Origin of the sequence: Streptomyces venezuelae (genome assembly GCF_008642375.1) — a bacterium.
GTDB classification, from domain to species: Bacteria; Actinomycetota; Actinomycetes; order Streptomycetales; family Streptomycetaceae; genus Streptomyces; species Streptomyces venezuelae_G.
The window spans coordinates 4,414,959-4,471,613 of record NZ_CP029194.1 but is presented as its reverse complement, the minus strand read 5'-3'; the positions used below and the strand labels follow the sequence as shown (position 1 = coordinate 4,471,613).

General features: G+C 71.5%; 51 protein-coding genes and 1 pseudogene (2 of these 52 running past the window's edge). 30 read left to right on the top strand and 22 right to left on the bottom strand.

The genetic code is table 11. The features are described from left to right. Window positions 1-330, top strand: the end of a protein-coding gene (locus tag DEJ46_RS20430) for a hypothetical protein (RefSeq protein WP_150268439.1). It extends 672 nt beyond the left edge of the window; 330 of the gene's 1,002 nt are visible here — the last part of the coding sequence; its start codon lies off the left edge, out of view; it ends in the stop codon at window positions 328-330. A gap of 71 nt (window positions 331-401) precedes the next feature. On the opposite strand, the gene DEJ46_RS20425 is transcribed toward DEJ46_RS20430, so the two are convergent. Continuing rightward, on the bottom strand, window positions 402-2,462 hold the full coding sequence (locus tag DEJ46_RS20425; protein WP_150268437.1) for a PhoX family protein: 2,061 nt from the start codon (window positions 2,460-2,462) through the stop codon (window positions 402-404). Window positions 2,463-2,733: 271 nt separating this feature from the next. Between DEJ46_RS20425 and DEJ46_RS39995 the strand changes: the two genes are divergently transcribed. Beyond that, window positions 2,734-4,533, top strand: a complete 1,800-nt coding sequence (locus DEJ46_RS39995; protein WP_223834839.1) for a VWA domain-containing protein — start codon at window positions 2,734-2,736, stop codon at window positions 4,531-4,533. On the opposite strand, the gene DEJ46_RS20415 is transcribed toward DEJ46_RS39995, so the two are convergent. Together DEJ46_RS20415 and DEJ46_RS20410 are read right to left on the bottom strand one after the other, a co-directional pair. Continuing rightward, entirely contained in the window at window positions 4,530-5,633 is a 1,104-nt protein-coding gene (locus tag DEJ46_RS20415; protein ID WP_150268435.1) for a sensor histidine kinase, read from the bottom strand. The genes DEJ46_RS39995 and DEJ46_RS20415 overlap by 4 nt on opposite strands. After that, window positions 5,630-6,286, bottom strand: a complete 657-nt coding sequence (locus tag DEJ46_RS20410; protein WP_150268433.1) for a response regulator transcription factor — start codon at window positions 6,284-6,286, stop codon at window positions 5,630-5,632. Before DEJ46_RS20410 ends, DEJ46_RS20415 begins: the two co-directional genes overlap by 4 nt. A gap of 88 nt (window positions 6,287-6,374) precedes the next feature. Here DEJ46_RS20410 and metG point away from each other — a divergent pair, with 88 nt between their 5' ends. Continuing rightward, window positions 6,375-7,982, top strand: a complete 1,608-nt coding sequence (metG, locus tag DEJ46_RS20405) for a methionine--tRNA ligase (protein ID WP_150268431.1) — start codon at window positions 6,375-6,377, stop codon at window positions 7,980-7,982. A gap of 72 nt (window positions 7,983-8,054) precedes the next feature. On the opposite strand, the gene DEJ46_RS20400 is transcribed toward metG, so the two are convergent. Both DEJ46_RS20400 and DEJ46_RS20395 read right to left on the bottom strand, forming a co-directional pair. Then, on the bottom strand, window positions 8,055-8,408 hold the full coding sequence (locus tag DEJ46_RS20400; RefSeq protein WP_223834837.1) for a DoxX family protein: 354 nt from the start codon (window positions 8,406-8,408) through the stop codon (window positions 8,055-8,057). Between the two features lie 135 nt (window positions 8,409-8,543). Next, window positions 8,544-9,215, bottom strand: a complete 672-nt coding sequence (locus DEJ46_RS20395) for a DUF4097 family beta strand repeat-containing protein (protein WP_150268429.1) — start codon at window positions 9,213-9,215, stop codon at window positions 8,544-8,546. 247 nt (window positions 9,216-9,462) lie between these two features. Here DEJ46_RS20395 and DEJ46_RS20390 point away from each other — a divergent pair, with 247 nt between their 5' ends. Continuing rightward, entirely contained in the window at window positions 9,463-10,344 is an 882-nt protein-coding gene (locus tag DEJ46_RS20390) for an alpha/beta fold hydrolase (protein ID WP_150268427.1), read from the top strand. 20 nt (window positions 10,345-10,364) lie between these two features. On the opposite strand, the gene DEJ46_RS20385 is transcribed toward DEJ46_RS20390, so the two are convergent. Both DEJ46_RS20385 and DEJ46_RS20380 read right to left on the bottom strand, forming a co-directional pair. Continuing rightward, complete coding sequence (locus DEJ46_RS20385) at window positions 10,365-10,574, bottom strand: DUF397 domain-containing protein (RefSeq protein WP_150268425.1); 210 nt, start codon at window positions 10,572-10,574, stop codon at window positions 10,365-10,367. Then, a pseudogene (locus DEJ46_RS20380) lies at window positions 10,571-11,444 on the bottom strand (helix-turn-helix domain-containing protein). Before DEJ46_RS20380 ends, DEJ46_RS20385 begins: the two are co-directional and overlap by 4 nt. A 152-nt stretch (window positions 11,445-11,596) precedes the next feature. Between DEJ46_RS20380 and DEJ46_RS20375 the strand changes: the two are divergent. From DEJ46_RS20375 to DEJ46_RS20355, 5 genes are all read left to right on the top strand, one after another. Continuing rightward, complete coding sequence (locus tag DEJ46_RS20375; protein ID WP_150268423.1) at window positions 11,597-11,932, top strand: ATP-binding protein; 336 nt, start codon at window positions 11,597-11,599, stop codon at window positions 11,930-11,932. 289 nt (window positions 11,933-12,221) lie between these two features. Then, entirely contained in the window at window positions 12,222-13,091 is an 870-nt protein-coding gene (locus tag DEJ46_RS20370) for a helix-turn-helix domain-containing protein (RefSeq protein WP_190622775.1), read from the top strand. Window positions 13,092-13,143: 52 nt separating this feature from the next. Next, on the top strand, window positions 13,144-13,749 hold the full coding sequence (locus DEJ46_RS20365) for a Uma2 family endonuclease (protein ID WP_150268419.1): 606 nt from the start codon (window positions 13,144-13,146) through the stop codon (window positions 13,747-13,749). Between the two features lie 210 nt (window positions 13,750-13,959). Next, window positions 13,960-14,436 carry a hypothetical protein gene (locus tag DEJ46_RS20360; RefSeq protein ID WP_150268417.1) on the top strand — a complete coding sequence of 159 codons (477 nt, stop codon included), beginning with the start codon at window positions 13,960-13,962 and terminating at the stop codon, window positions 14,434-14,436. Between the two features lie 284 nt (window positions 14,437-14,720). Beyond that, window positions 14,721-15,584, top strand: coding sequence for a hypothetical protein (locus DEJ46_RS20355; protein WP_150268415.1), 864 nt, complete (start codon window positions 14,721-14,723; stop codon window positions 15,582-15,584). Window positions 15,585-15,668: 84 nt separating this feature from the next. Here DEJ46_RS20355 and aspS read toward each other — a convergent pair whose 3' ends face one another. Then, a complete protein-coding gene (aspS, locus tag DEJ46_RS20350) occupies window positions 15,669-17,495 on the bottom strand; it encodes an aspartate--tRNA ligase (RefSeq protein ID WP_150268413.1) in 1,827 nt (608 codons plus the stop codon). Between the two features lie 172 nt (window positions 17,496-17,667). On the opposite strand from aspS, the gene DEJ46_RS20345 reads away from it, so the two are divergent. Both DEJ46_RS20345 and DEJ46_RS20340 read left to right on the top strand, forming a co-directional pair. Then, window positions 17,668-19,779 carry a SpoIIE family protein phosphatase gene (locus DEJ46_RS20345; protein WP_150268411.1) on the top strand — a complete coding sequence of 704 codons (2,112 nt, stop codon included), beginning with the start codon at window positions 17,668-17,670 and terminating at the stop codon, window positions 19,777-19,779. 165 nt (window positions 19,780-19,944) lie between these two features. Further along, window positions 19,945-20,760 (top strand): MBL fold metallo-hydrolase, encoded by an 816-nt coding sequence (locus tag DEJ46_RS20340; RefSeq protein WP_150268409.1) that lies wholly within the window; start codon window positions 19,945-19,947, stop codon window positions 20,758-20,760. Between the two features lie 13 nt (window positions 20,761-20,773). Here the strand turns inward: DEJ46_RS20340 and DEJ46_RS20335 are convergent, their stop codons facing one another. From DEJ46_RS20335 to DEJ46_RS20325, 3 genes are all read right to left on the bottom strand, one after another. Further along, entirely contained in the window at window positions 20,774-21,835 is a 1,062-nt protein-coding gene (locus DEJ46_RS20335) for an AI-2E family transporter (protein ID WP_150268407.1), read from the bottom strand. Between the two features lie 188 nt (window positions 21,836-22,023). Continuing rightward, on the bottom strand, window positions 22,024-22,986 hold the full coding sequence (locus DEJ46_RS20330; RefSeq protein ID WP_150268405.1) for a pirin family protein: 963 nt from the start codon (window positions 22,984-22,986) through the stop codon (window positions 22,024-22,026). A gap of 125 nt (window positions 22,987-23,111) precedes the next feature. Further along, window positions 23,112-23,606 carry an SseB family protein gene (locus tag DEJ46_RS20325; RefSeq protein ID WP_150268404.1) on the bottom strand — a complete coding sequence of 165 codons (495 nt, stop codon included), beginning with the start codon at window positions 23,604-23,606 and terminating at the stop codon, window positions 23,112-23,114. Window positions 23,607-23,762: 156 nt separating this feature from the next. Here DEJ46_RS20325 and DEJ46_RS20320 point away from each other — a divergent pair, with 156 nt between their 5' ends. From DEJ46_RS20320 to DEJ46_RS20295, 6 genes are all read left to right on the top strand, one after another. Beyond that, on the top strand, window positions 23,763-24,251 hold the full coding sequence (locus DEJ46_RS20320; RefSeq protein ID WP_150268402.1) for a hypothetical protein: 489 nt from the start codon (window positions 23,763-23,765) through the stop codon (window positions 24,249-24,251). Between the two features lie 4 nt (window positions 24,252-24,255). Beyond that, the gene (locus DEJ46_RS20315; RefSeq protein WP_150268400.1) at window positions 24,256-26,040 is read left to right on the top strand and encodes an alpha/beta hydrolase; all 1,785 of its coding nucleotides are present in this window, start codon (window positions 24,256-24,258) and stop codon (window positions 26,038-26,040) included. Further along, window positions 26,040-26,612, top strand: a complete 573-nt coding sequence (locus tag DEJ46_RS20310; protein WP_150268399.1) for a hypothetical protein — start codon at window positions 26,040-26,042, stop codon at window positions 26,610-26,612. The genes DEJ46_RS20315 and DEJ46_RS20310 overlap by 1 nt, the downstream gene beginning before the upstream one ends. Window positions 26,613-26,829: 217 nt before the next feature. Then, on the top strand, window positions 26,830-28,659 hold the full coding sequence (locus DEJ46_RS20305; RefSeq protein ID WP_150268397.1) for an acyl-CoA dehydrogenase: 1,830 nt from the start codon (window positions 26,830-26,832) through the stop codon (window positions 28,657-28,659). 144 nt (window positions 28,660-28,803) lie between these two features. Next, a complete protein-coding gene (locus DEJ46_RS20300; RefSeq protein ID WP_150268395.1) occupies window positions 28,804-30,111 on the top strand; it encodes a M18 family aminopeptidase in 1,308 nt (435 codons plus the stop codon). A gap of 58 nt (window positions 30,112-30,169) precedes the next feature. After that, window positions 30,170-30,514 (top strand): hypothetical protein, encoded by a 345-nt coding sequence (locus DEJ46_RS20295; protein WP_150268393.1) that lies wholly within the window; start codon window positions 30,170-30,172, stop codon window positions 30,512-30,514. Here the strand turns inward: DEJ46_RS20295 and DEJ46_RS20290 are convergent, their stop codons facing one another. Next, entirely contained in the window at window positions 30,515-32,308 is a 1,794-nt protein-coding gene (locus DEJ46_RS20290; protein WP_150268391.1) for an NHL domain-containing thioredoxin family protein, read from the bottom strand. It lies immediately after the preceding gene. Between the two features lie 145 nt (window positions 32,309-32,453). On the opposite strand from DEJ46_RS20290, the gene DEJ46_RS20285 reads away from it, so the two are divergent. From DEJ46_RS20285 to DEJ46_RS20275, 3 genes are all read left to right on the top strand, one after another. Then, complete coding sequence (locus DEJ46_RS20285) at window positions 32,454-33,842, top strand: hypothetical protein (RefSeq protein WP_150268390.1); 1,389 nt, start codon at window positions 32,454-32,456, stop codon at window positions 33,840-33,842. A gap of 2 nt (window positions 33,843-33,844) precedes the next feature. Next, on the top strand, window positions 33,845-34,597 hold the full coding sequence (locus tag DEJ46_RS20280) for a DUF4239 domain-containing protein (protein ID WP_150268388.1): 753 nt from the start codon (window positions 33,845-33,847) through the stop codon (window positions 34,595-34,597). A gap of 83 nt (window positions 34,598-34,680) precedes the next feature. Beyond that, entirely contained in the window at window positions 34,681-35,166 is a 486-nt protein-coding gene (locus DEJ46_RS20275; RefSeq protein ID WP_150268386.1) for an LURP-one-related/scramblase family protein, read from the top strand. A 16-nt stretch (window positions 35,167-35,182) separates the two neighbouring features. Here the strand turns inward: DEJ46_RS20275 and DEJ46_RS20270 are convergent, their stop codons facing one another. Next, entirely contained in the window at window positions 35,183-36,442 is a 1,260-nt protein-coding gene (locus DEJ46_RS20270; protein WP_223834835.1) for a trans-sulfuration enzyme family protein, read from the bottom strand. A gap of 63 nt (window positions 36,443-36,505) precedes the next feature. Between DEJ46_RS20270 and DEJ46_RS20265 the strand changes: the two genes are divergently transcribed. Both DEJ46_RS20265 and DEJ46_RS20260 read left to right on the top strand, forming a co-directional pair. Then, on the top strand, window positions 36,506-37,969 hold the full coding sequence (locus DEJ46_RS20265; RefSeq protein ID WP_150268384.1) for a PLP-dependent aminotransferase family protein: 1,464 nt from the start codon (window positions 36,506-36,508) through the stop codon (window positions 37,967-37,969). Window positions 37,970-37,995: 26 nt separating this feature from the next. Further along, complete coding sequence (locus tag DEJ46_RS20260; RefSeq protein WP_150268382.1) at window positions 37,996-38,592, top strand: hypothetical protein; 597 nt, start codon at window positions 37,996-37,998, stop codon at window positions 38,590-38,592. Window positions 38,593-38,595: 3 nt separating this feature from the next. Here DEJ46_RS20260 and DEJ46_RS20255 read toward each other — a convergent pair whose 3' ends face one another. Then, window positions 38,596-39,732 (bottom strand): SMI1/KNR4 family protein, encoded by a 1,137-nt coding sequence (locus DEJ46_RS20255; protein ID WP_190622773.1) that lies wholly within the window; start codon window positions 39,730-39,732, stop codon window positions 38,596-38,598. 25 nt (window positions 39,733-39,757) lie between these two features. Next, on the bottom strand, window positions 39,758-40,561 hold the full coding sequence (locus tag DEJ46_RS20250) for a carbon-nitrogen family hydrolase (RefSeq protein WP_150268380.1): 804 nt from the start codon (window positions 40,559-40,561) through the stop codon (window positions 39,758-39,760). A gap of 155 nt (window positions 40,562-40,716) precedes the next feature. On the opposite strand from DEJ46_RS20250, the gene DEJ46_RS20245 reads away from it, so the two are divergent. Further along, window positions 40,717-41,544 (top strand): maleylpyruvate isomerase family mycothiol-dependent enzyme, encoded by an 828-nt coding sequence (locus DEJ46_RS20245; protein ID WP_150268378.1) that lies wholly within the window; start codon window positions 40,717-40,719, stop codon window positions 41,542-41,544. Window positions 41,545-41,548: 4 nt separating this feature from the next. Here DEJ46_RS20245 and DEJ46_RS20240 read toward each other — a convergent pair whose 3' ends face one another. The 6 genes from DEJ46_RS20240 to pdhA form a co-directional block, all read right to left on the bottom strand. Then, window positions 41,549-42,859 carry an MFS transporter gene (locus DEJ46_RS20240; RefSeq protein ID WP_150268376.1) on the bottom strand — a complete coding sequence of 437 codons (1,311 nt, stop codon included), beginning with the start codon at window positions 42,857-42,859 and terminating at the stop codon, window positions 41,549-41,551. Further along, window positions 42,856-43,530 carry a GntR family transcriptional regulator gene (locus DEJ46_RS20235; protein ID WP_150268374.1) on the bottom strand — a complete coding sequence of 225 codons (675 nt, stop codon included), beginning with the start codon at window positions 43,528-43,530 and terminating at the stop codon, window positions 42,856-42,858. Before DEJ46_RS20235 ends, DEJ46_RS20240 begins: the two co-directional genes overlap by 4 nt. A gap of 71 nt (window positions 43,531-43,601) precedes the next feature. Next, the gene (locus tag DEJ46_RS20230) at window positions 43,602-43,913 is read right to left on the bottom strand and encodes a hypothetical protein (RefSeq protein WP_223834833.1); all 312 of its coding nucleotides are present in this window, start codon (window positions 43,911-43,913) and stop codon (window positions 43,602-43,604) included. 229 nt (window positions 43,914-44,142) lie between these two features. Beyond that, the gene (locus DEJ46_RS20225; protein ID WP_150274590.1) at window positions 44,143-45,558 is read right to left on the bottom strand and encodes a dihydrolipoamide acetyltransferase family protein; all 1,416 of its coding nucleotides are present in this window, start codon (window positions 45,556-45,558) and stop codon (window positions 44,143-44,145) included. 31 nt (window positions 45,559-45,589) lie between these two features. Continuing rightward, window positions 45,590-46,570 carry an alpha-ketoacid dehydrogenase subunit beta gene (locus tag DEJ46_RS20220; protein ID WP_055642509.1) on the bottom strand — a complete coding sequence of 327 codons (981 nt, stop codon included), beginning with the start codon at window positions 46,568-46,570 and terminating at the stop codon, window positions 45,590-45,592. A 2-nt stretch (window positions 46,571-46,572) separates the two neighbouring features. Next, window positions 46,573-47,766, bottom strand: a complete 1,194-nt coding sequence (gene pdhA, locus DEJ46_RS20215; RefSeq protein ID WP_150268372.1) for a pyruvate dehydrogenase (acetyl-transferring) E1 component subunit alpha — start codon at window positions 47,764-47,766, stop codon at window positions 46,573-46,575. 342 nt (window positions 47,767-48,108) lie between these two features. Here pdhA and DEJ46_RS20210 point away from each other — a divergent pair, with 342 nt between their 5' ends. From DEJ46_RS20210 to DEJ46_RS20200, 3 genes are all read left to right on the top strand, one after another. Then, the gene (locus DEJ46_RS20210; protein ID WP_141298849.1) at window positions 48,109-48,768 is read left to right on the top strand and encodes a response regulator; all 660 of its coding nucleotides are present in this window, start codon (window positions 48,109-48,111) and stop codon (window positions 48,766-48,768) included. A gap of 192 nt (window positions 48,769-48,960) precedes the next feature. Then, window positions 48,961-49,461, top strand: a complete 501-nt coding sequence (locus tag DEJ46_RS20205) for a pyridoxamine 5'-phosphate oxidase family protein (RefSeq protein ID WP_150268370.1) — start codon at window positions 48,961-48,963, stop codon at window positions 49,459-49,461. A 15-nt stretch (window positions 49,462-49,476) separates the two neighbouring features. Continuing rightward, a complete protein-coding gene (locus DEJ46_RS20200; RefSeq protein WP_150268368.1) occupies window positions 49,477-50,493 on the top strand; it encodes a phosphotransferase in 1,017 nt (338 codons plus the stop codon). A 52-nt stretch (window positions 50,494-50,545) separates the two neighbouring features. On the opposite strand, the gene DEJ46_RS20195 is transcribed toward DEJ46_RS20200, so the two are convergent. Beyond that, entirely contained in the window at window positions 50,546-52,183 is a 1,638-nt protein-coding gene (locus tag DEJ46_RS20195; RefSeq protein ID WP_150268366.1) for a protein kinase domain-containing protein, read from the bottom strand. A gap of 278 nt (window positions 52,184-52,461) precedes the next feature. Here DEJ46_RS20195 and DEJ46_RS20190 point away from each other — a divergent pair, with 278 nt between their 5' ends. The 4 genes from DEJ46_RS20190 to DEJ46_RS20175 form a co-directional block, all read left to right on the top strand. Next, window positions 52,462-54,117, top strand: a complete 1,656-nt coding sequence (locus DEJ46_RS20190; protein WP_150268364.1) for a protein kinase domain-containing protein — start codon at window positions 52,462-52,464, stop codon at window positions 54,115-54,117. A 222-nt stretch (window positions 54,118-54,339) separates the two neighbouring features. Beyond that, window positions 54,340-55,155 (top strand): hypothetical protein, encoded by an 816-nt coding sequence (locus DEJ46_RS20185; protein WP_150268362.1) that lies wholly within the window; start codon window positions 54,340-54,342, stop codon window positions 55,153-55,155. A gap of 95 nt (window positions 55,156-55,250) precedes the next feature. Further along, window positions 55,251-55,946 carry a PadR family transcriptional regulator gene (locus DEJ46_RS20180; RefSeq protein ID WP_150268360.1) on the top strand — a complete coding sequence of 232 codons (696 nt, stop codon included), beginning with the start codon at window positions 55,251-55,253 and terminating at the stop codon, window positions 55,944-55,946. Between the two features lie 99 nt (window positions 55,947-56,045). After that, window positions 56,046-56,655: the 5' portion of an ABC transporter ATP-binding protein gene (locus DEJ46_RS20175; RefSeq protein WP_150268358.1), read on the top strand. The gene runs 125 nt beyond the window's last position; the window shows 610 of its 735 coding nt (coding positions 1-610); it begins with the start codon at window positions 56,046-56,048; the stop codon falls past the right edge of the window.

Below are 56,655 nucleotides of genomic sequence, written 5' to 3'. Positions count from 1 at the left end.
GAGGAGTACCGGTACATCGCGGACGGGGCGCTCGGCAGGGGCCCGGTGCGGGGCTTCGACCAGCACTGGAAGCACGAGCTGGCGGTGACGGAGCTGCGCCGCACGTACGCGCGGTGGATCGACGGCAGGGACCCGGAGCGCCCTGTGGCGCCGGAGGAGGTCGGGGACCTCAACTTCCTCACGCATGCGGCGTGTTACGCGGGCCAGGTGGAGATCGCCAGGGAGCTGCTCGGGATGCTGGGCGCGCGGGCTGCGTGGGTGCCGTGGGCGTACACCGGGGACCCGGAGGAGCAGTTCACCCGGTTCAGGGAGGGCCTGGGGGTGGAGTGAGACCGCCACCCCACCCCAGGCCCTGACCGGTGGTGGAGTGAGACCGTCACCCCACCCCCGGCATGACCGGATCAGACGCCGATGTCGCGCCCGTCCGTACGCCAGACGGAGACGACCGCCGGGCGGACGATCTTGCCGGGTCCGTCGGGCCACTCCGACTTCGGGTTCTCGACGGAGGCGCCGTCGAGCTCGCCCGGGTGCTGCACGGCGACGACGACGCGGCGGTCCTGGATGATCGGCCCGCAGGTCTCGGCACCCTTGGGAACGGTCAGGAACTGCTTCAGCTCACCGCGCCGCTCGCCGTGGGTGGCGACACCGAACAGGCCGTCGTGCGAGCCGAGCTGGTTGCCGTCGGTGGAGATCCACAGGTTGCCGTGCGGGTCGAAGGCCACGTTGTCCGGGCAGGAGATCGGGGAGACCTTCTCCTTGGGGAAGCCGGCGAAGTAGGTGGCGGGGTCGTTCGGGTCACCGGCGACGAGGAAGAGCCGCCAGGCGAACCCGTCGGAGGCCGGGTCGTCCCAGTGCTCGGCGAGTTCGAGGATCTGCCCGTGCTTGTTGAGGTTGCGCGGGTTGGCCTCGTCGGCGCCCGGGTTGGTGCCCTTGCCGCGGTTGGAGTTGTTGGTGAGCGCCACGTACACACGGCCGCTGCGGGGCGAGGGCTCGACGTCCTCGGGGCGGTCCATCTTCGTCGCCCCGACCTTGTCACCGGCGAGACGGGTGAAGACGAAGACCTCGTCGGCGGTCATGCCGGGCACGTGCGACACGGCGCCGTCGGCGCCGGCCGTGGCGAGCGGGATCCACTGGCCGGAGCCGTCGAACTCGCCGTCGTCGGGGAGCTTGCCGGTGCCGTCGATCTCGGCGGCCGGGGAGTCGCCGGTCAGCTTGGCGACGTAGAGGGTGCCCTCGTCGAGAAGCGTGAGGTTGTGCTCACGGGCGGCCCGCGATCCGCCCTTCTTCATCCGCTTGCTCGACACGAACTTGTAGAAGTAGTCGAAGCGCTCGTCGTCACCCATGTAGACGACGGGACGGCCGTCCTCGGTGAGACGGGGCTGCGCGGCCTCGTGCTTGAAGCGGCCGAGCGCGGTGCGCTTGCGGGGCGTGGAGTCGGGGTCGTACGGGTCGAGCTCGACGACCCAGCCCTGACGGTGCACCTCGTTGGGCTCCTGGCGGAGGTCGAAGCGCTGGTCGAACCGCTCCCACTTGCGCTCGGAGGCGCCGGTCCCGACGCCGTAGCGCTTGTCGGTGGCGGAGCTGCCGAAGGCGAAGTACTGGTTGAAGTTCTCCTCGCCGTGGAGGGTGGTGCCCCACGGGGTGGTGCCGCCGGCGCAGTTGTTGAGCGTGCCGAGGACGATACGGCCCTCGGGGTCGGCGGAGGTCTTCACCAGGTCGCTGCCGGCGGCGGGGCCGGTCAGCTCGAACTCGCTGGTGGTGTGGAGCCGCCGGTTGAGGTAGTGGCGGGAGACGGGCGTCAGCTTGCCGGAGCGGTGCTCCTCCTGGACGACGACGACCGAGAGGCCGTGCGCGGCCCAGGCGATCTCGACCTGCTCGCGGGTCGGGTTCTCGGAGTCGTAACCCCGGAACATGAGCACCTCGTCGGTGTACTCGTGGTTGGCGACGAGGACCTGGCGGTGGTGCTCCCCGCGCAGCGGCAGCAGGGAGAGGAAGTCGTTGTTGTAGCCGAACTGGCCGGCCTGCGCCTTCGCGGTCTGCTTCTCGGAGTCGAAGGCGGGCGTGCCGCGGAGGATGGGCTCGCCCCAGCGGATGACCACGTTCTGGGCGTAGCCGGCGGGGACGGTGACCCGGTCGGCGGTGTTGGGCGCGACGGCGGCGAAGCGGAGCCCGCGGGCACCGTCGACCTTGCCGGAACCCGGCTTGCCCGGACGCGCGACGGCCTCGGGGGCACCACCGAGGACGACGGCCCCGCCGGCGGCGGAGGCGACGGTCACGACGGCGGCGGCACGGAGCGCCGAACGGCGGGAGAGCACACCGGCTATGACGTCGCCGACGTACTCGTTGTCGCTGGTGTTGGGCACCTCGTGGAAGCATGCGTCACCACACCGGAACCGGCAGGTGAGAGCGGAACGGCCGCCTCCGTGGGGGTTCGTGCTCAGGAGCGGCAGCAGTTTGCGCACTTCGTCCTCCTCCGGCGCACACTGCGCCGACATGGTGTCGGGAATCCTTCGGCGGCGACGCTATGTGCGCACATCTGCACAGGGGCGGCGCCGGAGTGAACGCCGAATGAATGCGCGGCAACCGGAGGCGACCGGGTCACGGAGGAGGCAGGGGGTGGCCGCTAACCTTACGTGTCCGCCCTGGCCAGGGATGAACGTCCCGAAACGCCCAGTACGGACATTCACACTGCACCCACTCATGCGAAAGGGTTCGCCCATGGGTATTCGGAGCATGCTGCGCAAGGTATTCGGCCGGGACCGCGAGGACACCCCGTCGACCTCCGTCCCGGCCCAGACGCGTGAGGCCGCCTCGTCCACGGACACCTCCCCCTCGACGTCCCCGGACCCGAAGGAAGCCGAGGCCCGCCGAGCGGCGGACGACCTGGTGGCGGCGTCCTTCGACAACCCGCAGGTGCCGAAGGCACGGAGCGGGGAGACGGCGGAGACGTCGGACGCGTCCGAGACGGCGGGCACGGCGGAGGCTGTGGACACGGCGGAGGCCGTGGACGCGTCGAAGGCCGTAGACGCGTCGAAGGCCGTAGACGCGTCGGAGACGGTGGCCGACGAGGCGTCGGCGGTCGAGGCGCCGGAGGCAGAGGCGCCCGCCGAGGCGAAGGCGACTGAAGCGGAGGCGCCCGTCGCTACGGTCGAGGCCGAAGCCGCCGAGCCGGCTGCGCCGCTTGAGGCCGAGGCCGACCTTGCGGAGCCGGAGCCGGAGCCGGAGGCGGCGGCTGCCGCTGAGGCCGAGACCGAAGCTGAGGCCGAGGCCGAGGCCGTCGTGGCGGAAGCCGCGACCGAGACCGTCGCGGCGGAAGCCGAGGCTGAGGCCGCTGCGGCGGAGGACGCCGGCGACACGGACTCGGCCCCCGCGGCTGAGGAGCCGGAGGCGGCTCCGATCGCCGAGGACGCGGCGCAGCCCGAGGCGACGGCCGACGCCGAGGCCGAGGCCGACCCGGCGGAGCCGGAGGCGGCCATCGCCGCCGACGCTCCGGAGGAGCAGGCCGAAGCGGCGGAGCCGACGGCGGAGGCCGTCGCGGCGGACGCCGACGACACGGCCCCGGACGTCACCCCCGTGGCATCCGAGACTGCTCCGGAGGAGCAGGACGCGGAGCCCGAGGCGGTCGTCACGGCCGACGACGTGAGCCCGGCCGAGGCCGAGGTTGTCGCCGACGTGCCGGAGGAGCAGCCGAGCTCGGCGGAGCCGGAAGTGGCGGCTGCCGCTGAGGCGGACGCCGAGGACGCTGCCGCGTCGGAAGCCGCTCCGCAGGAGCCGGCGGCGGCGGTCGCCGCGACCGACAGCCCGGCGGAGCCGGAGGCGACCGTCGGCGAAGCCGACACGGACACCGACACGGACGCGGACGCCGACGCCGCGCCCGCCGTCCCCCTCGCCCAGCTCAAGGCCGTCGCCCCGCACCTCGCCGACGCCTACAAGGCGGCCGGGGCCGTGCTCAAGAAGCAGGGGCTCACCGGGGCGCGGGCCGCCGTGTACCTCGTCGTGGACCGGTCCGGTTCGATGCGCGGGTACTTCAAGGACGGCTCGGTGCAGCGTCTGGCCGAGCAGACCGTGGCCCTCGCCGCGCACCTGGACGAGGCCGCCACCGTCACGACCGTGTTCTTCTCCACGGACATCGACGGCACCGTCGAGCTCGCCCCCGCCGACCTCACGCCCACCCGCGTCGAGGAGATCAACGGCACGCTCGGCCGCCTGGGCCGCACCAACTACCACCGTGCGGTGGAGGAGGTCCTCGCCCACCACGAGAAGGCCGACCCGACGCGCCCCGCCCTGGTCGTCTTCCAGACCGACGGCGCGCCCGAGTCGAAGACGGCCGCCACGCAGGCGCTGGCCGAGGCGGCGGACCGCCCGCTGCACTGGCGGTTCGTGGCCTGGGGCGAGGAGGACAACAAGGCCTTCGACTACCTCCGGAAGCTCGACGGCACGCCCCGTACCGCCACGTACTTCCCCGGACCGGCCCCGGTCGAGACGGCGCACCCGGCGTTCTACCGCGGGCTCCTCGCCGACCTCGAGTTCTAAGAGGCGGCGGCAGAGGCGACGGCAGGGGTGGCGGTGACCGGCAGGGTCACCGCCACCACCAGCCCGCCACCCGCCTCCGCGCCCCGCGCGACGGCCTTCACGCTCCCGCCGTGGGCCACGGCGATCGACCGCACGATGGAGAGCCCGAGCCCCGCGCCCGGCCCCATCCGGTCCCGCCCCTCACCCCTCCTGAAGGGCTCGAAGAGCCCGGCGACGTCCGCCTCCGGGACCACCGGTCCCGTGTTGACGACGGTCAGCACCCCGCCCTCCACCCGTACGCCGACGGTCCCGCCCTCCGGCAGGTTGTAGGCGACCGCGTTGGCGACGAGGTTCCGGACGAGCTGCCCGAGCAGCACCCTGCTCCCCACGACGACGCCCCCGTCGAGGACCACGTCGGCGTCCTCGTACTCCTCCGCGACGACCTCCCCCAGCACCACCGCCTCCCGCTCCGCGAGCCCGCGCTCGCTCCGCGCGAGGAGGAGCAGCCCGTCGATGAGCCGTTCGCTGCGGCGGTTGGAGTCGAGGAGCACCTGCCGCACCTCGCAGTCGTCACCCAGCCCGACCTGGATGGCGGCGCGCTGCGTGGCGAGCGGGGTGCGCAGTTCGTGGGAGGCGTTGGCGATGAACCGCCGCTGGCTGTCGAAGGCCGTCTCCAGGCGTCCGAGGAGCGCGTCGATCGTGTCGCCGAGCTCCTTCAGCTCGTCGTCGGGGCCGCTCGCCGCGATCCTCTCGTGCAGGTTCCGCTCGGAGAGCCGCCGCGCCCGGGCGGTCATGTCGTGCACGGGTCGCAGGACGCGCCCGGCGGTCCACCAGCCGACGACGACCGCGCCGCAGGCCATGAGCAGCAGGCCGAGGCAGGACCACATGAGCATCTGGTCGCCTGCGGCGTCGCTGATGTCGGCGCCGAGTCGGTACGCCTCCACGACGGCGACGTCGTCCGCGCGCGCGACGATCTCCTCGGTCTCCCCGTCCGTACCGGCTCTGACCAGCAGGTTCACGAGGAGGAGCAGGAGGGCGCCGAGGACCAGGAAGACGCCGCCGTAGACGAGCGCGATCCGGGTCCGGATGGTGGACCCGGCCCCGAGCAGGGGAGTGGTCACAGCACGTACCCCACACCCTGCAGGGTCCGGATGACCGTCGGCTCCCCCAGCTTCGCCCGCAGCTTGCTCATGCAGACGCGTACGGCCCCGGTGAAGGGGTCGGCGTGGGCGTCCCAGGCGCGTTCGAGGAGCTCCTCGGCGGAGACGACCGCGCCCTCGGCCTCCAGGAGGATCTGGAGGACGGAGAACTCCTTGGGGGAGAGGTCGAGGTCCCGCCCGTCGCGGGTGGCGGTCCGCCGGACGGTGTCGACGAGCAGCCCGTCCCGTCCGAGGAGCGGCGGGAGGGCGGGCCGGGCGGAGCGCCGCCGCAGGGCCCGTACGCGGGAGACCAGCTCGGGGAACTCGAAGGGCTTGCCGAGGTAGTCGTCGGCGCCGAGGTCGAGGCCCTCGACGCGGTCCTCGACGGCGGTGGCGGCGGTCAGCATGAGGATGCGGGTCGGGGAGCCGGCAGTGACGAGGCGGCGGGCGACCTCGTCGCCGTGGACGCGGGGCAGGTCACGGTCGAGGACGAGCACGTCGTACGCGTACAGGTCGAGCCGCTCCAGCGCGGCCTCACCGTCGTGGACGGCATCGACGGCGAATCCGGCCCGGCGCAGGCCGAGGGCGACGAGCCGGGCGAGGTCCCGCTCGTCCTCGGCGACGAGTACACGCATGCCTCCATCTTCCCCACCCCGCCCCGCCGCCGGCGCCCGGGGTTTATCGATGTGAGTGGATCTTCGTACGACCGTTAGGATTTCGACCATGGCGGCCACTGGATCCGAGAAGCAGGGGGCGAAGGCGTTCTACGTCACGACCCCCATTTACTACGTCAACGACGCTCCTCACCTGGGCCACGCCTATACGACCGTCGCAGGCGACGTGCTCACGCGCTGGCACCGTCAGCGCGGCGAGAAGGTGTGGTACCTCACCGGCACGGACGAGCACGGTCAGAAGATCATGCGCACCGCGGAGGCGAACGACGTCAGTCCGCAGGAGTGGTGCGACAAGCTCGTCGAGGAGGCCTGGAAGCCCCTCTGGGAGCACCTGAACATCGCGAACGACGACTTCATCCGCACCACGCAGAAGCGTCACACCGATCGCGTGCAGGAGTTCGTGCAGGACCTGTACGACAAGGGTCAGATCTACAAGGGCGGGTACGAAGGCCCGTACTGCGTGGGCTGTGAGGAGTTCAAGCTCCCCGGCGACCTCATCGAGGCCGAGGACGGCACCAAGCTGTGCCCCGTCCACAAGAAGCCGGTGGAGATCCTCAAGGAGGAGAACTACTTCTTCAAGCTGAGCGAGTACGGCCCGAAGCTCCTGGAGTTCTACGAGGCGAACCCGGGCTTCGTGCAGCCGGAGTCGGCCCGGAACGAGGTGCTGAACTTCGTCAAGCAGGGCCTGGAGGATCTCTCCATGTCGCGCTCGACGTTCGACTGGGGCATCCCGGTCCCGTGGGACGACAAGCACGTCATCTACGTGTGGATCGACGCGCTCCTGAACTACGCGACGGCCGTCGGCTACGGCGCCGACCAGGCGAAGTTCGACGAGACGTTCCCGGCGAACGTGCACCTCATCGGCAAGGACATCCTCCGCTTCCACGCGATCATCTGGCCCGCGATGCTGATGGCGCAGGGCCTGCCGGTCCCCGGCCGGGTCGCGGCGAACGGCTGGCTGATGGTCGGCGGCGAGAAGATGTCGAAGTCGAACCTGACGGGCATCAAGCCGCAGGACCTGACCTCGCACTTCGGCGTGGACGCGTACCGCTGGTACTTCCTGCGGGCGATCGCCTTCGGCCAGGACGGTTCGTTCTCGTGGGAGGACTTCACCGCCCGGTACACGTCCGAGCTGGCGAACGACTACGGCAACCTCGCCTCGCGCGTGGCGGCGATGGTCGGCAAGTACTTCGGCGGCGAGCTGCCTGCCTCGGCGGCCGACGGCGACGCGGAGAAGGCGATCCAGGACGGCCTGGCCAAGGCGGTCGCGGTGGCCGACGCGAAGATCGGCGAGGAGCTGGACTTCCAGGCCGGCATCCTGGCGATCTTCGACTTCGTGAAGCAGGTCAACGGCTACATCACGGAGCAGGAGCCGTGGAAGGTCGCGAAGGACGAGTCCGAGGAGGGCAAGGCCCGCCTCGCGACCATCCTCTACACGGCCGCCGAGTCGCTCCGCGCGGTCGCCGTCCTCCTGAACCCGATCATGCCGGAGACCTCGCAGGCGCTCTGGGACTCCCTGGGCGCCGAGGCGTCCCTGGGCGCCCTGGCGGCCCAGCCGGTCCAGTCCTCCGCGACCTGGGGCCGGCTCCCGGCGGGCGCGACGGTGACGAAGGGCGCGGTGCTGTTCCCGCGCCTGGAGGAGCCGAAGAAGGACTGACGTCCCTCTCGTACGGCGAAGGCCGCCACCCCTGTGGATCGGGGTGGCGGCCTTCGCCGTACGCGCTGCCCGTCACCAGGTCAGAGCGAGGGCGGCGACGGCGGGGGCCATGTAGACGAGCGGGAAGGGCACGTGGGCGTACGAGCGGGCGCGGATGATCGTGATCACGGCACCCGCGAAGTACAGGATGAGCCCGATCGCGGCCAGGGTCCCGATCACCGGCACGAAGAACCCGACGACGAGCCCGGCGGCCCCGGCGGCCTTGGCGGCCCCGAGCCAGTTCCACCACGACCGCGGCACGCCGTACGCGGCGAGGGGCTCGACGACGAACGCGGCCTTGAAGAAGATCGCCGCGGCGGAGAACCCGGCCATGAAGGCGGCGACGGCGGTGACGACGACTGCGGTGGTGGACATCTCGGTGAACATCGCGACGGCTCCTTCAGCCTCTCCGGCGTCCGCCTCGACCGAGCCGGACACAGCACTGACGGAGCCCGGACGGGATGTGTGACAGGCCGCGCGATGTCTTTCCCGGATCGCTCGGCCGGACGGTCCGGGGCGGGGTCAGAGGGTGCGGGCGGTGATGTCGCCGTAGGCGGTGGTGGCGTGGATGTTCAGGCCGGCGGTGGCGCCCTCGCTGTTCTGGAGGGCGTTGGTGATCCGGCCCAGGCCGGTGCCGGCGTCGAGGGTGGCGGAGACACCGCGCCCGGCACCGATCGAGATGTCACCGGCCTGGGTGCTCAGCGCGACGGTCCCGCGCAGGGCCTCGGCGATCCGGAGGTCACCCTTCTGCGTGCTGATCTCCGCCGGGCCGCCCAGGCGCCCGACCGCGATGTCGCCGGCCTGGAGGGTCAGGCGCGCGGCGGCGGTCTCGTCGAGCTTGACCGCGCCCTGCGCGCCCTCGAAGGTCACGTCACCCAGCCGTCCGACGCTCCGGAAGTCGGCGGCGGCCGTCTTCGCCTCGACACGGGAACCGGCCGGCAGCTGGACGGTGACCTCGACCGCCCCGGAGTTGCCCAGGATCCGGCTCTTGGCCTCGGCGGCCTCGATCCGCAGGACACCGTCGGCGTAGGCGACGGAGACCCGCTCGGCCGCCTTCACGTCGTTGCTGTTCCCGGCGTTCGCGGGGAGGACCTCGACGTTGGTGTCGGCGCGGTCGGCGGCGATGAAGCGGATGTGGCCGGCCGGGATGTCGAGGACGACGGCGATCGGGGCGGTGGTGGCGAAGTTCCGCATGATGTTCTCCTGAGGCGATTCCTTGTTTCCGACAACGCAAACGCTACGGCGCATTCACTCGCCACGCAACGCGCTCGTTGCACCCCACTCGAATCCTCGCAGCTCAGCACACATATTTCGTTGCAACGACACTGAATCACAACGCAACACCCACACACTACGCGTTGCATTGAACTGAAGGTGAACGCACAGCGGACGCACCGGATATCCGGAGACGCGCCCTGGCCGGCCATGACAGGCTCCCTGTATGCCGATCACTGCCGTGTCCCTCGATGTGTCCCTCGCGTACGAGACCTTCGGCGACCCCGGGGACCCACCCGTCCTGCTCGTGATGGGTTTCGGCGCGCAGATGCTCGGCTGGCACGAGGACTTCTGCCGGGCGCTCGCGGATCGCGGCCGCTACGTGATCCGCTACGACAACCGCGACTGCGGGCTGTCCACCAAGTTCGACGCTCACCCCGTCGACGTGGCCGAGTTCATCGCCACCGTCAGCTCGGGCGACATTCCCACCGCCCTCGCGATGGCCCCCTACCGGCTTCACGACATGGCCGACGACGGCCTCGCTCTGCTCACCGCGCTCGGCATCGAACGCGCCCACGTGGTCGGCAGCTCGATGGGCGGAATGATCGCCCAGACGATGGCCCAATCCTCCCCGGAGCGGGTACTGACCCTGACGTCGATGATGTCCTCGACCGGCGAGAACGCATACGGCCGGTCCAGCCCGGAGGCGCAGGCGGTCATGGCCACCCCGAAGCCCGCTGACCGCGACGGATACGTCGCGGCGGCGGAGCGGGAACTGGTCTGGGCCTCCCGGCGCTACGGCGACGGCGCAGCACTGCGGGAGCTGGCCGCCGCAAGCTACGACCGCTCGTACCACCCGGCGGGACTCGGCCGACAGCTCGCCGCGATGATCCTCAGCGGTTCACGCGCGGAGGCCCTGCGCGAACTGCGCGTCCCGACGCTGGTGATCCACGGCCTGGACGACACACTGATCGACCCCAGCGGCGGAAGGCGCACGGCGGAGCTCGTGCCGGGTGCCGAACTCCTGCTGGTCCCCGACATGGGCCACGACCGCCCCCGAGAACTCTGGCCGGAGCTCATCGACGCCGTGGTGTCCCACACCGGTTGAGCCCACGGGTCCCGTGTACGTCAGTGGCGGACGGCGTACGAGACGAAGCCCGCCCAGGCGGCCGGCGTCAGCGCGAGCTGGGGACCGGAGAGGTTCTTGGAGTCGCGGACGTGAACGGTGGCGGGGGTGGTGGCGACCTCGATGCAGGAATCGCCCTCGTTGCCGTCGCTGTAGCTGCTCTTGAACCACGCCAGTTCGGAGGCGTCCCCGGTAGAGGACTTGCGGATCATGTCTCTCCCAGCAGTTGCTCAATGAAGGCCAGCGACTCCCGGGGCGGGAGAGCCTGAGCCCGGATCGTGCCATACCGCAGGTCAAGGATGTGTACCTGCCTCGGGTCCGTGACGGGACGACCGTTGAACGCACCGTCGGAGCGTCCCGTCGCAGTGCCGTCCACGAACTTCAGCAGCTCGATCTTGCCGTCCAGACCGGGATGGACCTCTACGTGCGTCGGCATCACCTGAAGCGTGACGTTGCGCAACCGGCCCACCTCCAGAAGACGTTCGAGCTGTCCTCGCCACACCATTGTGCCTCCCAGCGGCCGTCGCAGCAGCGCCTCTTCCAGCACGAAGCCGAGCGAAGGCGCCGGGTCCCGCTCGAAGACGGACTGCCGAGCCACCCGAGCAGCCACCAACCGCTCCACCTCGGCCTGAGGGTAGGGAGGTTGCCGCGACTCGAATGCGGCGCGAGCGTGTTCCGACGCCTGCAACAACCCACTGATGCTGTTGCATACGTACGCACCGATCTCTACGGCCTTCGCCTCGACGTCCGCCAGATCCCGCACCTTCTTCGGGTAGCGGACCTTCGCCACGTCCTCCTTCATGGCCGAGAGCAGACCCCTCGCCCCCAACACCTCGTCCGCCTTGCCCAGGAACTCAGGTCGCGGGATCCGCTTCCCGCTCTCGATCTTGTAGATGAGGTCCTCGCCATACCCGGTGGCCGCCCCGAGCTCGGCGGCACGCATCCCCACCCTCTCTCCGCAGCCGCAACTGCCGCCCCACAGTGGCAACTACGGCCACACCCCAGTCGTCGTCCGGGTCGACCTCCCACCCCGGCTCGTCCGCCTCGGTCTTGAGCCGCTGCGCCCCACCGTCCACCGACATACCCGCACCCTTCCCTCGCCCCTTCGTAGCGCGACACCTCCCCCGGGAGGACTCCGGACAGCCCGGACAGCAGTGGACAAGCTCCGGACAGTCACCCTACGCATTGACTTCGTCACTGTTCACGCTAGTCGGCGACGACGAGGCTCGACGCTGTGAACCAGAAGAATGCGGATCAACTCCACTCACTCACACGTCACTTCAGCGTCCTGCTGTCCCCCACGCCACGCGGGGCCCGACTCGCGCGCCTACTCGCCGCCGAGTGGATGCGGGATCACGAGGTGCCGCTCGTCACCCACGACGACGTCCTGCGCATCGAAGTCACGGACACACGAGGCGAGAACCTCCCACGCCTCCAACCCGCATACCCCGAGGACGACTCCGGACGCGGGCTGCTCCTCGTCGAGGCGCTGGCCGACCGGCGGGGTGTCGGGCTCGGCCCCGTACCGAGGAAGACCGTATGGGCCGAACTCGACCTGCCACGCCCCTGACCTGCGAAGAAAATGCATCCACCGAACCCCGGAAATCCGGGCTTCGGTGAGGCGGACGGCCCCCCAAAGGACGACCACAGAGAGAAAGAACCCGGACCAAGCCCCACCCCTCCCACCCTGGGCACACACTCACTCATGAGAGTGAAGAACCCCAACTCAGCTGAATTCCAACCGGGTTGCCTGCTTTACGCTCAGCTCGGCTGGCATATGACCACAGACACACGTCGGCCCTCGCCGGGACGGCAATCCCAATGCGAGGGCCTGACCACGAGGAAGAAGCACCTTCCCCATGGGTACCCAAAACACTAGCGTGCGCCCCCACGCCCAGTCCCGTAACGACGGGAAAAACCACTCCTCCAGGAGTACCCGCAGGCGCTACGGCGGTGTCGTCCACGACAACGCCCGCCACACCACCCGCTTCACGGTGGTCGGCAACCACCTGGCCCAGCACGAGAACCTGTCTCTCGTCGCCATCGGCCTGGCCGTCCACATCCAGTCCCTGCCGACCGGCGCTCAGGTCGACATCGACACCCTCGCCGAACGCTTCCCCGAGGGAAAGACCCGGATCGCCAACGCCCTGCGCGAGCTGGAGGCCCACGGCTACCTGCGGCGCACCCGCGTACGCACGGACCAGGGCCACATGGTCACCCGTACGGTCTCCTGCAACCAGCCGGGCCGGACAGCCGGTGGCGGGGACGAACCGAGCCCCCATCCCCGACGGGTCGTGGAGAAACCACCCCGACGCCGCGCCCTCCCCTCCGTACCGCAGCCCGTGTACCCCGCCCCGGATCTCCTCCAGACAGCCCTAGGCGTTCTGTCCGGCCTCCGCCGCGAGGACGCCCGACTCCTGATCTCCGCCACGGACGCGGAACACCTCGTCCCGGGCGTCGCGGCCTGGCTGGAGCGCGATCTCACCCCCGAGGCCGTCCACCGCGCCCTGACGACGGACCTCCCGCAGGAACCCCTCCACCGCCCGGCAGCACTCCTGGCCCACCGCCTTACGGCCCAGCTCCCACCCTTGCCACCATTCCGCGCCCCGAAGGACCCGCCCGCCGCCCGGCACCCCCTCCAGAACTGCGACACCTGCGACCGCGCCTACCGCGCCCCGGAACCAGGCACCTGCGGTGCGTGCCGATCCGATCACGCGGGATCCGCCTAGCATGGACGTGACGATCCTTGCCCCTGGGCACAGACGACGAGGAGCGAGCGCCATGACCATCGCCCCGGACGACGCACGGCAGGCCGCCTCCCTCCGGTACCGGGCCATGCGGGACTTCGTCCAGTCCATGGACGACACCGTGCCCGGGAAATTCGAGGTCACCAAGGAAGGGATCGTTCACGACATGATGGCGCCCGTCGGCCCGCACGAACTGACCACCGTGCACCTCCGCAGACGCCTTGAGAAGGTGATGCCGGAAGAGATCGTGGCCCACACGGGCGAACCCGACGTCGAGGATGTATCCGAAGGCATCATGCGTCGGCCCGATGTGATGGTGATCGCCCTCGCGGACATGGACGTCCCTGGCTCCTTCGACCCCCGCACGCTCTTCGCCGCAATCGAGGTCGTCTCTCGCTCCAATCCTGACAACGACTGGGTGACCAAGGTGCGCGACTATCCCCTGATCGGTGTCCCTTCCTACGCGGTCTTCGACCCCCGCACCGGCACCGGGGCCGTCCTCACCGACATCCACCCCACGCCCGACGGCCCTCGCTACGCCACCCGCAAGGACTTCGTGTACGGCGAGGACGTCACCATCGCCGAATGGACGATCTCGACCGATGGCCTACCGCGCTACAAGGATGCGCCTGAAGGCTGATCGGACAAGGACTCTCTGGTGGCTGTGGACCGCGGGCCCGTGCCGTCACCGCCGCCTCGGCCGAGGAGATCTTCGCGGACGAGCGAGGATGCAAGGCTTGGTCCGGAACGCTGAGCGAGGGAAGGAGCGAGGATCATCGGGTCTGCTCCCGGCGACGGGATCCCCAAGCGGCTCCTCGACGCGTCTTCGCCGGCGGAGCTGGAACGCCACTTGCTGACGCCTGCGGTCGAGGACTGGCCGCTGGAACTCTGGGTGCAGTTGAGGGTTCTCGCGGTCGGCCGCATGCAGTCCCCCGCCCTCACGCGCGAGACCAGGCTCCGCTGGGGACACCTCGCCCTCTCCGCGATCGCCGGAATGGCGCGGAGCCAGACGCCCCAACAGACGATGGCCGAATCCGCCCGCGCGCGTGCCCGCATGATCCTGGAGTTCGGGGTGAGCGACTCCGATGCGGCGCGGGATCTCCCCGCCCTCTGCTCGGAGATCCTGGGGAACCTGGGAGTCTCGCTGGAGGCTGCCGAGCAGCAAGCCGAGGACTGGCGGTCAGCGCCGCGGGACCGGATGCTCCGGCTACGCCGGATCAAGAACATGCTGACTCCACTGCTTCCCCTGCACGCGCTCCTGAAAGAGACCACCCCCGTATTCCAAGAGACTCAAGCCTGGCTGAAGCTCATTCCACACCTCCCGTGAAGGCGCACAGACCAGATGGACGAAACGGAACTCCCCACGCTCCAGATCTATTCCGTGGAGCAGGACAGCCCTGACGGAGGGGTCTGCATCGCTCGGTGTATCGGGGGCATCGTCCGGACCGGGCAGTCATTCGCTCTCGAGGAGGGAGACGATCCACGAAGGTTCACAGTGGACCGGATCGAGAAATACGGACGCGCAATGGAGTTCATGGACCCTCCGCACTCCCTGCTGGCCCACCTGTCCGGCGGCCCCCTCACCGGACTCGGGTACGGGGACGTCCTGGTGTGCCGCTCCGTGTGAAGGAAAGGAGGTCCTGGCCGATGTCGGAGCTCTTTGACCTGGCCGGGAAGACGCTCAGCGGGCTGGGGTCCTTGAGGTGGATCCGGGTCAGCGGCGGGCGCCACCCGATGTACGGATACCACCAGGTCCCCTTCCTGGGCTGGAGGTTCGAGGAACCAAGCGCCGAGAAGCTCCGGCGCATCGAGCGGGCTGTCGCCACGACTCCGACCCAGGTGGACTGGCGCATCGACACGTCACGACGGAATTGGCTCCTGGCTCCCGCCCGCATCCTGGGAGACGGCGAGAACCCCGCGGCCTCGCCCGCCTTCGGCGACCGCGTCAAGTCCGCTATGCAGGACCAGGATTTCTGTATTCGAGCATGGGCGGACCTCGACGCGATGCTGCGGACCCTGCGCGATCTTCAGCCCGCGCTGAAGATGACCTTCACCGTGCGCCCCGGGCAGGGCGAACCCAGCGCCTTCGACCTCGGGGACATCACGTGCGAGGGGGAGAGCGGAGCGGTGGGGTCGGCAGGTCATGTCCCCGACCAGGGGATGATGATCCACCTGTCGGTTCCCCTCCTTCTCGACGCCCTGCGCCCTCTCTTCACCGGCCGGCAGAAAACGGCCTCCTTCGTGGGCACCGGCACCTCGTTCCGACTCGACTTCAGCCTCGACCGCAAGGAAACCGTGTCCGTCTCGGCGCAGGGCACGACGGTGGGGACATGCAGTCTCGAAGAGCTCGCGGACTCGGTTCTCCGCCCCGCTCAGGAATTCGCAGAGAAGGCTCTTTCGGCCCTCCCCGAGGAGGACGGCGCGAGAAGCGACTTCGCCGCCTCCATGGAGAGATTCCGTGAGTCTCTGACGTGAGGCAGCCCCACGCCACGGCACGGCGCGAAGGGCCCCGGAACCGTCGTGCGGTTCCGGGGCCCTTCAGTGGCAGAACGTCAGTGATTACCGCGCCGCGTCCGGGTGGACCGCGTCCGTCACCGGGCGGTCCTCCGCCGGCTTCGGGGCGGCCTTCTCGACCGGCTTGCGGAGCTGGATGTTCAGCTCGCGCAGGCGGGACTCGTCCAGCTCCGTCGGGGCGCCCATCAGGAGGTCCTGGGCGTTGCCGTTCAGCGGGAAGGCGATCGTCTCGCGGATGTTGGGCTCGTCCGCGAGGAGCATCACGATGCGGTCGACGCCCGGGGCGATGCCGCCGTGCGGCGGGGCGCCGTACTCGAAGGCGCGGAGCATGCCCGCGAACTCGTGCTCGACCGTCTCGCGGGAGTAGCCCGCGATCTCGAAGGCCTTGAACATGATCTCGGGCTCGTGGTTCCGGATCGCGCCCGAGGACAGCTCGATGCCGTTGCAGACGATGTCGTACTGCCAGCCGAGGACGTCCAGCGGGTCCTGGGTCTCCAGGGCCTCGATGCCGCCCTGCGGCATCGAGAACGGGTTGTGCGAGAAGTCGATCTTGCCGGTCTCCTCGTCCTTCTCGTACATCGGGAAGTCCACGATCCACGCGAAGCGGAAGACGTTCTCCTCGAACTGGCCGGCGCGCTTGGCGGCCTCGACCCGGACCGGGCCCATGATCTTGGAGACCTCGTCGAACTCGCCCGCGCCGAAGAAGATCGCGTGGCCCGGCTCCAGGCCGAGGCGCTCGGTGAGGACCTTGATGTTCTCCTCGGTGAGGAACTTGGCGATCGGGCCGGTCAGCGAACCACCCTCGCCGACGCGGACCCAGGCCAGGCCCTTCGCGCCGAGGGAGACCGCGAAGTCGCCGAGCGCGTCGAAGAACTTGCGGGGCTGGTCGCCCGTGTTCGGGACGGCGAGCGCGCGGACGTGCTTGCCGGCGAAGGCCTTGAACTCCGAGGCCTCGAAGACGTCGGAGATGTCGACGAGTTCGAGGGCCGTACGCAGGTCGGGCTTGTCGTTGCCGTACTTCAGCATCGACTCGCGGAAGGGGATGCGGGGGAAGGGCGAGGTGACGTGGCGGCCGCCGCCGAACTCCTCGAAGATCTCCGTCATCAGCTTCTCGATCGGCTGGAAGACGTCCTCCTGCTCGACGAAGCTCATCTCGACGTCGAGCTGGTAGAACTCGCCCGGCGAGCGGTCCGCGCGGGCGTCCTCGTCGCGGAAGCAGGGCGCGATCTGGAAGTAGCGGTCGAAGCCGGAGATCATCAGCAGCTGCTTGAACTGCTGCGGCGCCTGCGGCAGCGCGTAGAACTTGCCCGGGTTCAGACGGGACGGGACGACGAAGTCGCGGGCGCCCTCGGGGGAGGTCGCGGCGAGGATCGGGGTCGCCATCTCGTTGAAGCCGAGGGCCACCATCTTGGAGCGGATGGAGGCGATGACGGCGGAGCGCAGCATGATGTTGCGGTGCATGCGCTCGCGGCGCAGGTCGAGGAAGCGGTACTCCAGGCGCCGCTCCTCGTTCACGCCGTCGTCGGTGTTGACGGTGAAGGGGATCTGCTTGGCCGCGCCCAGGACCTCGACCGTGGCGGCCTCGATCTCGATCTCGCCGGTGGGGAGCTCGGGGTTGACGTTCTCCGCGCCACGCGAGACGACCTTGCCGTCGACGCGGACGACGGTCTCCTTCGTCAGCTTGTCGAGGACCTCGGCCGCGGCGGTGCCGGGGCGGGCGACGAGCTGCGTGATGCCGTAGTGGTCGCGCAGATCGATGAAGAGGATGCCGCCCAGGTCGCGCCGATTGTGCAGCCAGCCGCTCAGCCGGACGTCGGTGCCGACGTCAGAGGCGCGGAGCTCGCCGCAGGTGTGGGACCTGTACCGATGCATCGTCGTTCATCCAGTCTTCGGGGTCTTGGGTGAGTGGGTGGCCACCCTGTGGCCCCTGTCACAGATGTCACAGGACACGCGGGCAGACCCACCCAGAGTACCGGCCGCCCCATGATCCCTTTTCGAATACTCTCAGTGGCGACCTGCTGTCCGATATTCATAAAGTGGGGCAATGCGCACCGAGGACGTCCTGGCCGCGATCGCGACCGGCCTGTGGCGCTGGGACAACGCGTCCGGGATCGTCTCGCTCGACGCCGAGGCGGCCCGGCTGCTCGGGCTGCCCGCCGAGTCGGTGCGGCTCACCGAGGCGGCCGTACGGTCCCGTTTTCACCCGGTCGACTGGAACGAGATCGACGGGGTCGTCAACCTGGCCGTCGCGGAGGGCACCCTCGCGGAGGCCCGGCTGCGGATCATGGACGAGCGCGGCCGGGTGCTCCGTACCGTACGGAGCAGGTCGAAGCCGCTGATCGAGGGCAACGACTACCAGCTCGTCGGCACCCTCCAGGAGGTCGCCGAGCAGCAGCCCGGGACCGCCGCGCACACCCCGATCACCGGCGACTGGCGCCGCTCCCGCGAAGCCTTCCTCCTCGACGCGGGACGGGCCCTCGCAGAGGCCCGCTCGACGGCCGAGGTGCTGCGGGTGGCGGCCTCGCTGTCGATGCCGGGCTTCTCGCCGGACGGGCTCGCCGTCTTCGGCGTGGCGGGCGACCGGCTGACCGTCATCGGCCACCACGGGCACAGCCAGGGCGACGAGGGACCGTTCTCGTCGATGGGTCTGGAGACCGACTACCCGGCGGCCGAGGTCGTACGGACCGGGCGCGCGATCTATCTGCCGACGCCCGACGAGTACCTGCGCCGCTACCCCATGACCTGGCCGCTCGCCCAGCGTTTCGGCCGCCGCTCCTGGGCCTTCGTGCCGCTCGTCGTCGCCGGGCGCACGATGGGCGCCTGGATGGCCGCCTTCAAGCACCCGGTGGCCTTCACGCCCGACGAGCGTTCGGTGCTCACGACGGTCGCGCGGATGCTCGCGCAGGCCCTCGCGCGCGCCGGCGTGGCCGAGTCGGAGCGCGAGCTGTCGCTCGGGCTCCAGCGGACGATGATGCCGGTCCTCGGCCCCGGCATCCCCGGCATCCAGGTCGCCGCCCGGTACGTGCCGACCGGCGGCGGGCTCCAGGTCGGCGGCGACTGGTACGACATGATCCGGCTGCCCGGCGGCACCACCCGGACCGGCGGGCGCGGCGCCGGGCGCATCGCCCTCGTCATCGGCGACGTCCAGGGCCACGACGTGCGGGCGGCGGGCCTGATGGGGCAGCTGCGGATCGCCCTGCGCGCGTACGCCTCCGAGGGCCACCGGCCGGACGCGGTGCTCTCGCGGGCCTCGCGCTTCCTGTACGGGATCACCGACGGGGACGACGGCGAGGTGAACGGCGGCCCGCGCTTCGCGACCTGCCTCTACCTGGAGGTCGACCTGGAGTCGGGCACGGTCGACATCGCGCGGGCGGGGCATCCGGACCCGGCGGTACGGATGAACGACGGAACGGTTCTGCTGAGGCCCACGGCCGGCGGCCTGCCGCTCGGCATCGACCCCGACACCGACTACCCCACGACCCGGCTCACCCTGGAGCCCGGCGAGACCCTGATGATCTGCACCGACGGCCTCCTGGAGACCGGCGGGCACGACCTGGACAGCGGCTGGGAGCGGGTCAAGGGGCTCCTGGAGTCCCATGACGGCGAGGACCTGGAGCAGCTCGCCGACACGCTCGTCGAGGCCGTCCACGGCCCCGGCTCGCACCACACGACGGGGCCTCTCGCCGACCGCCGCGAGGACGACATCGCGGTCCTGCTGCTCTCCCGCCGGCCCGCGGGTCCACTGGTGGAGGCGCCGCGCCGGACCCTGATGACGATCGCCCAGGCGGAGCCGGAGCGGATCGCCGAGGCCCGCGAGCAGCTGCGCCAGCTGCTGCACGACTGGACGGACGGGGACCAGCTCGACTCGGCGGTCCTGATGGTCTCCGAGATGGTCACGAACGTCCTCGTCCACACGGACGGCGACGCGCTCCTGGTCGCCGAGGTCGCGTGCGGCGAGGAGTCGCGGCGGCTGCGGGTCGAGGTCTCCGACCAGAGCGACGAGCTGCCGCACAAGCGGCACCCGGGCGAGATGGCGTCGAGCGGCCGCGGGCTGCTCCTGATGGAGATGCTCGCGGACGCGTGGGGCTTCGCCCCGCGGGGCGAGGGCAAGTCGATCTGGTTCGAGCTGAACGAGCCGCCGTCGAGGGGCCTCTGACGACTTGGGGAAACCCGGTCGTCGGGCAGGCGAGGAGTCAAGCAGTCTCCGAGCGCCTCTGAGCGCCTCCGCCCGCCCCGCCCGCCCCGGGGCCCGGCGCGCGCGGACCCGCCGCACGGCGCAGACTGGTGTCGTACGGCCGCCGGGGGGACCACGGAGCGTGCCATGGACATCCACAAGGTCGGCAGCGACACCACTGTGATCGCCGACAGCCTCGAAGCCCCGGGGGTCGGCCACATCCCCGTCAACGCCTACGTCCTGACCGCCGCCGAACCGGTCGTCGTCGACACCGGCCTCTCCGTCGAGGACCGTGACTTCCTCACGTCACTCGGCGAGGTCATGGACCCGGCCGACGTGCGCTGGATCTGGCTCACCCACCCCGACCGCGACCACACGGGCGGGATCTTCGACCTGCTCGACGCGGCCCCGGACGCGCGCGTGATCACGACCTTCATCGGCTTCGGCATCATGATGACCGAGCGTGCGCTGCCCATGGACCGGGTGTACTTCCTCAACCCCGGCCAGTCCCTCGACGTCGGCGACCGCACCCTGCACGCCTTCCGGCCGCCCCTCTTCGACAGCCCCGCCACCGTCGGCTTCTACGACGACAGGACCCGGATCTGCTTCAGCTCCGACTGCTTCGGCGGCCCCATGCCGAGCCAGGAGATCGCGGAGAGCGGGCACGCGAGCGACCTCAAGCCGGAGGAGCTGCGGGGTACGCAGCTGCTGTGGGCGACGCTCGACAGCCCGTGGGTGCACATCGTGGACGCGGAGAAGTACCGGGCGACGATCGCGCCGCTGCGGGAGATGAATCCGGAGATCGTGCTGTGCACGCATCTGCCGCCGGCCGTGCGGATGACCGACCGGATGCTGGAGACGATCGCGATGGCCCCGGACTCCGACCCGTTCGTGGGGCCCGACCAGGCGGCCCTGGAGCAGATGCTCGCCTCCTTCGAGGTGGGCGGGATGGCGGCCGCCTAGGGGGTGTCCGGCGCTACGGGGTGCCGACGCGTGGCGCGCCGTACCGCGAGCGCAGCTCGTGGAGGACGCCGGTCGCGGCGGCCGTGAGCGGTACGGCGAGCAGCATGCCCAGGATGCCCGCGACGGACGCGCCCGCCGTGATCGCGAGCAGGACCGCGGCCGGGTGCATCTGCACGGTCTTGCTCTGGACGAAGGGCTGGAGGACGTTGCCCTCCAGGACCTGGACGGCGAGGACGATGCCGAGCACCCACAGCGCGATGACGAAGCCCCGGTCGGCGAGGGCGACCAGGACGGCGACGGCGCCGGAGAGGAAGGCGCCGAGGTACGGGATGTAGGCGGTGACGAAGACGAGCGCGGCGAGTCCCACCGCGCCGGGCACGTCGAGGACGAGCAGTCCGATGCCGATGATGACCGCGTCGACGAGGGCGACGAAGGTCGTGCCCCGCATGTACCCCTCGACGGCCTCGAAGGCCCGGCGGGCCATGGCCTCCGCGGTGTCGCCGGTGTCGCGGGGGGCGAGGGAGCGCAGGGCGCCCATGGCCCGGTCGGAGTCCTTCAGGAAGAAGAAGATCAGGAGCAGGGCGAGGACGGCGGTGGCCATCATCTCGGCGACGACGCTGAGCCCGCTGATCACCCCGGAGGCGGCGGTGCCGCCGAACCGCTTGAGGAGCCCCTCGGCGTTCTTGGCGATGTCGTCGAGGGAGGTTCCGGCCGCGCCGAGGTGCTCGGCGATGTCGGTGGCGGCCTGCCGCAGCGAGGCGACGATCTGGTCGCCGGTCTCGATGAGCGCGAGGACGACGATGTACGTGGCGCCACCGACGACCGCGACGACGGCGGCGACGGTGAGCGCGGCGGCGAGCGACTTCCGCACCCTCACACGGAGCAGGCGGCGGTAGAGCGGCCGGAGGAGGGCGGTGCCGAGGATCGCGAGGAGGACGGGGGTGACGGCGGTCTGGAAGACGATGCACAGCCAGATGCCGAGGGCGGCGAGCGCAGCGGCCAGCAGCAGGACGACGCACCAGGCGGCGAAGCGACGGGCGGGTTCGGGGAGGAGAGGCGCTCTGGTCGTCTGCACCTGTCCACCGGACCACGCCCGTCGGCGTGTCGTCGCGCGCTGACGGCCGTACGGGTGACGCTCCGTCAGCGACCCCGTCAGGGACGCCGTCGGAACCCCGTACGAGACCCCGTCCGAGACCCCGTCGGCGACCGTCGGCGGGCTTCGTCAGCGGGCCTCGTACCGGCGTGCGTCCGGCGTACGTCCGGCTACTCGCCCATGCCGTGGACCGCCGGGACCGTGCCGAGGCGGCCCGCCTGGAAGTCCTCGAAGGCCTGGCGGAGTTCGGCCTGGGTGTTCATGACGAACGGACCGTAGTGCGCCATGGGCTCGCGGATCGGCTGTCCGCCGAGGAGAACGACCTCCAGGTCCGGCGTGTGCCCGTCCTGCTTCTCGTCCGCGCGGACCGTGAGCGCGCCGCCCTTGCCGAAGACGGCGGTCTGGCCCATGTGGACGGGCCGGCGCTCGGCGCCGACGGTGCCGCGGCCGGCCAGGACGTACGCGAGGCCGTTGAAGTCGTCGCGCCACGGCAGGCTGATCTCGGCGCCGGGCCGCAGGGTGGCGTGGATCATCGTGATCGGGGTGTGGGTGATGCCGGGGCCGTCGTGGCCGTCGAGCTCGCCCGCGATGACGCGGAGCAGCGCGCCGCCGTCGGGGGAGGTCAGCAGCTGGACCTGGCCGCCGCGGATGTCCTGGTAGCGGGGGGCCATCATCTTGTCGGCGGCGGGCAGGTTCACCCACAGCTGGAGGCCGTGGAAGAGTCCGCCGCTGACGACGAGGGACTCCGGCGGGGCTTCGATGTGAAGCAGCCCGCTACCCGCTGTCATCCATTGGGTGTCGCCGTTGGTGATGGTGCCGCCGCCGCCGTTGGAGTCCTGGTGGTCGAAGATCCCGTCGATGATGTAGGTGACGGTCTCGAAGCCGCGGTGGGGGTGCCAGGGCGTGCCCTTGGGCTCGCCGGGGGCGTACTCCACCTCTCCCATCTGGTCCATCATGATGAACGGGTCGAGGTACTGGTAGTTGATTCCGGCGAAGGCCCGGCGCACCGGGAAGCCCTCGCCCTCGAAGCCCTGCGGTGCCGTGGTGACGGCGAGCACGGGGCGGGAGACGGCATCGGCCGGGGCGGCGACGCGCGGCAGGGTGAGCGGGTTCTCGACAGTCACAGCGGGCATGACCGGACCTCCTTGGGTGCGACCTTGTACGTCCACTTTAGTTGAACGATGAACTTCCTGCCACCTGGAACGCGGAACGCCCGGGAGGAATTCCTCCCGGGCGCTCCCACACGTACCAGCGTCGGTCAGCCGTACATCCGGCGCATCGCGTAGTCGACCATCTGCTCCACGGCCTTGGCGTCGAAGACCATGCGGTGGTCGCCCTCCATGTCGAGGACGAAGCCGTAGCCGGTCGGCAGCAGGTCGATCACCTCGGCGCCGGTGATGACGAAGTACTTCGACTCCTTGCCCGCGTACCGCCGCAGCTCCTTGAGCGTGGTGAACATCGGGATCACCGGCTGCTGGGTGTTGTGCAGGGCCAGGAAGCCGGGGTTGTCGCCGCGCGGGCAGTAGACCTTCGACGTCGCGAAGATCTGCTGGAAGTCCTCGGGGGCGAGGGTGCCGGTCGTGAAGGCGCGTACGGCGTCGGCGAGGGAGGGCGGCGACGGCTCGGGGTAGAGCGGGGGCTGCTGCTGCGCGTACCCGCCCTGCATGCCTCCCTGCATCCCGGCCTGCATCCCGCCCTGCTGCGGCGGGGCGTACTGCTGCTGGGCACCCGGATTCTGCTCGTAGCCGTACATGGGGCCAGCCTAGCGACCCGGGGGTGGTCGCAGTACTGCGCAGGGGTGACTCGGGGCTCGGCCAGCCGCTCGCCCGCGTTCGTACGCGTTTTCGTGCGCGGCACCGCCTCTTGCTAGGTTCGCGGAAGCAAAATCCGGTCACCACGGGGGTGGAACATGGCGCTGAACGCCACTTGGGAAGAGCTGTTCGGCGGAACCGCACCGCCCGGACACGGACAGGCCGGACAGCCAGGAGCGCCCGGACGGCCCGCGGCGATGACCCTCGCGGGCGTGCCCGCCGCCGGCCCCGGCGGCGGCGACGCGAACCTGAAGGCCGACGAGAGCCCGTGGCACCAGGCCGGGAACACCGCCGGCGAGCTGCGTGCCTCCACCGCCATGTCCCTCACCGACCTCGACACCGCGAACGAGGGCTACGCCGCCGGCACCGCCGGCTTCGACTCCTCCGGCGCCCTCACGGAGATCCTCGGCACCTGGAAGGCCCGCCTCACCGCCGTACGCGACGAGTGCGGCCGCCTGGAGGGCGCCCTGAAGAGCGCGGGCCGCGACTTCGGCGAACGCGAGGACGCCACGAAGCGGAAGATCGCCGCCGAGGCGCCGGCTCCCGCGCAGAACCCCGCCCAGAGCCCCGCGCAGAAGGAAGGCTGAGCCCGTGCCCACCTGGCAGCAACTGCGCGACGTGAAGCTCGACGAGTACGCGGACGCCGCCGACGGCTGGGGCAAGGTCAGCTCCCGCGCCAACGCGGACAAGGACCGTGTCGACAACGGCATGTTCGCGAGAATCCACGACACGCAGAAGGGCGAGACCGCCACCAAGGCGGGCGCCGACGTCCAGCAGCTCTCCCGCAACTACCAGTACCTGCACACCGAGTGCGGACTGATCCGCACCGCGCTCAACGGGCTCGCCTCGGAGCTCGCGGCCCCGCAGCGGAAGCTGAAGCAGGCGCTCGAGGACGCCGAGAACCTCAAGTTCACGGTGAAGCCCGACGGTTCGGTGGAGTACCCGACCGACTCCTTCGTCCTCGCCCCCGGCAGCAACACCGCCGAGCACGGCGCACCCGTCCCGCTCGCGCCCGGCAAGGGCGAGGGGGTCGGCAGCCCCGACGCCAACAAGGGCAAGGCCGAGGACATCGCCCAGCGCATCGGCGACGCCGTCCGCGAGGCCACCGAGATCGACGGCCGCTACGCCGGCGCCCTGCGCAGGCTGAAGGCCGGCCCCGGCCTCGACGTCAGCGCCGCGGACCTCGTCGACGCCGCCGCCGACACCAAGGCGCTCCAGCAGGCCGCCGGGAAGTACGCCGACGACGACCGGATCCCGCACGGCAAGTCCGCCAAGGAGAACGCCGACTGGTGGAACGGCCTCAGCCAGGAGCAGCGCGACGAGTACGCCACGCTCTACCCGGCCTCCGTCGGCGCCCTGGACGGCCTCCCGTCCTCGGTCCGCGACGACGCCAACCGGACGGTCTTCGCCGAGACCAGGGCGCAGATCCAGACGGACCTGAACAAGCCCGCGCCGAACCAGTACATCCCGAACCCGAACGGCAGCTACCCCGCCGCGGTCCTCAGCCCCGAGTACAAGCAGTGGCAGAAGGACCAGGAGCGGCTGAAGGAGCAGCTCAGGGGCAGTGACTCGATCCAGGCCCGCTTCGACGCCACGGGCGAGGGGGGCCTGCCGGAGGCGTACCTCCTCGGCTACGACAAGGAGGGGATCGGCCGGGCGATCATCGCCAACGGCAACCCCGACACCGCCGACCACACCGCCGTCTACGTGCCGGGCACGACGACGAACCTGAAGGACTTCGACGAGGACATCAGCCGGATGACCGACATGTGGCGCGAGACCCAGGCCCTGTCGCCGGGTTCGAACGTCTCCACCATCACCTGGTTCGGTTACGAGGCTCCGCAGTCGGTCGCGACCGACGCCACGCAGAAGGACTACGCGTACAACGGCTCGCCCAAGCTGCTCCGGTTCATGGACGGCCTGGAGACCGCGCAGGGCGGCCCGGACGAGAGCCACACGACGATCATCGGGCACAGCTACGGGTCGACCGTCGTCGGCGACGCCTCCAACAAGGGCGATCTGGCAGCCGACGACATCGTGGCGGTAGGCAGCCCCGGCATGCTCACCGGCAGGGCCGAGGACCTCGACGTCGGCGCGGACCACGTGTGGTCCGCGGCCGCGACGAGCGACGTGGTGCCGGCGGGCGGCAAGCTCGCCGGGCTCGGCGGCTACACATGGGGCGTCGAGACCTGGAACGGCGTTCCGTACAACGCCGGATACGTGCAGACCGTGCCGTCGGACGAGCTGTTCGGGGCGCACCGGATGGACGTGGACACCAGCGGTCACACCTCGTACTGGGAGAGGGACTCGGAGAGTCTCTCGAACCAGGCGAAGGTCGTGATCGGCGAGTACGACAAGGTGAACGAGGACGACTGATGACCATCCGCAACCACCCCACCAGAGTCCGTGGCGCGGCGCTCGGCGCCCTCCTCCTCTGCCTCACCACCCTCGCGACGGGATGCTCCATGAACGACGCCGGCGGCTCCGACGACCTCGGCTACACCCCCACGACCCTCGACGTCGCGGATGCCAGGAAGCGGACGAAGGAGGTCTCCAGCCAGATCTTCGACATGATCGGGCTGCCGGGCGCCACGTCCACCCCGGTCGGTCCGGGCGCCTCCACCTGCCCGGAGGACCGTGAGCACCTCTTCAAGATCCGCCACCCCTGGTCGGTGTACGGCGTCTCCGAGGAGGAGCTGAAGCAGGGCTTCGAGCGGCTCCGGCAGGCGCTGCCCGCCAAGGGCTGGAAGGTGGTCTCGTACGGCCCGAACAACAGCAAGGCCAAGAGCCTGGAGCTGCTCGCGGAGTCCGAGAAGGAGCACTTCGCCGTCAAGGCGGAGCTGTGGGTCGGCAGCACGGACCCGAAGAAGAAGAACCTGATCGGCGTCAGCGTCGTCTCCGGCTGCTTCCGCGCGCCCGAGGGGACGGACCTGAAGGGTCTGTACTGAGGATCTTCGCTGATCCTCAGCGAGGACGAAGGAGGCCCGGGGCACATGCCCCGGGCCCTTTTTCTGCGGCTCGTGTCACAGATCCCCGGATAGGGGTTGCTCTTATTACCGGTGGGTAGCATCATCGTAGAGAAGCGTGGGCTACTCACCGGTAGTACGAGCACCCGACGCGCGCATTCCGGACATCCGCCTCCCCGAGCCTTACGGAGCCGTCGCCATGGGGCACTACAAGTCGAATCTCCGCGACATCGAGTTCAACCTCTTCGAGGTCCTCGGCCGCGACAAGGTGTACGGCACCGGTCCGTTCGAGGAGATGGACGTCGAGACCGCCAAGAGCATCCTCGACGAGATCCGCCGTCTCGCCGAGAACGAGCTCGCGGACTCCTTCGCCGACGCCGACCGCAACCCGCCGGTCTTCGACCCGGAGACCAACACCGCCCCCGTCCCGGCGTCCTTCAAGAAGTCCTACAAGGCCTTCATGGACTCCGAGTACTGGCGCCTCGGCATCCCCGAGGGCATCGGCGGCACCGTCTCCCCGCGCTCCCTCGTCTGGGCCTACGCCGAGCTGCTCCTCGGCTCGAACCCGGCCATCTGGATGTACTCCTCCGGCCCGGCCTTCGCCGGCGTCCTCTACAACGAGGGCAACGAGGCCCAGAAGAAGATCGCGCAGATCGCGGTCGAGAAGCGCTGGGGCTCCACCATGGTCCTCACCGAGCCCGACGCCGGCTCCGACGTCGGCGCCGGCCGCACCAAGGCCGTCCAGCAGGAGGACGGCTCCTGGCACATCGAGGGCGTGAAGCGCTTCATCACCTCCGGTGAGCACGACATGGAGGAGAACATCCTCCACTACGTCCTCGCCCGCCCCGAGGGTGCCGGCCCCGGCACCAAGGGCCTCTCCCTCTTCCTCGTCCCGAAGTACGAGTTCGACTGGGAGACCGGCGAGCTGGGCGAGCGCAACGGCGTCTACGCGACGAACGTCGAGCACAAGATGGGCCTCAAGGCCTCCAACACGTGCGAGATGACCTTCGGCGACCAGCACCCCGCCAAGGGCTGGCTCATCGGCGACAAGCACGAGGGCATCCGCCAGATGTTCCTCATCATCGAGTTCGCCCGCATGATGGTCGGCACGAAGGCGATCTCCACCCTCTCCACGGGCTACCTCAACGCCCTGGAGTACGCCAAGGAGCGCGTCCAGGGCACCGACCTGGCCAACTTCATGGACAAGGCCGCCCCCAAGGTCACCATCACGCACCACCCCGACGTCCGCCGCTCGCTGATGACGCAGAAGGCGTACGCCGAGGGCATGCGCTCCCTCGTCCTCTACACGGCCTCCGTGCAGGACGAGATCGCGATCAAGGAAGCGGCCGGCGAGGACGCCAAGGCGCTGCACGGCCTGAACGACCTGCTGCTCCCGATCGTCAAGGGATACGGCTCCGAGAAGGGCTACGAGCAGCTCGCGCAGTCGCTCCAGACCTTCGGCGGCTCCGGCTTCCTCCAGGAGTACCCGATCGAGCAGTACATCCGGGACGCCAAGATCGACACCCTCTACGAGGGCACCACGGCCATCCAGGGCCAGGACTTCTTCTTCCGGAAGATCGTCCGCGACCAGGGCGCGGCCCTGAACGCCCTCTCCGAGGAGATCAAGAAGTTCCTCGCGGTCGGCACCGGCGGCGACGACCTGGCCGGCGCGCGTGACGCGCTCGCCAAGGCCGCCGTCGACCTGGAGGCCATCGTCGGCACGATGATCACCGACCTCACCGCCACCGGCGAGGACGTCAAGAACATCTACAAGGTCGGCCTGAACACCACCCGCCTGCTGCTCGCCTCCGGCGACGTCGTCGTCGGCTACCTGCTCCTGCGCGGTGCCGCCGTCGCCGCCGAGAAGCTCGCCGAGGGCGCCGGCGCCAAGGACGTCCCCTTCTACCAGGGCAAGATCGCGGCCGCGAAGTTCTTCGCCGCCAACGTCCTGCCGGGCGTCTCCGCCGAGCGCGCGCTGGCCGAGGCCGTCGACAACTCGGTGATGGACCTGGACGAGGCCGCGTTCTAAGAACGCCCACTCGTCCTGCCGGCACGGCCCGTCCCCGGGGAGGGGGGCGGGCCGTGCTGTTTCCTTTTCGGGCTCGGTTCATGGGGGGAGGCTCAGCTCCCGGCCGCCGGAGCCGCGTTCCGGCCCCTGCGTAAGGTGGAGCCCATGAGCAGCGCAGCTTCCCGCCCCACGGCCGGCCCCTTCGACCGCGGTCACACCGATGACCTCATCTCCTTCCTGACGGCCTCCCCGTCGGCGTACCACGCGGTGGCGACCGCCGCCGACCGGCTGGAGAAGGCCGGTTTCCGGCGCGTCGAGGAGACCGCCGAGTGGGACGGGACGAGCGGCGGGAAGTACGTGGTCCGCGGCGGCGCGATCATCGCCTGGTACGTGCCGGAGGGCGCCTCCGCCCACACCCCGTACCGCATCGTCGGCGCCCACACCGACTCCCCCAACCTGCGCGTCAAGCCCCGCCCCGACATGGGCGCCCAGGGCTGGCGCCAGGTCGCCGTCGAGATCTACGGCGGGACCCTGCTCAACACCTGGCTCGACCGCGACCTCGGCCTCGCCGGCCGCCTCACCCTCCGCGACGGAAGCCACCGCCTCGTCAACGTGGACCGGCCGCTGCTGCGCGTCCCCCAGCTCGCCATCCACCTCGACCGCCAGGCCAACGACGGCCTCAAGCTGGAGCGCCAGCGCCACATGCAGCCCGTGTGGGGCATCGGCAAGGTCCACGAGGGCGACCTGATCTCCTTCGTCGCCGCCGAGGCCGGCGTCGACGCCGAGGACGTCACCGGCTGGGACCTCATGGTCCACCCCGTCGAGGCGCCCGCCTACCTCGGCCGCGACCGCGAGCTCCTCGCCGGACCGCGCATGGACAACCTGCTCTCCGTCCACGCCGCCGTCGCCGCGCTCGCCTCCCTCGCGGGCCGCGACGACCTCCCGTACATCCCGGTCCTCGCCGCCTTCGACCACGAGGAGAACGGCTCCGAGGCCGACACCGGCGCCCAGGGCCCCCTCCTCGGCAACGTCCTGGAGCGCTCGGTCTACGCCCGCGGCGGCTCCTACGAGGACCGGGCCCGCGCCTTCGCCGGCACGGTCTGCCTCTCCTCCGACACCGGCCACGCGGTCCACCCCAACTACGCGGAGCGCCACGACCCGACGCACCACCCGCGCGTCAACGGCGGCCCGATCCTCAAGGTGAACGTCAACCAGCGGTACGCCACCGACGGCAGCGGCCGGGCCGTCTTCGCCGCCGCCTGCGAGAAGGCGGGCGTGCCCTGGCAGTCGTTCGTCTCCAACAACGACATGCCGTGCGGCACGACGATCGGCCCGATCACCGCCGCCCGCCACGGCATCCAGACGGTCGACATCGGCGTCGCGATCCTCTCGATGCACAGCGCCCGCGAGCTGTGCGGCGCGGACGACCCGTACCTCCTGGCGAACGCGATCGTCGCCTTCCTGGAGGGCTGAGGCCCAGCGGCCCTGCCGCGAAACATCCGCGAAAGGTGCCGCTTGGCAGGGTCGCCTCATGCATCGTCATGAGGGGCCCTCCCGGGGCAGGTTCATCGCGGGTGTCGGGGGCGCCGTCGCGGTCGCCACGGCGGTGGCGGGGGTGTTGATCGGCACGTACAACGACCGGCCGCCGTGGGGGACGGACATCGCCTACGAGGGCGGCTTCGTCATGGCGTCCCGGATCCGCGGGTACGACGTGGACGGCACGCGGACGAAGGCGCTGCTCGCCGGCGAGTGCGTGCGCATGGAGCGGCAGGGCATGGGCGGCGACCGGGCCGTGCACGACCCGGCCGCCTGGGTGGACGGGTGCCTGGACGCCGCCGCCGGGCGGCCGTCCAGGCACCAGGGTCTCGTCCGCTGACTACGCGTCCATACCGGCGAGGATCAGCGGCAGCCGGGCCGCGCCCGTCTCCGTGATCTTCACCGGGACACCCCAGTCCTGCTGGTGGACGTGGCAGGCCGGGTACTCGTTCGCCGGGTCGTCGTCGCAGGACGCGGCCATGGCCGAGACATGCAGGACGCCCTCGGTGAGCTCCGGATTGAGGTCGAGCTCCCGGAAGAGATCCGTCCCCGTGCCCTCGCCGCCGAGGAGCAGCTCCGGCGGGGTCGAGGAGACGAGCAGGCGGGTCGAGGGGCCGTACCGCTCGTCCAGCTTCTGCCCGGTCGGGGCCTGGAAGACGACGTCGAGGCGGAGCCGGCCGGGCGCGATCTCGGTCGCCTCGCGCCGGGTGCGGTGGGCGACCGCCTCGACCTGGACGGCCTCCTCGGGGAGGCGCAGCCGGGTGAGCCGGTGCCGGGCGGACTCGACGACCACGATGTCGCCGCCGACGAGGACCGCGTCGCTGGGCTCGCGGAGATCGGTCGCGAGGGTGCTGACCTCGCCGGTGGCCGGGTCGAAGCGGCGCAGGGCGTGGTTGTACGTGTCGCTGATCGCGACCGAGCCGTCGGGGAGGGCGGTCACGCCCAGCGGGTGCTGGAGCAGGGCCTGACCGGCCTCGCCGTCCCGGTGGCCGAAGTCGAAGAGCCCGGTGCCGACGGCGGTGTGGACGACCCGGTCGGTGTCGATCCAGCGGACGGCGCTGGTCTCGGAGTCGGCGATCCACAGCCGGTCCTCGGTGGCGGCGAGCCCGGACGGCTGCGCGAACCAGGCCTCGGCGGCCGGGCCGTCGACGAGTCCCTCGTTCGTCGTCCCGGCGGCGACCTCGACGGTCCCGCTCTCGGGGTCGTACGTCCAGATCTGGTGGACGCCGGCCATGGCGATCCACACCTTGCCCTGCCACCAGGCGACGTCCCACGGCGAGGACAGGTCCACCTCCAGGGCGGGCCCGGAGGTCGGGGACCCCTGCCACCACTGCTTCCCGGTGCCGGCGACGATCTCGATCGCGCCGGTCTCCGGGTCGAAGACGCGCAGGGCGTGGTTGACGGTGTCGGCGACGACGACCTTGCCGTCGGGCAGCAGCGTGAGGCCCTGGGGCTCGCGGAACACCCCTTCGCCGATGCGCCGCACGACGGTCTCCCCGTCCGCGGCCAGCTCGACGAGCTGGTGCCGGGTGGTGTCGGAGACGAGGAGGTTCCCGGAGGGCAGCAGGACCGCCTTGCCGGGGAACCGCAGATCGGTGGCGACGGGCTCCGGCGCCACGTACGGCCCGTCCCCGCGCCGCAGCGTCCCCTTGGCCTCGTGCTCGGCCTCCAGCTCCTCGACGAGCGTCCGGATCGCGTTGGCGTGCCCCTCACCGGCGTGCTGGGCGACGACGTACCCCTCGGGGTCGATCACGACGAGCGTCGGCCAGGCCCGCACGGCGTACTGCTTCCAGGTCGCGAGCTCCGGGTCGTCGAGCACGGGGTGATGCACCTCGTACCGCTCGACGGCGTCGACGACGGCCTGGTGCTCGGCCTCGTGCACGAACTTCGGCGAGTGCACACCCACGATCACGAGGGTGTCGCGGTGCTTCTCCTCCAGATCACGCAGCTCGTCGAGAACGTGCAGGCAGTTCACACAGCAGAAGGTCCAGAAATCGAGCAGAACGACCTTCCCTCGCAGGTCGGCGAGAGTGAGGTCGTCTCCTCCCGTGTTCAGCCAGCCGCCCTTGCCGATCAGCTCGGGGGCGCGGACACGGGCACGTCGGGGCGCGGGTGCGGGCGCGGAGTCGGTCATGGGTCAAGGGTGCCGTACGGGTGGAAAGTGGGGGCCGGGTGGGGCTGGGGTGCGTGTCCGGGGGTGGGGGCGCGAGGCGGGGCTGGTCAGCATGGCGGGCATGGCCGAGCTTGCGAGCAGATCATCTGACTATTGCCGCCATCGGGTGAGGGCGAGCAGCGGACTCCTGGTGGGGCTGCTCGTCCTGCCCTGTCTCGCCCTCCCCGGGCTGCCCGGGGCGTGGGCGGGCGGGGCCGGGGACGGGGCGCTGCGGATGACCGTGACCGTGAACGGGCGGGGGCACAGCGGACTGCGGCCGCCCGCCGTACGCGTCGGGGCGCAGGTCGTGAAGCGGTACCGCCTCGTGAACAGCGGGGAGGCCCATCTGTACGGGGTCCGGGTCGTCGATCCCGCCGTGCCGGCCGGGGCCGTGCGCTGCCCCGGGCGCACGCTCGCCGCGCTCGGGAAGCTGGAGTGCGTCGCCCGGTTCCGCGCGGTCGGCGGGGAGCGCCGGGCCACCGCGCGCGCGGAGGGCGACATCCCGTCCCTGCGGCGGCGGATCGTCGCGACCGCCCGCACCGGGTACGCCGGGGTCGTCGGCAGTCTCCGCCTCACCGAACGGGTCACCCTCGGGGCCCCGGGGCGGAGCGGGGGCACCGGGCGGGGCCTCGGGGTGGCCTGGGGGTCGGCCACCGTCGCGTACACCGTGACCAACCACGGGAACCGGCCGCTCCACGCGGTACGGATCGGGGACCCGGGTCTCGGCCTCGCGCCGGGTACCGCCGACTGCGGGGCGGGCGCCGGGGCGGTCGCCCTGCTCGCGCCCGGGGCCTCGGCCCGCTGCACGGCCGTCGTACGGCGGCCACCTGGCACCCACCGGAGCACCGGGGTCGCCGCCGGCAGCGACCGCGTCACCACCTACGGGCCCCGCGGCGAACGCCTGCCCGCACCCACCCTCTCCGCCCGGTCCTCGGCCGTCTTCACCCTCCCGGCGCGCGCGGGCGTCGCGACGTCGGCCGGGCGGGCGGGGCCGACGACGCGGCCGAAGGCGAAGGCGGGGAGCGGTGGGGCACCTGGGGGGTCTGCTGCTGGGGGTGGTGGTGTGGCAAGGGGTGGCGGTGTGGCTGGGGGTGGCGGTGTGACTGGGGGTGGCGGTGTGACTGGGGCTGTGGGGGTTGCTGGGGCGCCTGGGGCTGTGGGTGTGGCTGGTGCTCCTCCTGCCGGTGCTGCCGGTGCTGCCGGTGTGGCTTCTCCTGGACGTGGTGGTGTCGCAGCCGAAGCCCTTCCCGTACCCGTACTCCCTCCGCCACCGCCCTCGACAGCGTCCTCGCCGCCGGGCGCTTCCCTCCCCGTCCCCCTAGGCTCCGAGCAGCGGTCCGGCGGCACCGCGCCACCCTCCGTCCTCCGTGCCGGTGCTCTCGACGACGAGGGCTTCCTCGGGCGGCTGCGGCGCCGCAGTCAGGAGGCGCGGGAGCTCAGCGTCGTGATCATCCTGCTGCTGCTCCTGATCCCCGCGGCCGTCGCCGCGGCCCTCCTCGGCAACCGGCGGGGCTGACCGTGGCCCTCTTCGAGACGCTGGTCGTCGTCCTCGGCGTCGCGTTCGTCGCCGCGCTCGGCGTCGTCGCCAAGACCAGGCTCTTCCCGGTCGGCGAGGACGACGAACCCCGCGAGGACGTCGCCGAGTACATCGCCATGATGGTGTCCGTCCTCTACGCCGTCGTCCTCGGCCTCTGCCTGGTCTCCGTCTGGGACACCCGCTCCTCCGCGGCCGACCACGTCCAGGCCGAGGCGAGCGCCCTGCACCAGACCTATCTGCTCGCGGACGCGCTCCCCGCCGGCCTGCGGCAGCCGCTGCGCGACACGGCCCGTTCGTACGCGAACCACGTCGTCGACGTCGAGTGGCCGGCGATGGCCGCCCGCGAACCCCTCGACACCTCCGGCTGGACGCTGCTCGAACAGCTGCGGCGCGCCAGCGAGGTGTCCGACTCCGACAAGGTGTCCGAGCACATCGCGGCCCAGGAGGTGCTCGCCCAGCTCGGTTACGTCGACGACGCCCGGCGCGGCCGGGAGGCGGCGGCGCAGGAGCGGCTCTCCCCGGTGCTGTGGACGGGCCTGCTCATCGGCGGCGCGCTGACGCTGGCGTTCATGTTCCTCTTCGGGATCAAGAAGAGCACGACGCACGTGGTGATGGTGATGGGTCTCTCCGGGTTCATCGCGTTCACGGTGCTGCTGATCCATCAGCTGAACTCGCCCTTCGGCGAGATGCTCGGCGCGACCCCGGACGCCTTCATCCGCTACTTCGGGGTGTGAGGTGCTCGCGAGGCCGGGCGGGTGAGGTTCACCGCGTGAGGTTCACCGCGTGAGGTGCGGGACTTCGGGGCAGGCATATCCGCATGAAATATCTCGTACGGGACAAGATCTTCGCGATCGGCGACGACTACTGGATCGAGGACGAGCAGGGCCGCCACGCCTTCCTCGTCGACGGCAAGGCCCTGCGGCTGCGCGACACCCTGGAGCTGAAGGCCCCCGACGGGCAGGTCCTGATCACCCTGCGCCAGAAGATGTTCAGCCTGCGGGACTCGATGACGATCGAGCGGGACGGGCGCCCCCTCGCGAGCATCCGCCGCAAGCGGCTGTCGCTCCTGCGCAACCACTACCGGGTGACCCTCGCCGAGGGCACCGAACTGGACGTCAGCGGGCGGATCCTGGACCGGGAGTTCACCGTCGAGTACGACGGCGAGCTCCTGGCCCACATCTCCCGGCAGTGGTTCCACGTCCGCGAGACGTACGCCGTGAACGTGGTCCGTGAGGACGCGGACGCGGCCCTGCTCGTCGCCGTGGCCGTGTGCGTGATCCGCATGGCCGAGCGGGAGGACTGAACCGCCTGCGGGTGGGCTACTCGGCCTTGGCCAGGACCTGTTCCAGGGCCTGCTCCAGGTCCGTCCACAGGTCCTCGACGTGCTCGATGCCGACCGAGATCCTGACCGTGCCCGGGCCGATGCCCGCCGCCGCCAGGGCCTCGGCGTCGAGCTGGTGGTGCGAGGTGGAGGCCGGGTGCATGACCAGGGTCTTCACATCGCCCAGGGAGACGCTCAGCGATGCCACCCGTACCGCCTCGACGAAGATCCGGCCCGCCTCCCGGCCGCCCGCGAGGTCGACCGAGATCACCCCGCCGCCCCCGTCCGGCAGCAGCCGCGCGGCGATCTCCCGGTCCGGGTGGCTCGCGAGCGCGGGGTGCCGGACGGCCGCGACCGCCGGGTGCGCGGCGAGCCGGGCGCCGAGCTCGGCGGCGTTCGCGCACTGGCGCTCGATGCGCAGCGACAGGGTCTGCATGCCGCGCAGGGTGAGCCAGGCGGCGAACGGGTCGGTGGACGCGCCCTGTTCGACCGTGTGGCGGCGGACCCGGCGGTGGACCTCGCTGTCCTTGAAGACGGCGATGCCGCCGAGGACGTCCGCGTGGCCCGCGAGGTACTTGGTCGCGGAGTGGACGACGATGTCGGCGCCGTGGTGGAGGGGCCGGCAGAGCAGCGGGGAGGCGAAGGTGTTGTCGACGACCACCGGCACCCCCGCCTCGCCCGCGACGGCGGCGAGCGCGGGCAGGTCGGAGACGCGGGTGGTCGGGTTGGCGATGGTCTCCAGGTAGAGGAGCCGGGTCTCCGGGCGCAGGGCCGCCCGCACCTCCTCCGGGTCCGTGCCGGAGACGTAGGTGACGTCGACGCCCCAGCGCGTGGCGAGGTCGGTGAGGACCGCGTACGTACCGCCGTACAGGCAGGTCTGGGCGATGACATGGTCTCCGCTGCCGAGCAGGGCGTGGAGGACGCCGTTGACGGCGCCCATGCCGGAGGCGAAGGAGAGGCCGGCGGCCCCGCCTTCGAGGCGGGCCACGGCGTCCTCCAGGGTGCGGACGGTGGGGTTGCCGAGACGGCTGTAGAGGAAGGTGTCCGGGGAGGTGAAGGCCTCGGCGAGGGCGTCGGCCGAGTCGAAGGCGAAGACGTGGCCCTGGTGGAGCGGGACGCCGAGGGGCCTGCTGCCGGTGATCTCGACGTGGGGCGGGTGCACGGCGAGGGTCTCGGGGCGGGTCGCGGCAGCCGAGTGGGGGGCGGCGGAGTGGGTGGCGGCGGTGCGGGCGACGGGAGCGGAGTCGGCGTGGCTCATGCGGACAGTCTGTGGACAGGGCGTTTGCCATCCCAGGTCCAATCCCGGCAGATTGGATCGGCAATGGAGCCGATCAGCCTCGCCCCACACACGATCGACGCGCTCGTCGCCCGGCTCGGCCGCTGGTCGGCCGGGCGCGGCCCGCTCTACCTGCTGCTCGCCGCCCGGCTGCGCCGCCTGATCGACGAGGGGGCGCTGCCGCCCGGCGCCGCGCTGCCCCCGGACCGGCGGCTCGCGTCGGCCCTCTCCGTGGGCCGTACGACGGTCGTCGCCGCGTACGACACGCTCCGTCAGGAGGGCAGGCTCGTACGGCGCCAGGGCAGTGGTACCCGGGTCGCGCGGGCGGCGCTCGCGCCGGAGCGGCCCCGGGTGACCGAGACGTCGAACCCGCTCTTCCTGCACCTCCTGGAGTCGCCCGACGACGTGATCCTGCTGAGCTGCGCCGCGCCCTCGCAGCCGCCGCCCGCGCTGGCGGAGGCGTACCGCTCCCTCGTCCTGCCGGACGCGGACCTCGGCTACCACCCGGCGGGGCTCGGGGCGCTGCGGGCGGCGGTCGCCGCGCGGTACGGGGCGCGGGGCGTGCCGACCGGTCCGGAGCGGATCCTGGTCACCACCGGCGCCCAGCAGGGGCTTTCGCTGCTGACCCGGCTGCTGCTCGCGCCCGGCGACGGGGTGCTGGTGGAAGCGCCGACGTATCCGGGGGCGCTGGACCTCTTCCGGGAGGCGGCGGCCGTACCGCTGCCGGTGGCGGTGGGCCCCGACGGTGTGGACGTCGCGGAGGCGGTGCGGGTGATGGAGCGTCACCGTCCCGCGCTCGCCTATGTCGTGCCCCGCTTCCAGAACCCGACCGGGACCGTCCTCCCGTCGCTCGCCTGCCGCCGGCTCGTCGAGGCGGCGAACGCGCTGGGCGTGCCGCTCGTCGACGACGAGGTCCTCGCCGACCTGGCCTTCGACACCGGAGCGGCGGAGCCGCCGTCCCTCTCCTCCTACGGCGAGGTGATCTCCGTCGGCTCGCTGAGCAAGGTGGTGTGGGGCGGGCTGCGGATCGGCTGGGTCCGGGGGCCGGCGCCGCTGATCGCCCGCCTCGCCCGGCTGAAGGCCCTCCACGACCTGGGCAGCGACCTCCCGTCCCAACTGGCCGCGATCCGCCTCCTCGACGACTTCACGCCCGTCCTGGCCGCCCGTACGGCGGCGGTGCGCGCCGGCCACGACCACCTCAGGGCCGAGCTCGCCCGGCGGCTGCCCTCCTGGTCCTGCGCGCCGACGACGGGCGGACAGACGCTGTGGGTACGGCTGCCGCACGGCGACGGCGTGTCCTTCGCCCAACTCGCCCTCCGGCACGGGGTCGCCGTCCTCCCGGGCGCCACGGCCGACGCCCTCGGCGGCAGTCTCCGTCACCTCAGGCTCCACTTCCTCGCGCCGCCCGAGGTCCTGACGGAAGCGGTACGGAGGCTGGCGGCGGCCTGGGCGGAGTACGCGCCGGGCCCGGAGCCGGAGCGCGCGGCGCTCCATGCGATCGTCGTCTGACGAGCACACGAGGCCGAGGGGGCGCCATGCACACCACCGTCACACCGTTCACGCTGCTCCCCTGGCGCGAGGGCAAGGGGTACGAGCGGAGGGCCGGCTGGCGGGGCGCGTCCGCCGAGTTCGGCGAGATCACCGTGGAGGCGCCGCTGCGCCAGACGATGCCGCAGGTGGTGATGTCGGAACTGCGGGGCGGGCTCGTCCCGCCGGCCTCGTACGAGACGCGGGGCATCCACACGGAAGCGATCCGGCTGCCGACCCTGAACCGCGCGACCCTCCGCGTCGGCGACGCCCATGTGTACGTGTCGCGGAACCGTTTCGGCGCGACCGCCCGGCAGCGCGGGCTGAACCTGCGGTACGGCGGCGACCGTTACCGGCTGTGGGCCGTGAACCGGCGCTCCTGGGTGCTCGCCCGGGAGGCGGACGCCGAGGACCCGGGCGTCACCGTGTCCGTGCGCGGGAGGCGGCGGCAGCTGGACGTGACGGTCGCGGGCCGGGCGGGGGCGGCGGACCTGTCCCTGGCGCTGATCTTCGCGGGGGTGGACCGCGCGGCGCTCACCCGGGGCGGCGCGGTCCGCGCGGGCCTCTCCCGCGTCACGCGGCTCTGGGCGGAGAGCCAGTACTGACCCCTACTGGTCGGCCTGGCCCGCGTTCGCCCCGTACGAGTGGAACTCGAGGTACTTCAGGGCCTCCACCGGGTCCTGGCCCTGGCGTACGAGGTGGGGGAACCCCTCCGTGGCCAGTCTGCCGCGCAGCCAGGCGAGCAGGATCTCGGTGAGCGTGCCGGTGAGCGGCGGGCCCTGGTCGGCATGGCGAGGAATGACGATCAGCGGCCAGGCGTCCGGGTCGTCGCCCTCGGTGAGCCAGCACAGTTCGTCGCCGTCGATGGTGTCGGCGAAGTTGAGGAAGCCGCCCGGCTCGGGCCAGACCGCCAGCGGCTGGTACTCGGGATGGGCGGCCCGCAGGTCCCGGTAGGCGGCGCCGAACCACTCGACGGAGGGCGCGAGGTCGTAGTGCCCGGTGCCGAGCGGCAGGCCGAACCGCAGCCACTCGCAGAAGTCGCCCGCCCCGTACGTCTCCATCAGGGCGACGAACTCGGTGGGGAGCCGGGTGCCGAGGCGCTCGTACAGCCACTCCCAGCTCTGCTCGCCGAGGAGCGGTTCGGCCGGGGGCGGGACCAGGGCGGTGAGGGTCTCCAGGCCGCCGCCCCCGGTGAAGGCGGCGTGCCGCTCGGGGGTGGGTCCGGGGCGCCGGGGCGGCGGGGTCCAGGCGTAGGCCTCGTCGCCGGCAAGGCGGCTTCGGGTGACGGCGGGGCGCAGGCCGTCGGAGACGAAGCCGCTGAGGGTGGGCAGGAGGGTGGTGCCGGGGCGGAGCCAGGGGTCCTTGCCGGCGTTCGCGAGGTTCTGCACGTGGACGACGACGGGCCACCGGTCGGAGTCGTCGGAGACGGCGGTGTCCCAGTAGAGGGTGTCGGACATGCGGGTCGCGCCGAAGGCGACGAGCCCGGGGTGGGCGCGGCGGCCGTTCTCGACGAACCGGCCGTAGTCGAACAGGCCGCCGTCCTCGGCGAACGGCGTGTGCAGCCAGAGCCGTTCGCCGATGTCTAGCGGGCCGTAGACGGTGGCTATCGCCTTGTAGTCGGCGGGCAGCCGCAGCCCGAGCCATTCCTCGACCGCGTCCCAGGCGACGGGCGGAGCGGGTGCCTCGGGCGGCGGTCCGAAGAGTCCCGCGAAGGCGGCGAGAGCCGCCCTCTCCTGGTCGTTCACGAAGGTGTCGCCTCTCCTGTGGGGCTCAGGGACGCCGGACGCGCGGCGCCGCGACGCCCAGGACGCGGTCCTTGAGTGCCGGGAACTGCTCGCGCGTCGCCGTCACCTTCGCCGGGTCGAGGACGACCCGCAGGATCTCCTCGTCCGGGCCGGCCTCAGCGAGGACCTCGCCCCACGGGTCGACGACGATCGAGTGCCCGGCCTGTTCGACGCCCGCGTGGGTGCCTGCGGTGCCGCAGGCGAGGACGTACGCCTGGTTCTCGACCGCCCGCGCCCGGGCGAGGAGCGTCCAGTGCGCGCGGCGGAGCGCGGGCCAGCCGGCCGGGATGACGAAGGCCTGGGCGCCCGCGTCGACGAGGCCGCGGAAGAGCTCGGGGAAGCGCAGGTCGTAGCAGGTGCCGACGCCGAGCGTGAGGTGCGGCAGGTCGACGGTGACCAGGTCCTCCCCGGCGGCCATCAGCACCGCCTCGCCCTTGTCGAAGCCGAAGCGGTGGATCTTGCGGTAGGAGGCGGCGAGCTCGCCGTCGGGGGAGAGGACCAGCGAGGTGTTGTAGAGGGCGCCGCCCTCCGCCTCGATGAAGGAGCCGGCGTGCAGCCAGACCCCGGCATCCCGCGCGGCCTCCGCCATCGCCCGGTGCGTCGGGCCGTTCAGCGGCTCGGACTCGGCGGCGAAGAGGTCGGACGCGAAGGCGCCGACGGTCCACAGTTCCGGCAGGACGACGAGATCGGCGTGGCCGGATTCCTCCCGTACGAGACGGGCCGCGCGGGCCCGCCTGGCGTCGACCGGTTCGTCCGGGTCTACCGCGATCTGGATCAGCGAGGCGCGCACACTACCACCGTCCTGGCATTCGAGCCGTCAACACCGGCCTACGATCGTCACACGAAAGCACTGCCGGGGTGCCTTCGGGCAGCGTAACTTAGCGTCCGAGCCTCCCACCCAGTCGTGTTTTCAGCCCGCGCACCGAAGAACCGCCGAGGGGTCCCGTGACCGTCCATCCCAGCCTCCAGAACTACGCCGACGCCTGGACCCACTCCATCGAGGCGATAGCCGAGCTGGTGCAGCCGCTTGTGGAGGGCGAGTGGAACCGGCCGACTCCGTGCATCGGCTGGTCGGTTCGGGACATCGTCTCCCATGTCATCGGCATGGAGACGGAGATGCTCGGCGACCCGCGCCCGATCCACTCCCTGCCGCGCGACCTGTACCACGTGCGCAGTGACTTCGCCCGCTACATGGAAGTCCAGGTCGACGTGCGGCGGCACCACACCGCCCCGGAGATGACCTCGGAGCTCGAGTACATCCTCATCCGCCGGGCCCGCCAGCTCCGCAACGAGAACCGCTCCCCCGAGCACCTGATCCGCGCGCCCCTCGGCGCCGAGCAGTCCCTCGAACTGGCCTACCGGATGCGTGCCTTCGACGTGTGGGTGCACGAGCAGGACCTGCGGACCGCGCTCGGCGTGCCGGGCAACCTGGACTCGGCCGGCGCGCACGTCACCCGGGACGTGCTCCTGGAGGCCCTCCCGAAGGTCGTCGCCAAGGACGCCGGGGCGCCCGCCTCCTCGGCGGTGGTGCTCGACGTGACCGGTCCCGTGGAGTTCCTGCGGACGGTGCGGGTGGACGCGGACGGCCGGGGCTCGGTCGACGGCGCGCCCTCGCTCGGCCCGGCGGTGACGCTCGCGACGGACTGGGAGACGTTCGTACGGCTCGCCTGCGGCCGCGTCCGGCCGGCCGACGTCGCCGACCGCGTCAAGGTGGAGGGCGACGAGGGCCTGGCGCGGGCGATCCTCGACAATTTCGCGGTGACGCCCCGCTGATCCGTCAGGCCGGTACGTGCACGGCCTCCACGCGGCTCGCGACGAGCCGCTCCCGCTCCCTGCGGTGGGTGCGGGCCTTGAGGCGCAGGATCTGCACGACGCCGACCGCCTCCAGGACGAAGACCGACGAGAACGCGATCCGGTAGTTGCCGCCGGTCGCGTCGAGCAGCACGCCCACGGCGAGAAGCGTCGTCATCGAGGCGACGAAACCACCCATGTTGACGATGCCCGAGGCGGTGCCCTGACGCTCCGGCGGATTGGCCGGACGCGCGAAGTCGAAGCCGATCATCGAGGCCGGTCCGCAGGCCCCGAGGACCAGGCAGAGGGTGATCAGCAGCCACATCGGGGCGTGGTCGCCGGGGTACGCGAGGGTGGCCCCCCACAGCAGCGCGGTGGCCGCGACCGTGCCGAGGGCGAGCGGGGCCCGGGCCTTGTGGTGGCGGGCGATGATCTGCCCGTACGCGAGGCCGACGACCATGTTCGAGAGCACGACCAGGGTGAGCAGCTCGCCCGCCGTGCCCCGGGACAGGCCCTGCGCCTCGACGAGGTACGGCAGTCCCCACAGCAGCAGGAACACCATGGCGGGGAACTGGGTCGTGAAGTGGACCCACATGCCGAGGCGCGTGCCGGGCTCCCGCCACGACTCGGCGATCTGGCGGCGTACGAAGGCGGCGCCGGCGTGCTGGGCGGGCTCGGGCTCGTACCCCTCGGGGTGGTCCTTGAGGAAGAGCAGCAGCAGGACGAGGACGAGGACGCCCGCGAGGGAGCTGCCGACGAAGGTGGTCGTCCAGCCGAGGCCGTGCAGGGCGCGGGCGATGAAGACGGTCGAGACGAGGTTGCCGGCCATGCCGAAGAGGGCGGCGACCTGGCCGATGAGCGGGCCGCGCCGGGCGGGGAACCAGCGGCTGCCGAGCCGCAGGACGCTGATGAAGGTCATGGCGTCGCCGCAGCCGAGGAGCGCGCGGGAGGCGAGCGCCGTGCCGTAGGTGGGGGAGAGCGCGAAGCCCAGCTGGCCGAGGGTGAAGAGCAGGACCCCGATGACCAGGACCTTCTTCGTGCCGAGCCGGTCGACCATGAGCCCGACGGGTATCTGCATGCCCGCGTAGACGAGCAGCTGGAGTATGGAGAAGGTCGAGAGCGCGGAGGCGTTGACGTCGAAGCGGTCGGCGGCGTCGAGTCCGGCGACGCCCAGGGACGTGCGGAAGATGACGGCGACGAAGTAGACGGCGACGCCGACGCCCCAGACGAGGGCGGCCCGGCGACCGCCGGGCGGGTCGCCGGGGAGGCTGACGGCGGAGCCGTAGGACCTGCTCACCGGTCCTCACCCCGGACCAGGACCTTGACCCAGCTGAGGTGCTGGCGGACGCAGTGGGCCGCGCCCTCCACGTCGCCCGCGCGGATCCGGTCGAGGATCTCGGCGTGCTCGGTGATGTTCTTGGCGATCCGGTCCGGCTGGGACTGCATCACGGCGACGCCCATGCGGAGCTGCCGGTCGCGGAGCTGGTCGTAGAGGCGGGAGAGGATCTGGTTGCCGGCGTGGCGGACGATCTCGGCGTGGAAGCAGCGGTCGGTGACCGCGACCTCGGCGAGGTCGCCGGCCTCCGCGCGCCGCTTCTGCTCCTCCAGGAGCTCTTCGAGCCGCTCGATCAGCGCGGCGGACGCGGGCACGGCCCGGCGGACGGCGAACTCCTCGACGAGCAGCCGGGTCTCGACGACGTCGGCGATCTCCTGGGCGGAGACGGCCAGGACGAGGGCGCCCTTCTTCGGGTAGAGCTTGAGCAGCCCTTCCATCTCCAGCTTGAGCAGCGCCTCACGGACGGGGGTCCTGGACACTCCGACGGCCTGGGCGAGTTCGCCCTCGGTGAGGAGGGTGCCTCCCTCGTACCGCCGGTCGAGTACGGCCTGCTTGACGTGCATGTAGACGCGGTCGGCGGCGGGCGCCTGCTTGGTGGGCTGGATGGCGGGGCCGGCTGGCGCTGATGGCATGCGCACAGCATAGATACAACAGAGGTGCAACAGATCCCCCCGTCCGCATCGTGGACGAGGGGGGCCTGGCTCTAGAGCCGGTGGTCGTAGTAGTCGGTGCCGCCGACGAGTACGGAGGTGAAGCACACGGGAAGGCCCTTCCGGGTGCGCGGTACCTCCTGGGAGGTGCGCCGGGTGAAGCCGAGCGAGAGGCCGGGGACGAACGGGTCCTCGCCGTCGGCGTCATGGGCCGCGAGGCCCCGCAGCAGCTCGTCGGCCGGGGTACGGAACACGTCGGCGCCGTCCAGGAGCACCCGGGTCGAGGTCGTCCGCCGTTCCCCCGGCCACCACAGCTCGACGGCCGTGACGGTGTTCTCCTCCTCCAGGAACACCTCGACCGCCACCGCGTCACACTTCGTCGAGACGGTCCCCGTGGCACGGTTCGGCCGGGTGTCGAGCCGGGGCTCACCCAGGGGGAGACGGCCGCCAGAGCCTCGTCGAGCGTCATGCCGAGGCGCACGGGCCCGGCGCCGTGCGGTGGTTCGAGGAGCAGATCCATGCCGCACAGCAAAACACCCGGTGGTGGCTGATGCCACCACCGGGTGTTTCACGTGAAACGTCGCAACTCGCGCGTCACGCCCAGGTGATGAGGCGCTTCGGCTGCTCCAGGACCGCGGCGATGTCCGCCAGGAACTTGGAGCCGAGCTCGCCGTCGACCAGGCGGTGGTCGAAGGAGAGGGCCAGCGTGGTGACCTGGCGGGGCTTCACCTTGCCCTTGTGGACCCACGGCTGGAGCTTGATCGCACCGACCGCGAGGATCGCGGACTCGCCGGGGTTCAGGATCGGCGTACCGGTGTCGACGCCGAAGACGCCGACGTTGGTGATGGTGAAAGTGCCGCCCTGCATCGCCGCCGGCGTCGTCTTGCCCTCGCGGGCGGTGGCGACGAGCTCGCTCAGGGACTTCGAGAGCTCGGGCAGGGTCTGTGCGTGCGCGTCCTTGATGTTCGGCACGATCAGACCGCGCGGGGTGGCCGCGGCGATGCCCAGGTTCACGTAGTGCTTGAGGACGATCTCCTGCGCCGCCTCGTCCCAGGCCGCGTTGATCTCCGGGTTCCGCTTCACCGCGACCAGCACGGCCTTGGCGATGAGGAGCAGCGGGTTGACCCGCAGGCCCGCCATGTCCTTGTCGGACTTCAGCTCCTCGACCAGCTTCATCGTGCGCGTGATGTCGAAGGTCACGAACTCGGTGACGTGCGGCGCGGTGAACGCCGAACCCACCATCGCCGCCGCCGTCGCCTTCCGCACACCCTTGATCGGAACCCGGGTCTCCCGGGCGTCCGGCGACACCGCGGGGGCCGAGGCCGCCACGGGTGCCGGCGCCTGGACCGGGGCCGGGGCCTCGACGACCGGTGCGGGCGCCGGGGCGGTCACCGGAGCGGCCGCCGCGTGGACGTCCTCCCGGGTGATGACGCCGTCCGGGCCGGTCGGGGTGACCGTCGCCAGGTCGACGCCGAGGTCCTTCGCGAGCTTCCGGACCGGCGGCTTCGCCAGCGGCCTGGCGCCGCCCGACGCGTGCCCGTTGAGCTGCTCCGGTACGGAGACGGCGACGGGCGCCGCCTGGACCGGAGTCGCGGGGGCGGCCGGGGCGGTGCCCGCGGGGGCCTTGCGCGCCCGGCGCTTGGTGGAGCTGGCGGCCACGCCGTAACCGACGAGGACCGGCTGACGGCCCTTGGGCTCCTCGTCCTCGGCCTCCGGGGCGGCGGGGGCCGCCGCGGGGGCGGCCTCGGTCACGGGAACCTCGGCCACCGGGGCCTCGGGCGCGGCGCCACCGCCGACGTTCACCGAGATGATGACCTGGCCGACGTCGACCGTGGTCCCCTCGGGGAAGCGCAGCTCGTGGACCGTGCCGTCGAAGGGGATCGGCAGCTCGACGGCGGCCTTGGCCGTCTCGACCTCGATCACGACCTGACCGTCGGTGACGGTGTCACCGGGCTGGACGTACCACTTGAGGATCTCGGCCTCGGTGAGGCCCTCGCCCACGTCGGGCATCTTGAATTCGCGGATCGTCACGGTGCTCTCCTCAGTACGCCAGCGAGCGGTCGACGGCGTCGAGCACGCGGTCCAGGCCCGGCAGGTACTCCTCCTCCAGGCGCGCCGGCGGGTACGGCGCGTGGTAGCCGCCGACCCGCAGGACGGGGGCCTCCAGGTGGTAGAAGCAGCGCTCGGTGATCCGGGCGGCGATCTCCGCACCGGAGCCGAAGAACACCGGCGCCTCGTGGACGACGACCAGGCGGCCGGTCTTCTCGACCGAGGCCTGGACGGTGTCGAAGTCGAGCGGGGAGATCGAGCGGAGGTCCACGACCTCGATCGACTTGCCCTCCTCGGCGGCGGCCTCGGCCACCTCCAGGCAGGTCTTCACCATCGGGCCGTAGCCGACGAGGGTGAGGTCCGTGCCCTCGCGGGCGACCCGGGCCTTGTGGAGCTCGCCGGGAATGGCCTCGGTGTCGACCTCGCCCTTGTCCCAGTAGCGGCGCTTGGGCTCGAAGAAGATGACCGGGTCGTCGCTCTGGATCGCCTGCTGGAGCATCCAGTAGGCGTCGTTGGAGTTCGCCGGGGTGACGACCTTGAGGCCCGCGACGTGCGCGAAGAGCGACTCGGGGGACTCGGAGTGGTGCTCGACGGCGCCGATGCCGCCGCCGTACGGGATGCGGATGACGATCGGCATCTTCACCGTGCCGAGCGAACGGGCCCGCATCTTCGCCAGCTGGGACACGATCTGGTCGTACGCCGGGAAGACGAAGCCGTCGAACTGGATCTCCACGACCGGCCGGTAGCCGCGCAGGGCCAGGCCGATGGCGGTGCCGACGATGCCGGACTCGGCGAGCGGGGTGTCGATGACCCGGTCCTCGCCGAAGTCCTTCTGCAGCCCGTCGGTGATCCGGAAGACGCCGCCGAGCTTGCCGACGTCCAGGCCCATGATCAGGACCTTGGGGTCGGTCTCCAGGGCCTTGCGCAGCGACTCGTTGAGCGCCTTCGCGAGGGGAAGCTTCTGAACAGCCATGATTACTCGGCCTCTCCGCCCTCGAAGGACGCCTGGTAGGCGGCGAACTGAGCCCGCTCCTCGTCGACGAGGGCGTGGCCGTCCGCGTACACGTTGTCGAAGATCGCCATGTGCTCCGGGACGGGCATGGCACGGACGACCTCGCGGACGTGCTTGCCGAGCGCCTCGCTCTCCGTCTCCAGCTCCTCGAAGAAGGCCGCGTCGGCGTGGCCCTCGTTCTCCATGTACGTCTTGAGGCGCTGGATCGGGTCCTTCGCCTCCCAGGCCTCGCGCTCCTCGTCCCGGCGGTACTTCGTCGGGTCGTCGGAGGTGGTGTGGGCGGCCATGCGGTAGGTGTACGCCTCGATGAGCGTCGGGCCCTCGCCGCGGCGGGCGCGCTCCAGCGCGGACCGGGTCACGGCCAGGCACGCGAGGACGTCGTTGCCGTCGACGCGGACGCCCGGGAAGCCGAAGCCGGCGGCGCGCTGGTAGAGCGGGACGCGGGTCTGCTTCTCGATGGGCTCGGAAATGGCCCACTGGTTGTTCTGGCAGAAGAACACGACCGGGGCGTTGTAGACCGCGGAGAAGACGAACGACTCGTTCACGTCGCCCTGGCTGGAGGCGCCATCACCGAAGTACGCGATCACGGCGGAATCCGCGCCGTCCTTGGCGACACCCATGGCGTAGCCGGTGGCGTGCAGGGTCTGCGAACCGAGGACGATCGTGTACAGGTGGAAATTGTTGGTGCTGGGGTCCCAGCCACCGTTGTTCACGCCTCGGAACATGCCCAGCAGGTTGGTGGGGTCGACCCCACGGCACCAGGCGACGGCGTGCTCACGGTAGGTGGGGAAGACGTAGTCGTCGTCCCTCAGGGCGCGGCCGGAGCCGATCTGGGCGGCCTCCTGGCCGAGCAGCGAGGCCCACAGGCCCAGCTCGCCCTGGCGCTGGAGCGCGGTGGCCTCGGCGTCGAAGCGACGGCTCAGGACCATGTCGCGGTAGAGACCGCGCAGCTCCTCGGCGCTCAGATCGATGTCGTAATCGGGGTGCTGGACGCGCTCTCCCTCGGGCGTCAGCAGCTGGACGAGCTCGGGCTCCGTCGCTACCGCCTCGGCGCGCGTGCTCGTCTTCTTGGTGGTGCTCGTGCTCGCGCTTGCGGTGCGCTTGGTGCCGCTGCTGCGTCGCGTCGTCTTGCGCGCTGCAGTGCTCTCCACGGTCACTACGTGCTCCTCCGTCGGTCCGGCCTCCGGGTTCGCCGGTAGGCCAGTGCGGCTCTCCGCCGTGTCCGTACCCTTCGCACGGGGTGGGTGCGATGCGGCCGGAGTCGGGCGTGACAGGTGCCCCGGCGAGAGCCCTGTGATAGGCACGTTACCCACAGCGCAGCATTCCCGCGAAACCCCACTTGACCTGCAATTTTGCTTGGATTTCCAAGTAAATCGAGAAAAGTGGGAACAGTCGCTGGTCAGCGCGTCGGCAACGGCCTGAAGGCGGCCGCCGGAACATCCGGCACGTTATCCCGCGCACCCCGGGCGCGGGAAGAGCCAATATGTGAGACTGACCGGGTGCGCGAAGATGGAAAAATCCGGGTATTTCTGCTGGACGACCACGAAGTCGTTCGGCGCGGCGTCCACGAGCTGCTCTCCGTGGAGGACGACATCGAAGTGGTCGGTGAGGCCGGGACGGCGGCAGACGCGCTGGTCAGGATCCCGGCGACCCGCCCCGACGTCGCCGTGCTCGACGTCCGGCTGCCGGACGGCAGCGGGGTGGAGGTGTGCCGTGAGATCCGTTCGCAGGACGAGGGCATCAAGTGCCTGATGCTCACCTCGTACGCCGATGACGAGGCACTCTTCGACGCGATCATGGCCGGGGCCTCGGGATACGTCCTCAAGGCCATCCGGGGCAACGAGCTGCTGAACGCGGTGCGGGACGTCGCGGCCGGCAAGTCGCTCCTCGACCCGGTGGCGACCGCCCGCGTCCTGGAGCGGCTGCGTGACGGCAACAACCCGAAGGGCGACGACAAGCTCGCCAACCTGACCGACCAGGAGCGCAAGATCCTGGACCTGATCGGCGAGGGCCTGACCAACCGGGTCATCGGCGAGCGGCTCCACCTTGCGGAGAAGACCATCAAGAACTACGTCTCCAGTCTGCTGTCGAAGCTGGGCATGGAGCGGCGTTCGCAGGCCGCGGCATACGTGGCACGGCTCCAGGCCGAGCGCCACTAGCCGGCCTGTCCTTCGGATCGAGCGGCATGATCCGAAAGACAGGCCCTAGGCCCGAGGTGCCCCGGCGCGGCCCGTGCCTCACCCGTACGGAGCAGCCCGGGGCCCATGGCCCGGATTCGGGACCTACGTCCCCGTGAAGGCGGGGCAGGGGCCCCTTTTCCGACACGTTGCCGGTGGCGGAGAGTGGTAGCCATGTCCACCGAGGAGATCCGCGCCATCGAGTTGCTCGGCCGAGTGTCGTACGGCCGGGTGGCGACGAGCATGCGGGCGATGCCGTTCGTCGCGCCCGCCCGGCACATCGTGACCGAGGGACGGGTCCTGCTGCGGATGCACCGGGGGCTCGGCTACCACCGGGCCTGCAACGGCAGCGTCGTCGCGTACGGAGCGGACAACTTCAACTCGGGGTCCGAGCAGATCTGGTCCGTGCAGTTCACGGGCACGGCGGAGATCGTGGAGCCCACCGAGGAGCAGCTCGCGGCGTTCGGGCCCGAGCCCAGGACCGTGGACGACGAGCCCTTCGAACCGGTCTTCATGCGGATCGAACCGCAGTTCGTGACCGTGCACGAGCTCGACTACTCCGCCGGGCACCCCGCCGGTCCGGCCGACCGCCCCGTCGGGCTGCACTCCACGGACCACGCCCCGGAGCATCCCGGGGAGCGTTCCCTTGGGCGACACCTCCACCACGTAGCGTGATCTAACATCTGCGGAGTGCCGCGCTCATCTGCAACCCTCACTCCGCCCGTCGGCGTCCTCCTCCGCCGCTACGCGGCCGCGGGCGAGCCCCTCTCCTGCGAACCCGTGACCCAGGGCCTGCTCAACCGCGGTTACCGCCTCTCCACCACGCGCGGCGCCTACTTCCTGAAGCAGCACCTGGACGCCCCCACCGCCGACCGCGCCACCATCGTCCGGCAGCACCGCGCCACCCAGCGCCTGCACGACCTGGGCCTCCCGGTGGCCCCGCCGCTCGCCGACAGCCGGGGCCGTACGGTCGCGGTCGTCGACGGCCTCTGCTACGCCCTGCACCCGTGGATCGACGGCCGGCACCGCGACGGCGCCCAGCTCTCCACCGGCTGCTCCCGCCGCCTCGGCGCCCTCCTGGGGCGCGTCCACACCTGTCTGGAGCGCGTCATGGAGTCCCCGCCGCCGGGGGACGACCACCAGAGCGCCCGCCCGGAGGACACCTTCCGCGCCATCGAGGAGCTGATCCGCCTCGCCCGCGCGCACCGGCCCCACGACAGCTTCGACGCGCTCGCCGAGCACCGGCTGAGGGAGCGCCGCAGGCTGCTCGCCCAGCACGCCCACCACCGGCCGCCGCCGGCCGCCGCGTCCGGCTGGGTGCACGGCGACTTCCACCCGCTGAACCTGCTCTACCGGGGTGCGGAGCCCGCCGCGATCGTCGACTGGGACCGCCTCGGGGTCCGTCCGCGGGCCGAGGAGGCGGTCAGGGCGGCCGCCATCTTCTTCGTGACGCCCGGGGGCGAGCTGGCCCTGGAGAAGGTGCGGGCGTACGCGCGCGCCTACCGGCGGGCGACGGGCGCCGACGGCGCCGAGCTGGCCGCGGCGGCGCACCGGGTGTGGTGGGAGCGGCTCAACGACTTCTGGACGCTGCGCTGGCGCTACCAGCTGCACGACCGAAGGGCCGACCCGCAGTTTCCCGCGGTGTCGGCCCTGGCGGTCTGGTGGACCCGTGAGTACGACGCCGTGCGCGACGCCTTCGCCGGCTGATCGCCCGGATGGTTCGCCGGCTCTCCGTCGGCTGATCCGCCGCTGTGGCTCGTCAGCCTGTGGCGGTGGAACCGCCCGGCGGCGGGGTGTCGCCGCCGCCGTCGTCACCGGTGGGCTCTCCGGTCGGGTCGACCGGCGGCTCCTCCGGGGTGGTCGCCGGGTCCGTCGGCGTCTCGCTCGTCGGGTCCGTCGTCGGCGGCTCCGACGTCGGCGGCTCCGACGTGGGGGGCTCCGTCGTCGGCTCCATCGTGTGCGTGGGTTCCTGGGTCTGCGGAGGCGTGTACGGAGGCGTGTACGGCCTCTGCGTGGTGCCCCCGGTCGACGTGTCCGGGTCCCGTGTCTGCTCCTCGGTGGAGGGCTCCTCGGAGGGCGTGGGCTCCTCGGACGCGGTCGACGGCGACTGGGAGACCGTCGTCGGCGGGGTCACCACCTCGCCGCCCTTGCCGTCGCCGGCCTTGTCGATGGCGTACACGACACCCGCGACGACCGCGACCAGCGCGAGCGCCATGAAGAGGATCAGCTTGCCGCGGCCCCGGCCTCCGCCGTTCGAGCCGTACGCCCCGTCCTGGCCGTAGCCGCCGGTGCCGCCCGTCCCGCCGTCGTAGCCGCCGTACGCGCCGACGCCCCCGTCGTCCGGGTTCATCTGCGGCAGGATCCGGCCCTGAGCGGTCTCCCCGTGCATCGGGTGACCCATCGCGGCCGTCGCCGCCATGCCGCCGACCGGCGTGTGCCCGCCGTCGTGCATGTCGACGGGACCCGTGTTCCACGTACCGGTGTGGCCGCCCTGCTGCTGGAGCATCTGCAGGCTGTACTGGATCAGCCCGCGCATCTCCTCGGCGCTCTGGAACCGGTCGTCCGGCTCCTTCGCGAGGGAGCGCATCACGAGGCCGTCGAGCTCCGGCGGCACACCGTGCGACACCTCGGACGGCGGGACGGGCGCGTCCTGCACGTGCTGGTAGACGACGGAGAGCGGCGTCTCACCCGTGAAGGGGGGCCGCAGCGCGAGCAGTTCGTAGAGCAGACAGCCCGTCGCGTACAGGTCGGAGCGGTGGTCGACGGCCTTGCCGAGCGCCTGCTCCGGGGAGAGGTACTGCGGGGTGCCCATGACCATGCCGGTCTGCGTCATCGTCGACTGCGCGCCGTGCAGGGCACGGGCGATGCCGAAGTCCATGACCTTCACCGCACCGCTGTGGGTGATGATGACGTTCGCCGGCTTGATGTCGCGGTGCACGATGCCGTGCTGGTGCGAATAGGCCAGCGCCTCCAGGACGCCCGAGACGATGATGAGCGCCTGCTCGGGGCCCGGCGCGTCCGCGCTGATCAGCAGGTCGCGGATGGTGCGGCCCTCGACCAGCTCCATCACGATGTACGGCACGGGCCGCCCGCCGACGAGGTCCTCGCCGGAGTCGTACACGGCGACGATCGCATGGTGGTTGAGCCCCGCGACCGACTGCGCCTCACGCGTGAAGCGCGCCTTGGAGACCGGGTCCTCGGCGAGATCGGCGCGAAGGAGCTTCACCGCCACCGTCCGCCCGAGGCGTACGTCCTCCGCGGCGAACACCTCGGCCATGCCGCCGCGGCCCAGACGGTGCGTCAGCCGGTACCGGCCGTCGCCGACGACACCGCCGACGCCCCACGACTCTGCTGCCGCGTCCGGCACACCGCCACCTGATCCGGATTCGGGTGCCATCAGTCCTCGCCGTCGTCTGTCGTGCCGTGTCCAGTCGTCACGCTACAGGCTCCGTACGACATCACGGTCCGCGATTGACCGGCCATCCAACCCCGTCCACGTACACCTGTGCAAATTCGACGGGTTTCCCCGGACACTTCGGGAACGCTGCGAGGACGCGTTCTGTGCGGAGGGTCACGGAACGGGCACGCGGCTTGACGTGTCGGTGCCCTGGGGCAGACTTGGCCAGGAAATTCCGGAATTCGACGCCGCCGCGCGCGCGTAGGGGGAAGCAACAGATGAGCCAGGACGGCGCACAGGGCCGCTATGCGGGCGGTTCGGTCGCGAACGGCCGGTACCAGCTGCGTGACCTCCTCGGCGAGGGCGGCATGGCGTCGGTGTACCTGGCCTACGACAGCGCCCTCGACCGACAGGTCGCGATCAAGACACTGCACACGGAGCTCGGCCGCGAGCAGTCGTTCCGCGAGCGGTTCCGGCGCGAGGCGCAGGCCGTGGCGAAGCTCTCGCACACGAACATCGTCTCGGTCTTCGACACCGGCGAGGACACCCTCGACGGCGCCGTCATGCCGTACATCGTCATGGAGTACGTGGAGGGGCAGCCGCTCGGCTCGGTCCTCGCCTCCGACATCCAGCAGTACGGCGCGATGCCCGCCGACAAGGCCCTCAAGGTCACGGCCGACGTGCTGGCGGCCCTGGAGGTCAGCCACGAGATGGGCCTGGTCCACCGGGACATCAAGCCGGGCAACGTGATGCAGACCAAGCGCGGCGTGGTCAAGGTCATGGACTTCGGCATCGCGCGGGCCATGCAGTCCGGGGTCACCTCGATGACGCAGACCGGCATGGTCGTCGGCACCCCCCAGTACCTCTCCCCCGAGCAGGCCCTCGGCCGCGCGGTGGACGCCCGCTCCGACCTCTACTCGGTCGGCATCATGCTCTTCCAGCTACTGACGGGCCGTCTCCCCTTCGACGCCGACTCGCCGCTGGCCATCGCCTACGCGCATGTGCAGGAGGAGCCGGTCGCCCCGTCCTCCGTCAACCGTTCGGTGACGCCGGCGATGGACGCGCTCGTCGCCCGGGCTCTGCGGAAGAACCCGAACGAGCGGTTCCCGAGCGCCGCGGTCATGCGCGACGAGTGCCTGCGGGTGCTCTCGGCGGGTCAGACCGGTGCCCCGGTGATCGTCCAGGGCGGTCCGGTCAGCAGCGGCGCGGGCGTCGGCTCGGCGGTCTTCCCGCCGGTCGGCCAGACCCCGCCGCCGACCCCGCAGCCCGGCCCCCACGGCGTACAGCAGCCGTACCTGCCGCCGACGCCGCAGCCCGGCCCGTACGGTCCCGCGACGCCCGCGCCCGGCCCGGCCTACGGATACCCGCAACAGGCCCCGGCGCCGGCCTACCAGACGCCCGCCCCGTCGCCGTACGCCCCGGGCCCGATGCACACGCCGGCACCCATGCCGACGCCCGCTCCCGTGGCGACGGGCGGCGGCTCCCGCCGGAACACCCCGGTGCTCGTGGGCGCGGTCGTCGCCGCCCTCCTCGCCGTCGGCGGCCTGATCTTCGTGCTCGACAAGGACAACGAGGCGGACCCGCAGGCGGGCGGCACGGGCGGCACGAGCACGGAGCAGCCCCAGACCGTGACCCCCGGCCACAAGGGTCCCGACCTGACCAAGACGATCGACATGAAGAAGTGCACGCAGCCTTCGGAGTCGAGCGACGACCCCAGCAAGTTCGAGGTCCCGAACTTCACCTACAAGAACATCCAGTCGGTGAAGGACTGCATCCGGGCGGCAGGCTGGAAGGTCATGACCCAGACCCCGGTGGACGAGGCCACGTACGGCGAGGGAACGGTCCTGGAGCAGTACCCGCCGGCCGGTGTGGACATCTCCGACACGGACGCCGAGTTCACCCTCAAGGTCTCGACGGGCAACCCGCCCCAGTAGTAACGGAGCGGGCAGGCGCTGTGGTACCGAGGCGGGCAGGCGTCGTAGTACCGGGACCGGCAGGCGTCGTAGTACCGGGGCCAGCAGGGGCCCGTAATACCGAGGCGGGCGGGAACTCCCGCCCGCCCTTACGCCTGCCACCCCCTCCCGGATGCCGGAAGTGTCCCGGCATGTGACGCTGAGTCGACACCTCGGCGGCTCGGTACGGGAGGGGGTCACCCGGTGACTCCAGCACTCCGCAGGGCACGGGCGCGGGCCCTCGGCCCCGCGCTCACCTGCACGTTCGCCTGCGCGTTCGCCCTGTCCGCCGCGCCCCTCGGGCACACGGCGGAAACCCCCGCCGGTCCACGGACGGTCGCGCCGACCACATCCCCCGCGCCGCCCCCGCCGACCACCCCGGCCGGGCCCTCCGCGCCGCCCACCACGGCGACGGCTTCTTCTGCCACGACGCCTTCCGGCTCCCCGCCCACCCCGTCCTCTCCTGCTGCCGGGACCGGGACGGGTACCGGCAGCGGGTCCGGGTCCGGGTCCGGGCCGGCCTCACCCGGGCGCACCGGCGGCCCGGGCACCCCTGGCACACCCGCCCCGCCGGCACCCGCGCCGACCGGTACCGCCTCGCCCTCCTCCACCGCCCCGAGCGCCGCTCCCACCGACGCCCCCGCCCCCAGCGGCTCCGCCTCCCTGGCGGGCCGCCCGGCCGGAGAGGGCCGCCCGCGGCCCGGGCGCACCGAGACGGCCACCGTCCCGCCGAGCGCCACCGCCCCTTCCCCCGGCCCGTCTCGTACCAAGACGGCAACAGACTCCGGCTCGTACGAGGCCTCCGAGGAGGTCGTCGAGGAGGACGAGGCGGTACGCGAGGAGGACGAGGTACTCACCGAGATGGCGCCCGCGACCCGGCCCGCCGCCGCTCCCCACATGGCGTCCGAGGCCTCTCCTCCCCTCGTCGACCAGCGGATTCCCGTCCTCACCCTGGGGGTGGGGCTGGCTCTGATGGGGCTCGGGATCGGCTTCCTGGGGCTCCGCATGCGCCGCCGCTGAGCCGCGGCGCCCGCCCCGGTCCCCCTTGAGACGGACCTTCCCCTTCCGTCTCAGGGCGGTTGTGGGTCTCGGCATACTCGGTATACATACTGAGTATGTCGATCCGCCACGGGCTCCTCGCCCTCCTCGAACGCGGCCCTCGGTACGGTTCCCAGCTCCGTACGGAGTTCGAGTCCCGCACGGGCTCCACCTGGCCGCTCAACGTCGGCCAGGTCTACACGACCCTGAGCCGGCTGGAGCGCGACGGCATGGTCGCGCAGGGGGGCAGGGACGAGGCGGGGCACGAGCTCTACGCGATCACCGACGCCGGCCTCACCGAGCTCAGGACCTGGTTCGAGAAGCCCGTGGACCGCACCAGCCCCGCCCGAGACGAGCTGGCCATCAAGCTCGCCATGGCGGTGGGCGCGCCCTGCGTCGACATCCGTGACGTCATCCAGTCCCAGCGCCGGCACACCGTGAAGGCGATGCAGGACTACACCCGGCTCAAGGCCCAGGCGCTCGTCGCCGTCGAGAGCGGGGGCGCGCGGGAAAGGGACGACGTGGCCTGGCTGCTCGTCCTGGAGCAGCTGATCTTCCAGACCGAGGCCGAGGCGCGCTGGCTGGACCACTGCGAGGCCCGGCTGATCCGCCTCTCCGCACTCGCCCCGAGGACGGACCCGGCCTCTCCGCCGACTCCGCCGACCTCTCCGCCGGCATCTCCGGCGTCCGCGACGGCTCCGGCGGCTCCGGCTGTCGCTGCGGCCGCGACCGACCCGACCGACCTGACCACCGGTACGCCCGGGGCGCGCTGACCGCACTCTCGCGCGCACCGCCCGTACCGCTTCCGCACCACCTTCCACCGCTCGATCCGTACCGGCCTCCCGCCGCGTACGCCCAAGGGGGACCCCTCCATGTCCACACAGCAGCCCGTGCTGCAGCTCCAGAACCTGACCCGCGTCCACGGCTCGGGCGCCACCGAGGTGCACGCCCTGCGGGGGATCGACCTCGCCGTGTACCCCGGCGAACTCGTCGCCGTCATGGGCCCGTCCGGCTCCGGCAAGTCCACGCTCCTCACCATCGCGGGCGGCCTGGACACCCCGACCTCGGGCCATGTGATCGTCGAGAACACCGACATCACCACCGCGAGCGTCAAGGAGCTCGCCGCCCTGCGCCGCCGCAGCATCGGGTACGTCTTCCAGGACTACAACCTCATCCCGGCGCTCACCGCCGCCGAGAACGTGGCCCTGCCCCGTGAGCTCGACGGCACCTCCGCCCGCAAGGCCCGCGTCGAGGCCGTGGCCGCCCTGGAGGAGATGGGGCTCGGTCACCTCGCCGAGCGCTTCCCCGACGAGATGTCCGGCGGCCAGCAGCAGCGTGTGGCCATCGCGCGCGCCCTCGTGGGCGACCGCCGTCTCGTCCTCGCCGACGAGCCGACCGGCGCGCTCGACTCCGAGACCGGCGAGTCCGTGCTCGCCCTCCTGCGGTCCCGCTGCGACGCGGGCGCCGCCGGTGTCCTGGTCA

Bases quoted from the DNA above. Each gene is read 5' to 3' on its own strand.
- DEJ46_RS20340 (WP_150268409.1), top strand. From the start codon at position 19,945: ATGGACATCCACAAGGTCGGCAGCGACACCACTGTGATCGCCGACAGC.
- DEJ46_RS20400 (WP_223834837.1), bottom strand. From the start codon at position 8,408: ATGTTCACCGAGATGTCCACCACCGCAGTCGTCGTCACCGCCGTCGCC.
- DEJ46_RS20205 (WP_150268370.1), top strand. From the start codon at position 48,961: ATGTCCACCGAGGAGATCCGCGCCATCGAGTTGCTCGGCCGAGTGTCG.
- DEJ46_RS20345 (WP_150268411.1), top strand. From the start codon at position 17,668: ATGCGCACCGAGGACGTCCTGGCCGCGATCGCGACCGGCCTGTGGCGC.
- DEJ46_RS20370 (WP_190622775.1), top strand. From the start codon at position 12,222: ATGGGTACCCAAAACACTAGCGTGCGCCCCCACGCCCAGTCCCGTAAC.
- DEJ46_RS20325 (WP_150268404.1), bottom strand. From the start codon at position 23,606: ATGTACGGCTACGAGCAGAATCCGGGTGCCCAGCAGCAGTACGCCCCG.
- DEJ46_RS20275 (WP_150268386.1), top strand. From the start codon at position 34,681: ATGAAATATCTCGTACGGGACAAGATCTTCGCGATCGGCGACGACTAC.
- DEJ46_RS20260 (WP_150268382.1), top strand. From the start codon at position 37,996: ATGCACACCACCGTCACACCGTTCACGCTGCTCCCCTGGCGCGAGGGC.
- DEJ46_RS20320 (WP_150268402.1), top strand. From the start codon at position 23,763: ATGGCGCTGAACGCCACTTGGGAAGAGCTGTTCGGCGGAACCGCACCG.
- DEJ46_RS20180 (WP_150268360.1), top strand. From the start codon at position 55,251: ATGTCGATCCGCCACGGGCTCCTCGCCCTCCTCGAACGCGGCCCTCGG.
- DEJ46_RS39995 (WP_223834839.1), top strand. From the start codon at position 2,734: ATGCTGCGCAAGGTATTCGGCCGGGACCGCGAGGACACCCCGTCGACC.
- DEJ46_RS20330 (WP_150268405.1), bottom strand. From the start codon at position 22,986: ATGCCCGCTGTGACTGTCGAGAACCCGCTCACCCTGCCGCGCGTCGCC.
- DEJ46_RS20225 (WP_150274590.1), bottom strand. From the start codon at position 45,558: ATGCCCGACGTGGGCGAGGGCCTCACCGAGGCCGAGATCCTCAAGTGG.
- DEJ46_RS20305 (WP_150268397.1), top strand. From the start codon at position 26,830: ATGGGGCACTACAAGTCGAATCTCCGCGACATCGAGTTCAACCTCTTC.
- DEJ46_RS20235 (WP_150268374.1), bottom strand. From the start codon at position 43,530: ATGCCATCAGCGCCAGCCGGCCCCGCCATCCAGCCCACCAAGCAGGCG.
- DEJ46_RS20190 (WP_150268364.1), top strand. From the start codon at position 52,462: ATGAGCCAGGACGGCGCACAGGGCCGCTATGCGGGCGGTTCGGTCGCG.
- DEJ46_RS20300 (WP_150268395.1), top strand. From the start codon at position 28,804: ATGAGCAGCGCAGCTTCCCGCCCCACGGCCGGCCCCTTCGACCGCGGT.
- DEJ46_RS20395 (WP_150268429.1), bottom strand. From the start codon at position 9,215: ATGCGGAACTTCGCCACCACCGCCCCGATCGCCGTCGTCCTCGACATC.
- DEJ46_RS20390 (WP_150268427.1), top strand. From the start codon at position 9,463: ATGCCGATCACTGCCGTGTCCCTCGATGTGTCCCTCGCGTACGAGACC.
- DEJ46_RS20385 (WP_150268425.1), bottom strand. From the start codon at position 10,574: ATGATCCGCAAGTCCTCTACCGGGGACGCCTCCGAACTGGCGTGGTTC.
- DEJ46_RS20270 (WP_223834835.1), bottom strand. From the start codon at position 36,442: ATGAGCCACGCCGACTCCGCTCCCGTCGCCCGCACCGCCGCCACCCAC.
- DEJ46_RS20310 (WP_150268399.1), top strand. From the start codon at position 26,040: ATGACCATCCGCAACCACCCCACCAGAGTCCGTGGCGCGGCGCTCGGC.
- DEJ46_RS20265 (WP_150268384.1), top strand. From the start codon at position 36,506: ATGGAGCCGATCAGCCTCGCCCCACACACGATCGACGCGCTCGTCGCC.
- DEJ46_RS20220 (WP_055642509.1), bottom strand. From the start codon at position 46,570: ATGGCTGTTCAGAAGCTTCCCCTCGCGAAGGCGCTCAACGAGTCGCTG.
- DEJ46_RS20290 (WP_150268391.1), bottom strand. From the start codon at position 32,308: ATGACCGACTCCGCGCCCGCACCCGCGCCCCGACGTGCCCGTGTCCGC.
- DEJ46_RS20365 (WP_150268419.1), top strand. From the start codon at position 13,144: ATGACCATCGCCCCGGACGACGCACGGCAGGCCGCCTCCCTCCGGTAC.
- aspS (WP_150268413.1), bottom strand. From the start codon at position 17,495: ATGCATCGGTACAGGTCCCACACCTGCGGCGAGCTCCGCGCCTCTGAC.
- DEJ46_RS20295 (WP_150268393.1), top strand. From the start codon at position 30,170: ATGCATCGTCATGAGGGGCCCTCCCGGGGCAGGTTCATCGCGGGTGTC.
- DEJ46_RS20410 (WP_150268433.1), bottom strand. From the start codon at position 6,286: ATGCGTGTACTCGTCGCCGAGGACGAGCGGGACCTCGCCCGGCTCGTC.
- DEJ46_RS20195 (WP_150268366.1), bottom strand. From the start codon at position 52,183: ATGGCACCCGAATCCGGATCAGGTGGCGGTGTGCCGGACGCGGCAGCA.
- metG (WP_150268431.1), top strand. From the start codon at position 6,375: ATGGCGGCCACTGGATCCGAGAAGCAGGGGGCGAAGGCGTTCTACGTC.